Origin of the sequence: Flavobacterium beibuense, from assembly GCF_004151245.1 — a bacterium.
Classification (GTDB): domain Bacteria; phylum Bacteroidota; class Bacteroidia; order Flavobacteriales; family Flavobacteriaceae; genus Flavobacterium; species Flavobacterium beibuense_A.
Genome location: NZ_JUIW01000007.1, coordinates 115,343 through 173,013, shown reverse-complemented (window position 1 = coordinate 173,013; position 57,671 = coordinate 115,343). Strand labels below are relative to the sequence as shown.

The 57,671-nt window shown below is 38.1% G+C and carries 49 protein-coding genes (2 of these 49 running past the window's edge); 31 read left to right on the top strand and 18 right to left on the bottom strand.

From position 1 onward, the window contains the following. Nucleotides 1-1,060: the 3' portion of a glycoside hydrolase family 5 protein gene (locus tag NU09_RS11150; protein ID WP_129751373.1), read on the top strand. 179 nt of this gene lie to the left of the window's left edge; only the last 1,060 of its 1,239 coding nucleotides appear in the window; the start codon falls outside the window, past its left edge; its stop codon occupies nucleotides 1,058-1,060. Nucleotides 1,061-1,254: 194 nt separating this feature from the next. On the opposite strand, the gene dnaK is transcribed toward NU09_RS11150, so the two are convergent. Continuing rightward, a complete protein-coding gene (dnaK, locus tag NU09_RS11145; protein WP_129751372.1) occupies nucleotides 1,255-3,159 on the bottom strand; it encodes a molecular chaperone DnaK in 1,905 nt (634 codons plus the stop codon). Nucleotides 3,160-3,430: 271 nt separating this feature from the next. On the opposite strand from dnaK, the gene NU09_RS11140 reads away from it, so the two are divergent. From NU09_RS11140 to NU09_RS11130, 3 genes are all read left to right on the top strand, one after another. Next, nucleotides 3,431-4,039, top strand: a complete 609-nt coding sequence (locus NU09_RS11140; RefSeq protein ID WP_242501863.1) for an NADAR family protein — start codon at nucleotides 3,431-3,433, stop codon at nucleotides 4,037-4,039. A gap of 161 nt (nucleotides 4,040-4,200) precedes the next feature. Then, a complete protein-coding gene (locus tag NU09_RS11135) occupies nucleotides 4,201-6,171 on the top strand; it encodes a sensor histidine kinase (RefSeq protein WP_129751371.1) in 1,971 nt (656 codons plus the stop codon). Beyond that, entirely contained in the window at nucleotides 6,164-6,586 is a 423-nt protein-coding gene (locus NU09_RS11130) for a response regulator (protein WP_242501862.1), read from the top strand. Before NU09_RS11135 ends, NU09_RS11130 begins: the two co-directional genes overlap by 8 nt. 73 nt (nucleotides 6,587-6,659) lie before the next feature. Here the strand turns inward: NU09_RS11130 and NU09_RS11125 are convergent, their stop codons facing one another. The 3 genes from NU09_RS11125 to NU09_RS11115 are packed head-to-tail and all read right to left on the bottom strand — an operon-like array spanning nucleotide 6,660 to nucleotide 10,664. Next, nucleotides 6,660-7,661 carry an endo alpha-1,4 polygalactosaminidase gene (locus NU09_RS11125; protein WP_129751370.1) on the bottom strand — a complete coding sequence of 334 codons (1,002 nt, stop codon included), beginning with the start codon at nucleotides 7,659-7,661 and terminating at the stop codon, nucleotides 6,660-6,662. 29 nt (nucleotides 7,662-7,690) lie between these two features. Then, nucleotides 7,691-8,149: a hypothetical protein gene (locus tag NU09_RS11120; RefSeq protein WP_129751369.1), complete on the bottom strand. Its 459-nt coding sequence runs from the start codon at nucleotides 8,147-8,149 to the stop codon at nucleotides 7,691-7,693. Between the two features lie 10 nt (nucleotides 8,150-8,159). After that, nucleotides 8,160-10,664, bottom strand: coding sequence for a M14 family zinc carboxypeptidase (locus NU09_RS11115; RefSeq protein ID WP_129751368.1), 2,505 nt, complete (start codon nucleotides 10,662-10,664; stop codon nucleotides 8,160-8,162). Nucleotides 10,665-10,817: 153 nt separating this feature from the next. Here NU09_RS11115 and NU09_RS11110 point away from each other — a divergent pair, with 153 nt between their 5' ends. From NU09_RS11110 to pheT, 6 genes are all read left to right on the top strand, one after another. After that, the gene (locus tag NU09_RS11110) at nucleotides 10,818-11,234 is read left to right on the top strand and encodes a hypothetical protein (protein WP_129751367.1); all 417 of its coding nucleotides are present in this window, start codon (nucleotides 10,818-10,820) and stop codon (nucleotides 11,232-11,234) included. Between the two features lie 59 nt (nucleotides 11,235-11,293). Next, a complete protein-coding gene (locus NU09_RS11105) occupies nucleotides 11,294-11,689 on the top strand; it encodes a hypothetical protein (protein WP_129751366.1) in 396 nt (131 codons plus the stop codon). 23 nt (nucleotides 11,690-11,712) lie between these two features. Continuing rightward, the gene (locus NU09_RS11100; protein WP_129751365.1) at nucleotides 11,713-12,093 is read left to right on the top strand and encodes a hypothetical protein; all 381 of its coding nucleotides are present in this window, start codon (nucleotides 11,713-11,715) and stop codon (nucleotides 12,091-12,093) included. 46 nt (nucleotides 12,094-12,139) lie between these two features. Then, nucleotides 12,140-13,753, top strand: a complete 1,614-nt coding sequence (locus tag NU09_RS11095; RefSeq protein ID WP_129751364.1) for a S8 family serine peptidase — start codon at nucleotides 12,140-12,142, stop codon at nucleotides 13,751-13,753. A 162-nt stretch (nucleotides 13,754-13,915) separates the two neighbouring features. Beyond that, entirely contained in the window at nucleotides 13,916-14,107 is a 192-nt protein-coding gene (locus tag NU09_RS11090; protein WP_129751363.1) for a hypothetical protein, read from the top strand. Nucleotides 14,108-14,312: 205 nt separating this feature from the next. Continuing rightward, the gene (gene pheT / locus NU09_RS11085; protein ID WP_129751362.1) at nucleotides 14,313-16,739 is read left to right on the top strand and encodes a phenylalanine--tRNA ligase subunit beta; all 2,427 of its coding nucleotides are present in this window, start codon (nucleotides 14,313-14,315) and stop codon (nucleotides 16,737-16,739) included. Between the two features lie 45 nt (nucleotides 16,740-16,784). On the opposite strand, the gene NU09_RS11080 is transcribed toward pheT, so the two are convergent. The 3 genes from NU09_RS11080 to gyrA all read right to left on the bottom strand — a co-directional run bounded on the left by NU09_RS11080 (nucleotide 16,785) and on the right by gyrA (nucleotide 21,049). Next, nucleotides 16,785-17,156 carry a hypothetical protein gene (locus NU09_RS11080; RefSeq protein WP_129751361.1) on the bottom strand — a complete coding sequence of 124 codons (372 nt, stop codon included), beginning with the start codon at nucleotides 17,154-17,156 and terminating at the stop codon, nucleotides 16,785-16,787. A gap of 67 nt (nucleotides 17,157-17,223) precedes the next feature. Further along, on the bottom strand, nucleotides 17,224-18,504 hold the full coding sequence (locus NU09_RS11075; RefSeq protein ID WP_129751360.1) for a tetratricopeptide repeat protein: 1,281 nt from the start codon (nucleotides 18,502-18,504) through the stop codon (nucleotides 17,224-17,226). Between the two features lie 19 nt (nucleotides 18,505-18,523). Continuing rightward, a complete protein-coding gene (gyrA, locus tag NU09_RS11070) occupies nucleotides 18,524-21,049 on the bottom strand; it encodes a DNA gyrase subunit A (RefSeq protein ID WP_129751359.1) in 2,526 nt (841 codons plus the stop codon). A 256-nt stretch (nucleotides 21,050-21,305) separates the two neighbouring features. On the opposite strand from gyrA, the gene NU09_RS11065 reads away from it, so the two are divergent. Then, a complete protein-coding gene (locus tag NU09_RS11065) occupies nucleotides 21,306-23,858 on the top strand; it encodes an ATP-dependent Clp protease ATP-binding subunit (protein WP_129751358.1) in 2,553 nt (850 codons plus the stop codon). 141 nt (nucleotides 23,859-23,999) lie between these two features. Here the strand turns inward: NU09_RS11065 and NU09_RS11060 are convergent, their stop codons facing one another. Next, nucleotides 24,000-25,100, bottom strand: a complete 1,101-nt coding sequence (locus tag NU09_RS11060) for a hypothetical protein (protein ID WP_129751357.1) — start codon at nucleotides 25,098-25,100, stop codon at nucleotides 24,000-24,002. 211 nt (nucleotides 25,101-25,311) lie between these two features. Here NU09_RS11060 and rimK point away from each other — a divergent pair, with 211 nt between their 5' ends. From rimK to NU09_RS11025, 7 genes are read left to right on the top strand one after another with little or no spacing between them, the layout of a single operon-like run. Then, complete coding sequence (rimK, locus tag NU09_RS11055; RefSeq protein WP_129751356.1) at nucleotides 25,312-26,676, top strand: 30S ribosomal protein S6--L-glutamate ligase; 1,365 nt, start codon at nucleotides 25,312-25,314, stop codon at nucleotides 26,674-26,676. A gap of 11 nt (nucleotides 26,677-26,687) precedes the next feature. After that, nucleotides 26,688-27,053 carry a DUF1304 domain-containing protein gene (locus tag NU09_RS11050; RefSeq protein WP_129751355.1) on the top strand — a complete coding sequence of 122 codons (366 nt, stop codon included), beginning with the start codon at nucleotides 26,688-26,690 and terminating at the stop codon, nucleotides 27,051-27,053. Between the two features lie 2 nt (nucleotides 27,054-27,055). Then, complete coding sequence (locus NU09_RS11045; protein ID WP_129751354.1) at nucleotides 27,056-27,253, top strand: GldL-related protein; 198 nt, start codon at nucleotides 27,056-27,058, stop codon at nucleotides 27,251-27,253. 2 nt (nucleotides 27,254-27,255) lie between these two features. Then, the gene (locus tag NU09_RS11040; protein ID WP_129751353.1) at nucleotides 27,256-27,675 is read left to right on the top strand and encodes a hypothetical protein; all 420 of its coding nucleotides are present in this window, start codon (nucleotides 27,256-27,258) and stop codon (nucleotides 27,673-27,675) included. 3 nt (nucleotides 27,676-27,678) lie between these two features. Next, complete coding sequence (locus tag NU09_RS11035) at nucleotides 27,679-28,506, top strand: hypothetical protein (RefSeq protein ID WP_129751352.1); 828 nt, start codon at nucleotides 27,679-27,681, stop codon at nucleotides 28,504-28,506. A gap of 55 nt (nucleotides 28,507-28,561) precedes the next feature. Further along, nucleotides 28,562-29,098, top strand: coding sequence for a GNAT family N-acetyltransferase (locus tag NU09_RS11030; RefSeq protein WP_129751351.1), 537 nt, complete (start codon nucleotides 28,562-28,564; stop codon nucleotides 29,096-29,098). A gap of 3 nt (nucleotides 29,099-29,101) precedes the next feature. Then, the gene (locus NU09_RS11025; protein ID WP_129751350.1) at nucleotides 29,102-29,509 is read left to right on the top strand and encodes a DUF1801 domain-containing protein; all 408 of its coding nucleotides are present in this window, start codon (nucleotides 29,102-29,104) and stop codon (nucleotides 29,507-29,509) included. A 115-nt stretch (nucleotides 29,510-29,624) separates the two neighbouring features. Here the strand turns inward: NU09_RS11025 and NU09_RS11020 are convergent, their stop codons facing one another. Then, entirely contained in the window at nucleotides 29,625-34,898 is a 5,274-nt protein-coding gene (locus tag NU09_RS11020; RefSeq protein ID WP_129751349.1) for a T9SS type A sorting domain-containing protein, read from the bottom strand. Nucleotides 34,899-35,309: 411 nt separating this feature from the next. Here NU09_RS11020 and NU09_RS11015 point away from each other — a divergent pair, with 411 nt between their 5' ends. Then, nucleotides 35,310-36,173 (top strand): carboxypeptidase-like regulatory domain-containing protein, encoded by an 864-nt coding sequence (locus tag NU09_RS11015; protein WP_129751348.1) that lies wholly within the window; start codon nucleotides 35,310-35,312, stop codon nucleotides 36,171-36,173. A gap of 38 nt (nucleotides 36,174-36,211) precedes the next feature. Here the strand turns inward: NU09_RS11015 and hutH are convergent, their stop codons facing one another. Further along, nucleotides 36,212-37,720 carry a histidine ammonia-lyase gene (hutH, locus tag NU09_RS11010; protein ID WP_129751347.1) on the bottom strand — a complete coding sequence of 503 codons (1,509 nt, stop codon included), beginning with the start codon at nucleotides 37,718-37,720 and terminating at the stop codon, nucleotides 36,212-36,214. A 74-nt stretch (nucleotides 37,721-37,794) separates the two neighbouring features. Next, complete coding sequence (locus NU09_RS11005; RefSeq protein ID WP_129751346.1) at nucleotides 37,795-39,288, bottom strand: NAD(P)H-hydrate dehydratase; 1,494 nt, start codon at nucleotides 39,286-39,288, stop codon at nucleotides 37,795-37,797. A gap of 225 nt (nucleotides 39,289-39,513) precedes the next feature. On the opposite strand from NU09_RS11005, the gene gcvT reads away from it, so the two are divergent. The 3 genes from gcvT to NU09_RS10990 all read left to right on the top strand — a co-directional run bounded on the left by gcvT (nucleotide 39,514) and on the right by NU09_RS10990 (nucleotide 43,447). Beyond that, nucleotides 39,514-40,596, top strand: a complete 1,083-nt coding sequence (gene gcvT / locus NU09_RS11000) for a glycine cleavage system aminomethyltransferase GcvT (protein ID WP_129751345.1) — start codon at nucleotides 39,514-39,516, stop codon at nucleotides 40,594-40,596. Nucleotides 40,597-40,602: 6 nt separating this feature from the next. Next, nucleotides 40,603-42,645 carry a carboxy terminal-processing peptidase gene (locus tag NU09_RS10995; protein ID WP_129751344.1) on the top strand — a complete coding sequence of 681 codons (2,043 nt, stop codon included), beginning with the start codon at nucleotides 40,603-40,605 and terminating at the stop codon, nucleotides 42,643-42,645. A gap of 91 nt (nucleotides 42,646-42,736) precedes the next feature. Further along, nucleotides 42,737-43,447, top strand: a complete 711-nt coding sequence (locus tag NU09_RS10990) for a YebC/PmpR family DNA-binding transcriptional regulator (RefSeq protein ID WP_129751343.1) — start codon at nucleotides 42,737-42,739, stop codon at nucleotides 43,445-43,447. A gap of 410 nt (nucleotides 43,448-43,857) precedes the next feature. Here NU09_RS10990 and NU09_RS10985 read toward each other — a convergent pair whose 3' ends face one another. The 4 genes from NU09_RS10985 to NU09_RS10970 form a co-directional block, all read right to left on the bottom strand. Further along, complete coding sequence (locus NU09_RS10985) at nucleotides 43,858-44,322, bottom strand: hypothetical protein (protein WP_129751342.1); 465 nt, start codon at nucleotides 44,320-44,322, stop codon at nucleotides 43,858-43,860. A gap of 65 nt (nucleotides 44,323-44,387) precedes the next feature. Then, nucleotides 44,388-44,882, bottom strand: coding sequence for a hypothetical protein (locus NU09_RS10980; RefSeq protein ID WP_129751341.1), 495 nt, complete (start codon nucleotides 44,880-44,882; stop codon nucleotides 44,388-44,390). Between the two features lie 24 nt (nucleotides 44,883-44,906). After that, complete coding sequence (locus tag NU09_RS10975; protein WP_129751340.1) at nucleotides 44,907-45,539, bottom strand: hypothetical protein; 633 nt, start codon at nucleotides 45,537-45,539, stop codon at nucleotides 44,907-44,909. Between the two features lie 527 nt (nucleotides 45,540-46,066). Further along, nucleotides 46,067-46,558, bottom strand: a complete 492-nt coding sequence (locus NU09_RS10970) for a DUF6646 family protein (RefSeq protein WP_129751339.1) — start codon at nucleotides 46,556-46,558, stop codon at nucleotides 46,067-46,069. Nucleotides 46,559-46,738: 180 nt separating this feature from the next. Here NU09_RS10970 and NU09_RS10965 point away from each other — a divergent pair, with 180 nt between their 5' ends. The 4 genes from NU09_RS10965 to NU09_RS10950 all read left to right on the top strand — a co-directional run bounded on the left by NU09_RS10965 (nucleotide 46,739) and on the right by NU09_RS10950 (nucleotide 49,697). Further along, entirely contained in the window at nucleotides 46,739-47,302 is a 564-nt protein-coding gene (locus tag NU09_RS10965) for an RNA polymerase sigma factor (RefSeq protein WP_129751338.1), read from the top strand. Then, a complete protein-coding gene (locus NU09_RS10960) occupies nucleotides 47,289-47,837 on the top strand; it encodes a hypothetical protein (protein ID WP_129751337.1) in 549 nt (182 codons plus the stop codon). The genes NU09_RS10965 and NU09_RS10960 overlap by 14 nt, the downstream gene beginning before the upstream one ends. Then, entirely contained in the window at nucleotides 47,818-48,870 is a 1,053-nt protein-coding gene (locus NU09_RS10955; RefSeq protein ID WP_129751336.1) for a hypothetical protein, read from the top strand. The genes NU09_RS10960 and NU09_RS10955 overlap by 20 nt, the downstream gene beginning before the upstream one ends. A gap of 98 nt (nucleotides 48,871-48,968) precedes the next feature. Next, on the top strand, nucleotides 48,969-49,697 hold the full coding sequence (locus NU09_RS10950) for a head GIN domain-containing protein (RefSeq protein ID WP_129751335.1): 729 nt from the start codon (nucleotides 48,969-48,971) through the stop codon (nucleotides 49,695-49,697). A gap of 180 nt (nucleotides 49,698-49,877) precedes the next feature. On the opposite strand, the gene NU09_RS10945 is transcribed toward NU09_RS10950, so the two are convergent. Continuing rightward, nucleotides 49,878-50,918, bottom strand: a complete 1,041-nt coding sequence (locus tag NU09_RS10945) for a PLP-dependent cysteine synthase family protein (RefSeq protein WP_129751334.1) — start codon at nucleotides 50,916-50,918, stop codon at nucleotides 49,878-49,880. An 80-nt stretch (nucleotides 50,919-50,998) separates the two neighbouring features. After that, nucleotides 50,999-53,128: a S9 family peptidase gene (locus NU09_RS10940; RefSeq protein ID WP_129751333.1), complete on the bottom strand. Its 2,130-nt coding sequence runs from the start codon at nucleotides 53,126-53,128 to the stop codon at nucleotides 50,999-51,001. A gap of 260 nt (nucleotides 53,129-53,388) precedes the next feature. On the opposite strand from NU09_RS10940, the gene NU09_RS10935 reads away from it, so the two are divergent. The 3 genes from NU09_RS10935 (at nucleotide 53,389) to NU09_RS10925 (ending at nucleotide 54,671) form a co-directional block, all read left to right on the top strand. Beyond that, nucleotides 53,389-53,712, top strand: coding sequence for a YbaB/EbfC family nucleoid-associated protein (locus NU09_RS10935; RefSeq protein ID WP_129751332.1), 324 nt, complete (start codon nucleotides 53,389-53,391; stop codon nucleotides 53,710-53,712). 86 nt (nucleotides 53,713-53,798) lie between these two features. Continuing rightward, the gene (locus NU09_RS10930; RefSeq protein ID WP_129751331.1) at nucleotides 53,799-54,350 is read left to right on the top strand and encodes a hypothetical protein; all 552 of its coding nucleotides are present in this window, start codon (nucleotides 53,799-53,801) and stop codon (nucleotides 54,348-54,350) included. Continuing rightward, on the top strand, nucleotides 54,351-54,671 hold the full coding sequence (locus tag NU09_RS10925) for a hypothetical protein (protein ID WP_129751330.1): 321 nt from the start codon (nucleotides 54,351-54,353) through the stop codon (nucleotides 54,669-54,671). It begins immediately after the preceding gene. A 66-nt stretch (nucleotides 54,672-54,737) separates the two neighbouring features. On the opposite strand, the gene NU09_RS10920 is transcribed toward NU09_RS10925, so the two are convergent. Continuing rightward, a complete protein-coding gene (locus NU09_RS10920; RefSeq protein WP_129751329.1) occupies nucleotides 54,738-55,763 on the bottom strand; it encodes a threonine aldolase family protein in 1,026 nt (341 codons plus the stop codon). Nucleotides 55,764-55,811: 48 nt separating this feature from the next. Here NU09_RS10920 and prfB point away from each other — a divergent pair. After that, a protein-coding gene (gene prfB / locus NU09_RS10915; RefSeq protein WP_129751328.1) for a peptide chain release factor 2 occupies nucleotides 55,812-56,910 on the top strand; the annotation gives its coding sequence in 2 pieces (ribosomal slippage) (nucleotides 55,812-55,874 and nucleotides 55,876-56,910; 1,098 coding nt in all). Between the two features lie 125 nt (nucleotides 56,911-57,035). Next, nucleotides 57,036-57,671, top strand: the 5' portion of a protein-coding gene (locus tag NU09_RS10910) for a GAF domain-containing sensor histidine kinase (RefSeq protein ID WP_129751327.1). The gene runs 588 nt beyond the window's last position; 636 of the gene's 1,224 nt are visible here — the first part of the coding sequence; the start codon lies at nucleotides 57,036-57,038; its stop codon lies off the right edge, out of view.

The window sequence follows — 57,671 nt, the reverse complement described above, 5'->3', positions numbered from 1 at the left end:
AGGCTATATGTTTAAAACGGGAAAAGTAGCAGCCCCAAGGCAAATAGACCAGCTACTGCATGAAATGATAGGCCCGGACAGCCTTACCGTATTTTGGCACAAATATCTTGACAACTACATTACTCAGGAGGATATTAAATACCTTAAGCGAATAGGTTGTAATCATATCCGTTTACCGTTTCACTACAAAATGTTTACCGACGAAACCTATATGGGTACACAAAATGCCGGGTTTAAATATTTTGACCGTGTAATAGAATGGTGCAGGAAGGAAAACCTGTATGTCCTCTTAGACATGCACTGCGCGCCGGGCGGGCAAACCGGAGATAATATAGACGACAGTTACGGCTATCCGTGGTTGTTTTTCAGTAAATCGTCTCAGGACTTAATGAGCGAAGTGTGGATGAAGATTGCCAAAAAGTATAAAGGAGATCCTATAATTATTGGGTACGACGTGGTAAATGAGCCTTTTGCACACTACTTTGTCAAGGAGATACCCGATTACAACCACAGGCTGTTTACATTATACCAGCGAATGGTAAAAGACATCCGTTCGGTAGATAAAGACCACACCATATTCTTAAACGGATCGGTTTGGGCAGGTGACTTTGACGTATTTGAATCTATTATTGACGATAACATTGTTTATGAGTTCCACAAATACTGGTTTGATGTAGAGCAGGCAGCCATTCAAAAATATGTTGATTTCCGCGATAAGCACAATGTACCGATTTACATTGGTGAAACCGGAGAAAATACCGATGAATGGGTTATGGATTTCAGATTGCTGTTAGACCAAAACAATATCAACTGGTGTTTTTGGCCATATAAAAAAATGGACAATACTAAGGGCATAATGAATTTTACCATGCCCGAAGATTATGCGGTTATTGTACGCTACTCGCAAAGCGACCGTAGCTCTTACGAAAAAATACGTGAAAACATGCCGGACAGGGCTATTGCACAAAAAGCACTAAACAAGTTCCTTGAAAACTGCCTGTACAAAAACTGTTTTCAAAACAAAGGTTACATTGAAGGACTTGGACTTATCGTTGAGTAAGTTATTATAAATGATGAGTTTTAAATTTTGAATTGAGATTTCTCCACTCCATTTCATTGCGGTCGAAATGACAATGACCATATAAGAAATCTCATATTGAATCAAGAACCGGAATAGTTACAAAACAAAAACGCCCCGCAATTGCGGGGCGTTTTTTTATCTTAATACTTTGTACTAAAATCTTAGTACTGTAATTATTTCACTTCTTCAAAGTCTACGTCCTGTACGTTATCGCCTTCTGCCTGAGCATCACCCTGTGGCTGACCTTGGTCTGCACCACCCTGAGCTCCGCCTTCTGCCTGAGCTTTGTACATTTCCTCAGATGCATTTTTCCAAGCCTCGTTGATTTTATCAAGAGCCGGTTGAATAGTAGCTACATCTTTAGTTTCGTAAGCTTTTTTAAGTTCTTCAAGAGCCGACTGAATTGGCTGCTTGTTGCTGTCAGATAGTTTGTCACCAAACTCTGTAAGCTGTTTTTCAGTTTGGAAAATCATAGCATCAGCTTCGTTAAGCTTATCTACTTTTTCTTTCGCTGCTTTATCGGCATCAGCATTAGCTTCTGCTTCCTGACGCATTCTTTCGATTTCTTCCTGAGTTAATCCTGAAGAAGCCTCGATACGGATATCGTGTGATTTACCTGTTCCTTTATCTGTAGCAGATACTTTAATGATACCGTTAGCATCAATATCAAATGTTACTTCAATTTGAGGTACACCTCTTTGTGCCGGCGGAATACCGTCTAAGTGGAAACGACCGATAGTCTTGTTATCCTGAGCCATTGGTCTTTCACCCTGTAATACGTGGATTTCTACCGATGGCTGGTTATCTGCCGCTGTAGAGAATACCTGAGATTTTTTAGTTGGGATAGTTGTGTTAGCCTCTATTAATTTAGTCATAACACCACCCATAGTCTCGATACCTAATGAAAGCGGAGTAACGTCTAACAGAAGTACATCTTTAACGTCACCTGTTAATACACCACCCTGAATAGCAGCACCAATTGCCACAACCTCATCCGGGTTAACACCTTTAGAAGGTTTTTTACCAAAGAATTTCTCTACTTCTTCCTGTATTCTAGGAATACGTGTAGAACCACCCACAAGGATTACCTCATCAATATCCGATTTAGATAAACCAGCATCCTGTAAAGCTTTAGCAACAGGTTTCATAGAACGCTGTACTAAATCGTCTGCAAGTTGCTCAAACTTGGCTCTTGTAAGTGTTTTTACAAGGTGCTTAGGTCCGCTAGCGGTAGCAGTAACATATGGTAAGTTTATTTCAGTTTGTGTAGAAGAAGAAAGCTCGATTTTTGCTTTCTCTGCAGCCTCTTTTAAACGTTGTAATGCCATAGCATCTTTACGCAGGTCTACACCTTCTTCACTATTAAATTCGTTTGCTAACCAGTCTATAATTACCTGGTCGAAGTCATCACCACCAAGGTGAGTATCACCATTAGTAGAAAGTACTTCAAATACACCGTCACCTAACTCAAGGATAGAGATATCAAATGTACCACCACCAAGGTCATATACGGCAATCTTTTGGTCTTTACCACTTTTGTCAAGACCATAAGCAAGAGCAGCCGCTGTAGGCTCGTTTATAATCCTTCTTACTTTAAGACCTGCAATTTCACCTGCTTCTTTAGTAGCCTGACGCTGCGCATCGTTAAAGTAAGCCGGTACTGTAATAACCGCTTCAGTTACTGTTTGTCCAAGGTAATCCTCAGCAGTTTTCTTCATTTTCTGAAGTGTCATTGCAGAAAGTTCCTGCGGCGTGTAAAGGCGTCCGTCGATATCTACACGAGGAGTATCGTTATCACCTTTCATCACTTTATAAGGAACGTTACCTGCTTCTTTTGAACTTTCAGAGAATTTGTTACCCATAAAACGTTTTATGGATGATATTGTCTTAGTAGGGTTAGTAACAGCCTGACGTTTTGCAGGGTCACCCACCTTAATTTCGCCACCTTCTACAAATGCTATAACCGACGGCGTTGTTCTTTTTCCTTCAGCATTAGGAATAACTACAGGCTCGTTACCTTCCATTACGGCTACACACGAGTTGGTTGTTCCTAAGTCAATTCCGATTATTTTACTCATTTTAAAATAGTTTATTTTTTGAATTCGATTTCTAAATATTATTGATGCTTACAAATAGTCAATCTTTGTGCCAATAGCCAAAAGCACTATAAAATGACAGAACTATATGACAAGATGACATTTTCTTTTTTATAACTTTTAGAAACTTTTAACGGATTGACGAAAATTATGAACTTCTGTCTGCCTGATATAATTATATAACCGAAAGTAAATACAATAATTCTTAAAGTAATTTGGCTAATCCCCTAGTGCCTTTAAAATATTATTATTTTTGCCGTCAAAGAAAATTACCATGCCTAAATATACCATGCAGTGGCTAACCGATGAACATGAAAACGGTAAACCTTTAAAATACCTTTACTTTTGGGGAAATACCGCAAATCATAACAACGAAATTGGAAAGTTCATTTTCAGCCAGTGGTATGAAAGCCCTTTTACCGTTAACGGTATAATCTATAAAACATCTGAACACTGGATGATGGCACATAAAGCCTTACTATTTAATGACCAACAGAAGTTTGAGGAAATTGTAGCCTGTAACAAACCCGGAGAAGCAAAAGATTTGGGCCGACAGGTTTCTAATTATAATGATGACCTGTGGAACGAACGTAAGTTTGATATTGTAAAAGAAGGCAACATACATAAATTCAGTCAGCATAAAGAATTAGGCGAATACCTGATACAAACCGGAAATCGTGTACTGGTAGAAGCCAGTCCTGTAGATATTATCTGGGGCGTAGGTCTTACACACGATAATCCGGCAATAAAAAATATTTATTCATGGAGAGGAGAAAACCTATTAGGTTTTGTATTAATGGAAGTAAGGGAGTATTTAAATGAATATGGACTTGCTGACTATCAAGGTATTATAAAAAAATAATTATTCAAGTTACAGAAAACCATTAATCTACACAAAACTGCATTTTACAGTCTCAACTATTCACTTCATAGCTAAAAATCTATATTATAAATATTTCTATATATTTTAGCATCCAAATCCTATCCAATACACGTATGTATTAATGTTACTCTGGTTTGACTATGCTAAGCAAAAAGATTAATCAAATTCGTTTTGTTACTATTGGAGGTCTTCTTGTTTTAACCCTCTCAATAGCAGTTTTAATAGGTTGGTTTTTTAATATAGAAGTATTAAAAAGCATACTTGACGGATATATATCCATGAAGTTTAACACAGCTCTTTCATTTTTAGTGCTGTCGTTTTGCCTGGTAGCTTCTACTTCTATTAAAAGAATTTCGGCTACGATCCTGTTAATGGAAATGTTTGTGGCAATACATGCCCTTGCATCCTTGTGTCAGGGAATTTTATCTATAGATTTAGGTGTAGATCAACTGTTATATCCTGATTTAGTGGGAATAGAAAAACATGAAGCCTATCCGGGACGTATGTCTCCCATAACATCTGTATTATTTATAGTAATGGGGGCCTCTATGTTTTGCGCTGCCTTATTTCAAAAACTAAGGATTTACTGCCAGTATGCCTTTCATTTTGTAACGGTAATTTCCTTTATATGCATAATAGGATATTTTTTTAGTGTACCCAGTCTATATAAATTCAGCTTTTTAACACCAATAGCCATACATACAGCCATAAGCTTTAGTATTTTGTCTATGAGTGCCAGTATGCTTTATCCTGAGATTGGGTTTACAAGAATATTTACAGTAAAAGAAACAGGAAATATAATTGCAAAGCGCCTTTTTTTACAGCTATTCGCGCTAATAATAATAGTAACATACCTGAGACTGCAATTTTTTGACCATAGCAATTTTAGTGTGGATTCAGGATCAATTATGGGATTAAAACCAAGTCTTGCCCTTACCTCAATTGGGTTTATACTTATATGCTTTTGTTTTATTTACAAAGCTGCAAATGCCATAAATACATCTGAGAGAAAACAAAAAATGGCAGAACAACACTTTAGAAGCGTGATTGAGTCGGCACCAAATGCATTTATAATATCAAACCCCGAAGGTGACATTACCCTGATTAACGAGCAGGCAGAAAAACTTTTTGGCTATACTAAACAAGAGCTTGTAGGACAGTCTATAGATATACTCGTCCCTAAAAAATCAAGAAAACGACACCCTAAAAACAGAGGAAGTTATCACGAACTACCAACTGCAAGATACTTTGGAGCGGGGAGAGATTTATATGCAGTAAAAAAGGACGGTACCGAGTTTCCTGTAGAAATAGGCCTTAATCCGTTAGCCACAAATACCGACAATGTAATACTGGCTTCGGTAATAGATATTACCGAACGTAAGCGGAACGAAACTATTATTAAAGACCAGCTTCAGGAACTTCAGATAAGGAATAAAGAATTGGAACAGTTTAATTACATAGCCTCACACGATTTACAGGAGCCTATAAGAACTGTAAGCAATTTTATTCAGGTTATTGAAGAAGATTACGGTCATGAGTTAAAAGATGAGTTAAAAAGCTATCTCAATACAATAAACGATGCCACAGGAAGAATGTCACTTTTGGTTAAATCACTGCTGGATTTTGCAAGACTGGGTAAAGACAGGGAGCTTAGCTATGTGGACTGTAACGATATGGTCAAAGAGGTTATTACCGATTTAAACAGACTAATAAAGGAATCAAACGCAGAGATAACATATGGTGTAATGCCTCAAGTATATGCTTATAAAGTAGAGTTGAGACTGGTTTTTCAAAACCTTATTAATAACGCTATTAAATTCAGGAAAAAGGATGTACCATGTGAGGTAAAGATACATTGCCACGAAGAAAAAGATTATTATGAGTTTTGGGTAACCGATAACGGGATAGGTATTAACCCCAGATACTTTGACCGTATTTTCCAGATTTTTAAAAGCCTGCATAAAGAAGATGAGTATGAGGGACATGGTATAGGGCTGGCACATTGTTATAAAGTTGTGGGGCTTCACAAGGGTAAAATATGGGTAGAATCAGAATTAGGAACAGGAAGTACATTTAAGTTTACAATTTCAAAATTTATACAAAATGGATAATGATGTTATGATAAGGCAGGTAAATTGCATAATGCTGGTTGACGACAATAAGATCGACAACTTTTTTCACGAAAGAGTAATTAAAAAAAATAATGCTGCAAAGCATGTTGTTGTAAAGGAGTCTGCCGAAGAAGCACTGGAGTACCTAAAGAGAAAAGAAGATAACGGGGAAAAACATCCTGATCTTATTTTTCTTGACATTAACATGCCGGGCATGAACGGATGGGAATTTTTAGAAGAATACGAAAAACTGGATAAAAATCTGCATTGCAAAATGATTGTGGTAATGCTTACCACATCAGAAAATCCGGATGATATGGATAAAGCAAGATCACTTGGCATACTGTCTGCCTTTAAGACGAAGCCGCTAACCGTTATGATGCTTGACGAAATTTTGGAAAGATACTTTGATTAATTGTTCGCCATAACATATACATCCTGCATTCATTAACCAATAAATAAAAACGCCCCAAAAGGGGCGTTTTATATTATTCTTCAAAATACTCAAAGGCATCAATAATATCAAGGTATACCCCATTAAAGCCTGCCTGTAGTATCGTATCAAGATACGATCCCTGCCCTGAATAGATAATGGATTTCCATTCCTCATTCCAGTACTTTACCTTATAATTACCTCCCCAGTCAGGGTTCTCTGCTGCTATCCATTCCGGCGGAGTTGTACTCCACTCCTGCTGCCAGTAATAACGATAATCTTCTGCCTCACCTATAGACATATAGCATATTACCATGCGACTACCAACGTTTGCTTTAGTCTTTAACTGAGACACTTCGGTTGCAGTAAAAGCCTGTCCGTTTAAAAACAAATCCATTATAATTACATCATAATCAGTTTGTGCCACGGCAGCAATAAACTCCTGTTTACTGCTATAATTTTCAGGATTTATAAGGTATAAAAAGTTTTTGGCCTGTGATAGCTGGGATATATTTGCAACATTAGAGTTATAAGGATATGGCTCCGGTATAACATTTAATTCCCTGTTAGGGGCTGCAAAAGAAATATACTCACTATCCTCATTTTGAAGATAGGAATTCTCCATATGAGACGCTAAAGTACAATAATCTGTAACCAATATCTTTTTACCAAACTCCTTAGACCTGTCCAAGAAATTCTTTAGATAGTCGGTTACATCGGCAGGTGTAGCTTCATCGTCGTTATTATAACCATATATCAGGTCTTCCTGTCCGTGCCCGTCTATGGAATTAAGATAAGGTAAGTTTAGCGAACCAAACGGATCTCCGTTATTGGTAAGCAGTTCAATACCGTTTTGGGGAATGACCGCAAAGCCGGGACTTATCCCTTTGGCCTTTTGGCTGATGTTAATTACAAGCTGGCGCATTTCCTGCCTGTAATCTATAACTGTTTCCCCGGGATTCTCCCCGTTGTTATTGTTTGCGGTTCCGTTGTCGTCAATATCTGTATGACATGACACAACAAGTAATGCTGCCAATGGCAGTAGTAATCTTTTCATTGTTGGTTAATGGCGGGGGTGGGTTATATTTATGCTACGTTTTTTTCTGTTTTCTTTCCTAACAGTATTCCCATTGTAATAACAGCAGCTTCAAGCGCCATAAAAATATAATATCCTGCCTTAACGGTAATATCATATCCTCCGGATTTAATATAGATAATTCCGCCTGCAAGCAATACAAAAAGGGTTATCGCCGAAAACAATACCTGTTTGCGCTGTTTAAAAAGAGAACCTACAAACTGGAAAACGCCAAGTGCAAGTATAATAGTACTTATTACGATAACTAATTTCATGGTATCGCTCATTGCTACCTTAGAAAATCGCGGAAGCCCTTCCACAACAATATCCAGCAGGTTAAAGTTTCCCCATATAAACCAGTCGTTTGTTGTTACTGCGGTAGGCCTGTAACTAAAAAAAGGAGACGTTAACGTAATCATAGAAAGTAATCCAAGTACATAAAACGATCTCTCAAAAAGTCTTTTTTTCATAAATTTTTATTTAATCCACTAAAAATATGGCATTGCTGAAAAGCAGGTTACCGTTTTCCCAAAATCCTCTGAACAATGGGTTATCTATCATATAAATTACCTGTCCGCTGCCTTTTTGTTCTACAGCAAAGGTAACAGTGTTTTCCAGTTTTTTTCTAAGGTTTTGTCCAATAAAACCAAAGCTTATGTAATCCTTTGGTACATAGGCCACATTCCAGGCATCCTTAAGTAACTGGTAATGGGTATCGCTGGTTTTAAGGCTGTAATACTTGTCGCCAAGTCCGTAAGAAAGCGGATGTGACTTATCTATTACATTTTCTACCACCGCCCCCGGCACCGACTCTGATATTGAACGTCTTTCGGCATTTTTATAATCCATAAAACGGGCTTTTAAAGCCTCTTCCTCCTTACGGTCAAGTTCTTCCTGTTTATCCTGTTCCGAAGCAAAACGCGTAAGGTTATACCCTGCCCTGTCTTCAAAAATACCCAGCGCATTGCCAATTGCAATTACTTTGCCACCGTCTTTAATAAAATTATCCAAATCATTTTTTTGGTCTTCGGTAAAATCATACCAGCCATCTGCCAATACTATGGTTGTAAAATCACTAAAGTTAATCCTGCCAATATTTCTAACATCCACTATACTTACGGGATATTCTATCATCTGATCGAAGTAAAACCATGCCTGTCCAAAATCGGTAGCACTTACAGTCTCTCCCGAAAGCAATAATACTTTTGGCGCACTAAGTAAAGGATAATACTCTCCTCCTAAGTCACCACCTTCTAAAGAAAAGCCACTTTCCAAAACTTCATAATCGGGTTTGTTTTCCAGTAGCATATCCATACTGTTTTTAAAATCGTACAGATTTTGGTTATCTCCTTTAAGTACAATTAAATCTCCCGGTTTGATCCTTACACCTCTGAAGAAAGATGCTTTTCTGGCTGAGCGTACCTTTATCCCGCTTTTAAGCAGACAGGAAAGCGTTCTTGCCGAAGCCCTTCCATTCCAGGGAATGTAGTAAGCATAAGCCCTTTCAAAGTCAAGTTTACCCTGATAGCTAATCTCTTTTTTGGTATCAATTTTAGGGTTGTTTTTAAGTGCATAACTCTCCACTCCATAGGCATAAGGCAGTGCCCAGGCGGTTATATCATACGATAGGCTGTCGGTAAGTTTAGGTGCAGGTTCAAACAACACCTGTGTAAGTATGCTTTTAGGCTGCTTGACACTTATTATTAAATCGTTAGGCTCTACGGTAAAATCTTTATCGCCATTTGCCATATAGCTGTAACCGTTTAACTTTTTAGACTCTTTGGCATAAGCAAACTGAATCTTATTTCGTTCCAGCAGCTCGGCAAGCTGCTGTGTCTTACCGTTATTTTTTATAATGTAGGTTTTATATTTTCCTTTATTACCTTCCCTGCCGTCTTTGTAATACTGACGGAAGTTTTTAACCAACTTATCCTTTTGCCAGGAAGCCGTTTCAACCGCGGTAAGTACTGCTTCGGTATGGTGATCTATCCTGTCCTGTAGCGTTAGTATATTTCCGTTGCTCATTACCACTGCCCTTCCGGCTCCTATACCACCCTGTTCATACGTCATCCCCACGGCACCATTAAAACTCGGATAAGTATCACCATAGCTCGGATAAAACAAATCGAAACGCTCTCTTGTATAGTAGTTCCATCCCTTTAGGTCAAATCGTTTTGAAGTCATTTCCCCTATTGCAACATGAAAATCTTTTTGCGCCTGAGTGATATATTCATGCATTGGCTCTGCTGCAGGAGGAAAAAAATAAGGCTCGTTATATCCCATTTCATGGACATCCACATGTACCATTGGCATCCACTCATTAAAAAGCCTTATGCGCTGTTGCGACTCCGCCTGCGTTTGCCATGCCCAGTCACGGTTAAGGTCATACGCATAATGGTTTTGCCTGCCACCCGGCCAAGGTTCCATATGCTCCCTGTCAGTCAGCCCCGGATGAAGCTGTTGCCCCGTTACATCCCTAAGCCAGTTTCCATAACGGGAATATCCGTCCGGGTTCAGGCATGGGTCTAATATAATTATGGTATTCTCCAGCCATTCTTTGGTCTTCTTATTATTTGGGTTTATAAGCTCAAAGGCCACATTCATAGAGCTTTCGGCAGCACCGGGCTCATTACCGTGTACATTAAAACTAAGCCATACTATAGCTTTATCGTTAACGGTTGTGGTTGGTTTTTTGTCTGATAGCCCAATTTGATACAGATGGTTTTGCCTTATGTTTTCAAGATCTTTCAGGTTTTGCGGAGTGGAAATGTAATATACATTAAGGCTTCGCTCCTGATAAGTATAACCGTAAGGCTTTTTAAGTATGTAATCTGAATTTTGGGTTAAATGCGTAAAGTAATTTTCTAACTGATGGTAATAGCTTACCTGGCTCCCGTAACTTGGTATAAATTCTGAAGGGCTTTTCAGCTGTGCCTGTAAGGTTAGTGTAAAAAGGAACAACAGGCTAAAAAATAGTTTTTTCATATAAAAGGGGTTGAAACTTCAAATTTATGTAATTTAATTTCAAAAGAGATTCTAAATTAAACAACCTTAGCTAATATTATGCAGGCTACTTAAGTTATTTATCAAAAAGTATTAAATTGCATATACAGAAACAACAACCAAACTATTACCAACATGAAAAACACCTTCCGTAAAACTGTATTAATACTTGCAGTTTGTGCTCTTACACAGTTTGCACACTCTCAAACAACATTAACTCAAAAATTAGAAAACAAAGAGTTTAGTAACCTGTTAGGTTCAATAGATAGTTACACCAGTTATCCCGTTAAATTGGGATCACTATCTACCATTATTAATTATAACGAATCAGGAAGTGCAAATATGCCTGAAACCGATGAGGCTTCTCAAAACCTTATCATTACAGTTTGTGCTGACGGAGCACCTACAGATTGTAATTCCTTTATTTTTAAAGACAAATACAACCTTAAAGTTACCAGAGTTACAGAAGATGATAAACTATATCATGTATATGTAGAGTATGGCCCGGCAAAGAAACGTGCTAAAGAAGAATTGCTTATAGCTAAACCATAATATGAATATAAGCCTTCCTGAATCGGATGGCTTTTTTTTTGTATAAATTACCATTCACTATGAAAACAATCGCCGTTTATGTCTTATATCCTGTGCTTCTGTTATTAAATTCATCAACTCAAGAAGCATCGAGATCTTGTGCCCTTAAAGAGATAATACAAAATGTAAAAGTTCAAAAACTATTACACACAGAACTGGAAGACAGAAAAAAATTATATGTCTTAAAAAATAACTTTTGTAATGATACAGACACCAAAATTGGAGAGCTAACAGTTATTATGATTGAAGAAGACGAAATAAAAAATTTAAAAAATTATTTCAAGGTTACCTCTATTATATCTGAAAACAATTTGACTAAAATTAATATCAGATATCCTATACAGGGTGTTTGTATAATAGCTGATATTAATAACCAAAATGAATTAATAGATGTAAATATATATTATATAAAATAGAGAAATCAAAAAATACCTTTACTATGAAAACAATCGCCGTTTATATTTTTATCAGCCTGTTTTGTTGTCTGCAAAAAAGTAATCAGTGTAACCTGATAACTGATATTATTAGGCATAAGGAAGTGCAGCATTTTTTACATCCGGAAGCAAAAGGGCGTGATACTCTTTATATTCAGAAAACAGAAATTTGCAAAGAGTACAATCAAAAGGTAAACGGTATACATGTTATTGCAGTTAACAGAAAAGAATGGCAAACCAAACCTAACAGACTTGAGTTAAGCCTGGTTAAAGAAAACGGACAACTTAAAAGAATCAATATGCACTATCCTCCGGAAGGTGCAGTATTTATCGCTTATCTTGACGAACTTGGAAATTTGGAAAACATAAATGCTTTTGAGAAATAACACTAAAATTAATTTAATATTTTTACGAAAATAATTAAACACACCTATGAAAAAACTATTACTTTCATGCGCTTTCTTATTATCTTTTACAATTAATGCGCAAACCCCAAAAACTAATCGTATTACCATTAAGCTTAAAAGCAGTGTAGAAAATATTACCTTAAACAATAATTCTACAGGTATTGTACAAATAGACAGCATAGCAAAAAATTATAATGCGGCCGGGATTACAAAATTAAAATCAGGTAAAAAATCTAAATCCCAACTCTTTACAATTTCATTCCCCAACGACACTAATATTGAAAATTTGGTAAAGGCTTACAGTCAGCTTCAAACAGTTGAATATGCAGAGCCTGACTATATAGGCCAAGGTGGCGGTAAAAAGTTTAACATGACACCTAACGACCAATTCTATTTTAGGCAATGGGGTTTACATAACGATGGTAGCTTTAACCTGTCGCCTTCGATATCAGGCGCTGATATAGATATGGAAGCTGCCTGGGATATTGAACAGGGAAGCAGCGAAATAATTGTTGCGGTAATGGACAGTGGGCTAAATTTAGAACATCCTGAATTTGAGGGACGACTTTGGTCTAACGAAGCTGAGACAGTCAATTTTGATGATGATATTGATAATGACAATAATGGCTATATAAACGATTTTTTTGGTTGGGATTTTGTTTCGAATGTACCTTTTCCTTTTGACGATCATGGCCACGGTACCAATGTAACGGGCATTATCGCTGCAAACGGTAATAATTTATCAGGATATTCCGGGGTAGATCTTAACTGTAAGATCATGACACTAAAAGGACTTAATGCTAATAACAACGGAAATTATTCATGGTGGTATGATGCTATTATTTATGCCGCAGATAACGGAGCAAGGGTTATTAATCTTTCTGTTGGCGGTAATCAGTATTCACAGGTACTTGAAGAAGCTGTTCAATATGCACTTAACAATAATGTGGTTGTAGTAGCCTGCATGATGAATTTTAACACCTCAATACCTTTTTATCCTGCCAATTTTGAAGGGGTTATTGCTGTTGGGTCAACAAATCCTAATGACAGCAGAACACAACCTTTCTTTTGGGATTCAAATAGCGGCAGTAATTATGGGGATCATATATCTGTAGTTGCTCCGGGTAATTTTATTTATGGCCTTTCGCATACTTCAAATACAGAATATGGAATATACTGGGGTGGCACATCTCAGGCAACACCATATGTATCCGGGTTAGCCGCATTACTTTTAGCTCAGGATCCAAGCAGAACACCAGCCCAAATTAAGTCTATAATCGAAAATACAGCCGAAGATCAGGTAGGAAGCACATTGGAAGATACACCCGGGTTTGACATTTATTACGGACATGGCAGAATTAATGCTTTCCAGTCTTTATCATACAGCTTAGATAATCCTGAGTTTAACAAAAATGAAAACACTCTGATTGTATACCCCAACCCTTCTAAAGGCAGCTTTAACATTCAGACAGAAAGTTATCCGTGCACAGCAAAAGTTTATAACACATTAGGACAAAAGATACTTGAGCAGGAAATTACAACTATAAATACAACTATAAACATTACCAGTCCTGGAACTTATATAGTCTCTGTAAAAAGTAAAGATGGTAGTACTGCCAAAAAAATAATCATAGAGTAATTACTTTATAATTATTTTTTAATTATAAAGATAATTATTGTTAAAAATTTGATACTAAGCATATAACATTAAAAAAAATAAACATACATTTGCTTAACCCCAAATGCCGACACTGTTAATTCTACTAGCTAAAAAGAATAAAAAAACAGTAAACGCAACATTATGAAACGCACCTTACAGCAATTTGCTGCCCCAATTACAGCAATGCTATTGTTGATGGTAGTTACTGCATGCAGTAACATTACCCACAACAAAACTGAAGACAGTAATCAGGATAACTTTAAGCAGGAAAAAAACCTGTCTGAAGCACCTGATATGAACAATGACCTAATGCCGGCTAAACCAAAAGTATAGCGGTGTATTTTCATGCAATCGACCCAATAAATCTAAATATAACCAAAGCCTGCTCATTTTAGCAGGCTTTGGTTTTTTAGGGATTATAAATTTTAAGAAATTTTTAGTGTGATTATTTTCACTTTTTTAATGCTAAACAAGGGTTTATATTCCACTGTTTTCAATCACAATTATTATCTTTGCATGCTTTAAAACAAAAAATGCAATGCGTATATCCTACAATTGGTTAAAACAATTCATTAAATTAGACTGGAACTCAGAAGAAACAGCCGACCTGCTTACAGACCTTGGCCTTGAAGTGGAAGGAGTTGATAAGTTTGAGTCGCTTAAAGGCGGACTTGAAGGTGTAGTAGTGGGCCATGTGCTTTCTTGCATACAACACCCTAATGCCGATAAGCTTAAGGTTACAACTGTAGACCTTGGGGATGGTAATCCTCCCGTACAGATTGTTTGCGGAGCACCTAATGTAGCTGCCGGACAAAAAGTTCCTGTAGCAACCATAGGTACTACCCTATATGATGCTGAAGGAAACGGTTTCCAGATCAAGAAAGGAAAAATACGCGGAGAAGAAAGCCACGGTATGATTTGTGCCGAAGATGAGCTTGGCCTTGGTCAAAGCCATGAGGGTATAATGATATTAGGTGAAGACCTAAAACCAGGAACTCCTGCATCTAAGATTTTTAATATTGAAACCGATGAGGTTTTTGAAATAGGACTTACGCCTAACCGTGCCGACGCTATGAGTCACTGGGGAGTTGCCCGAGACCTTCGTGCCGGTATGACTCAGCGCAATGTAAATACAGAGCTTATTACTCCTTCTGTAAGCAATTTTAGGATTGATAAGCGTACACTTAAAATCGACGTAAAAGTTGATGACAATAAACTGGCTCCGCGTTACTGTGGTGTAACCATATCAGGAATTACGGTACAGCCTTCTCCTGCATGGTTACAAAACAGGCTTATGGCTATAGGCATTACACCAAAAAATAATGTGGTAGACGTTACAAATTACGTTCTGCATGAGCTTGGCCAGCCGTTACACGCTTTTGATGCCACTAAAATAAGGGGCAATAAAATTGTTGTAAAAACTGCCGAAGCAGGAACTAAATTCATTACACTGGATGATGTTGAGCGCACATTACATGAGGACGACCTTATGATTTGTGACGAAAACGGACCTATGTGTATTGCCGGTGTACTGGGAGGTAAAAAATCAGGAGTTAGCGAAAACACCTCTTCCATATTCTTAGAGAGTGCTTACTTTAACCCTGTATCAATAAGAAAAACAGCTAAACGCCATGGCATAAGCACCGATGCTTCTTTCCGTTTTGAAAGAGGTATAGACCCTACAATAACAGAATATGCTCTTAAAAGAGCTGCCCTGCTTATACAGGAAACAGGTGGTGGCGAAATAACATCTGATGTTATAGACATTTACCCTAAAAAGATTGAAGACCATCAGGTTTTTGTAAACTTTAAAAATGTTGAAAGAGTAATCGGTCAGGAAATAAGCAAAGAAACCATCAAGAAAATACTGGTTTCACTTGATATAAAAATCAACAGCATGTCTGATGTTGGTGTTGGCCTTGTAATACCTTCATACAGAGTAGATGTTGAAAGGGAGATAGACGTTATAGAAGAGATTTTAAGAGTTTACGGATACAACAACGTAAGCTTCTCTCAAAAGCTTAACGCCTCTATGTCTAACTCGGCACGTACAGAAGATTACAAGCTGCAAAACATTACAGCAAACCAACTGGTAGCTGTAGGATTTAACGAAATGATGGCTAACTCGCTTACATCACCGGAATATGTTAAGTTAAGCGAAAACCTTAAGGAAGAGTTCAATGTAATTATGCTTAATCCGCTAAGCAGTGACCTTTCTGCAATGAGGCAATCATTACTTTTCAGCGCACTTGAAGCGGTATCATTCAACATAAACAGAAAGAGAAGTGATCTTAAATTATTTGAGTTTGGTAAATCGTACCATAAGCTTCCTTCAGGATATGACGAGAATAAACACCTAACGTTAACCGTTACCGGAGACCGTAATGCAGAGAGCTGGACACAACAACAAAAGCCTTCAGACTTTTTTATGTTTAAAGGTTATGTAGACATGGTTTTATCCAGACTGGGGATTAACAAAGCTCAGACACAACCTGTTACAAACGATGTGTTCTCAGAAGGTTTAGCTTACACTTTAGGAAATGAAGTTTTAGTAGAGATGGGAAGCGTTAAAAAACTGGTTTTAAAGCATTTTGATATAAAGCAGGAAGTTTTCTTTGCCGACTTTAACTGGGCCGCATTAATTAAAGTTGTATCTGCTAAAATCAAGTTTACAGAACTATCCAAGTTCCCGGAAGTTAGAAGAGACCTTGCCCTGCTTGTTGACAGCAATGTAACATTTAAGGATATTTATGCTATAGCAAGACAAACAGAAAAATCTTTATTAAAAGACATTAACCTGTTTGACGTGTATGAAGGTAAAAACCTTCCGGAAGGTAAAAAGTCGTATGCTGTAAGCTTTACTATTCAGGACAGCACTAAGACCCTTAAAGACGATCAGATCGATAAGTTAATGACAAAAATAAGACAGAACCTGGAAACACAAACAGGTGCCCAGTTAAGATAACAGTCTTAAGCAATAAATATAAAGCCTCCTTTTTGGGAGGCTTTTTTAATTCATTTTTTGTCCGCTATAAGGAGGTGTGTTAAGAAAATCTCTCCACACAATAAGCAAATCTTTAAACTCATCTAAAGGACATACCGGAGGTAAAATATTTTTTCCATCCTCATCATAAAATTCAATACCATTAGGCGTAATAAAAGCTATACCTCCTGCATCAGTACCAATAAAATCATTTCCAATCTGATCAAAATTTCCTGCTAAAGCCTTATCTATATCCTCAACAATCTCATTAATTGTATCAATATGTCTATATTCGACTATAAAGCCCATATCCACATCTACTCCATTACTACATTTGTAATTATAGCCTTTAACCTCCTTATTAAGCAGCTTAATACCTCGCTTTTTCAGAATATCCATACTTTAACAAATTAAAAAAGGGTTGCTAAAAAACAACCCTTTTATATTTTAAAGCTTTTTAAGCTATTTATTTCTTTTTAAGGGCATTTGCCTCATCCATCATATCAAGACCTGTATAAAGACTAGCTAAAAGCGCTTTAAACTGCTCTTTGTTCTCAGGATTGGTTTCCATATCATAAGCTTTCTTTACATAAGATAAAGACTCCTTATAAATGGCATCCCTCTTTTCTTTAAGCTGGTCGTAACGAGCCATATCTTTTTTAGAAGTACCAAGACCATTCATTTCACTAACAATAGCATCCTCACCATCAAGAAGTAATACACCAATGTTATAATAAGCAGCAGCATATTTAGGATCTATCTCAATAGCTTTTTGGTAATATTGTTTAGCCTCTTCTTTCTGGCCTGCCTGAGCAGAAGTAACACCAAGGTTAAAGTAAAGGTTAGGATCTTTAGAACCTAAGTTTAAGATATCCTTAATTACCCTTTGGTAGTTCTCCATATCACCAGACTCAAAATAGATTTGAGACTCTGCAGATAAAAGACCTATATCATCAGGATTTTGTTTTTTAGCTTTTGCAATAGCCTGCATAGCTTTATCCTTATCACCTTTCTGGATGTAAAGAAGCGCTATGTTTTTAATGATATCACCTCTTACAGAAGGATCTTTATGGACACCCGGGTTTGTATAACTAGCCGTTTGAATGTAAAGATCTCTTGTTTTTTTATCATTAAAGTACTGTACTTCACCTTCAGGGCTTGTAGCAGTATAGCTTAATCTTTTGTTGGTGAACCCTAAACGGTCAAGCTCTTCAAAGTATTTAAGAGATGCATCATAATCTTTAGCGTTAATTGCATAAGCAGCAGCGTTGTAAAGATTAATAGTATCTTTTTTATTAAGCTCATAAGCCATTTCATACAAAGGCACGGCTGCTTTGTAGTTTTGGTTAGCACCAAGCTCTTTAGCAATGCTTAACATACCTTTACTTATGTCCGGATAGATTTCCTCAGTAATCTCTTTGGTATATTCACGCTTAGTATTTTTCTCCAGCTCAAGCACTTTATCAAAATCAGCAATCGCGGCTTTAATTGCGTTCTGATCCATTTTTGTTAAAGCTGTTATAAGGTCATAGTTCCCTTTGTAATAGTAAAAGTCTGCTTTTTGCTTATCATCAGCATTAGCCATTAAAGGCTCTGCCTGATCGATAAGCTGCTTTAATTTCTGCAGGTCTTCTGCAGTAGGCTGTTCTTTATTTAGAATTTTTTTCATTTGCTTAAGCTCGTCCTTTTGAGCATAAGCACCTATAGAAATTAATAAAGATGCAGCAATTGCATATTTAGCTTTCATTGTATTCGGGTTTTAAAGTTTATTCCTGGTTTTGATTTTCGTTTGCAGTTGTATCATCGGTTGTTTCTGCCGATACATCTTCTGCATCAATAACATCTTCGCCTTCCTCCTCACGCATAACTTTTGCAACGGCAGCGATAGAGTCATTTCCTTTAATATTAATAAGTCGTACACCTTGTGTAGCACGCCCCATAACCCTTAGGTCTGATACCTGCATTCTTATCGTTAAGCCCGATTTATTGATAATCATTAGATCATCAGCATCGGTTACATTGTTAATTGCAACAAGCTTACCTGTCTTATCTGTAATATTAAGGGTCTTAACACCTTTACCTCCACGGTTTGTTATCCTGTAATCTTCAAGACTTGAACGCTTACCGTATCCTTTTTCAGACACAACAAGGATCTCGCTGTTCATATCATTTACAGAAATCATGCCGATTACCTCATCGTTGTCATCCTGAAGCGTTATACCACGCACCCCTGATGCGCTACGACCCATAGGGCGGGTTTTTCCTTCTTCAAAACGAACAAGTTTACCTGACTTAACCGCAAGAAGCACCTGGCTTTCACCCGTGGTTAGTTTTGCTTCTAACAGTTCGTCGTCTTCGCGAATTGTAATTGCATTAATACCGTTTAACCTTGGGCGTGAGTACTGCTCAAGTAATGTCTTTTTAACAATACCTTTTTTAGTAGCCATAATTACATAATGACTGTTGGTGTACTCCTCGTTCTTAAGGTCAAGTGTACAGATAAATGCCTTAACCTTGTCATCGTTCTCGATGTTGATAAGGTTTTGTATAGCACGTCCTTTACTTGTTTTATTACCTTCAGGAATTTCATAAACCCTCATCCAGAAACATTTTCCTTTTTGAGTAAAGAATAACATGTACTGGTGGTTAGTAGCAACAAACAGGTGCTCCAGGAAGTCCTGATCACGTGTTGCCGAACCTTTTTGTCCTACTCCTCCCCTGTTTTGGGTTTTGTATTCTGATAGTGGTGTACGTTTAATGTAACCTGCGTGAGAAATGGTAATAACCACATTCTCATCAGCAATAAGGTCTTCAATACTTACATCTCCACCAGAGTATTCTATTTGAGAACGGCGCTCATCGCCATATTTATCTCTTATTTCAATCAGCTCTTCTTTAATAAGCTGCATTCTTAGCTCTTTGCTTTCTAATAAGGCTTTCAATTCAGCAATTAACTTCATGATATCCTCATATTCTGCTCTCAGTTTATCCTGCTCCAGTCCTGTAAGCTGCCTTAAACGCATCTCTACAATCGCTTTAGCCTGAATTTCGCTAAGATTAAACCTTTCCATTAATTTAGCACGAGCCTCTTCTCCGTCTTTAGACCCACGGATAAGCGCGATTACCTCATCAATATTATCAGAAGCAATGATAAGACCTTCTAATATGTGTGCACGCTCTTCTGCTTTGCGAAGTTCATATTGAGTTCTTCTTACAACCACATCGTGGCGGTGCTCCACAAAGTAATGGATAAGCTCTTTAAGGTTTAATGTATGAGGCCTTCCGTTAACAAGCGCAATGTTGTTTACACTAAAAGACGACTGTAATTGTGTATACTTATATAGAGTATTCAGCACCACATTTGGCACAGCCTCTCTTTTAAGGATATATACAATACGCATACCTTTCCTGTCCGATTCGTCACGGATGTTGGAAATACCCTCAATTCTCTTTTCGTTAACAAGTTCAGCAGTCTTTTTAATCATCTCTGCCTTGTTCACCTGATAAGGAATTTCTGTAACAACAATACATTCCTTACCATCAATTTCTTCAAAGTTTGCCTTAGCTCTCATTACAACCCTACCACGGCCTGTTTTAAAAGCTTCGCGCACGCCCTCATAACCGTAAATAACACCTCCCGTAGGGAAATCAGGTGCTTTTACATAGTTCATAAGTTCGTCTATTTCAATATCGTTGTTGTCTATATATGCCAGGGTACCGTCTACCACCTCTGTAAGGTTGTGCGGCGGCATATTTGTAGCCATACCTACTGCAATACCCGATGCACCGTTAACAAGAAGGTTTGGCACACGTGTAGGCATTACGGTTGGCTCCTGTAATGTATCGTCAAAGTTTAACTGAAAGTCTACTGTCTCTTTGTCAAGGTCGGCCATAATATCTTCCGATATTTTTCTCATCCTTGCCTCGGTATAACGCATTGCAGCCGGACTGTCACCGTCTACCGATCCAAAGTTACCCTGCCCGTCTACTAAAAGATATCTTAAACTCCAGTCCTGGGCCATACGCACCATGGCGTCGTAAACAGATGTATCGCCGTGAGGGTGGTATTTACCAAGAACCTCACCTACAATCCTTGCCGATTTTTTATAAGCTCTATTTGAAAGTACCCCAAGTTCATACATTCCGTAAAGTACTCTTCGATGTACGGGTTTCAAGCCATCTCTAACATCAGGAAGCGCCCTCGATACAATTACCGACATTGAATAGTCAATGTATGCCGATTTCATTTGGTCTTCGATGTTAATAGGAATTAACTTTTCTCCTTCAGACATAAATAGTTAAATTAAAAATTATTTTTATTTCAAAACGTGCCAATATACGCATTTTTGACGGGACTCTCCAGTTAAAAATCAATTAATTTCCACCATTTATTAACATTATTAACCCGCTAAACGGTTAATAAACTAATGTTATATAATTTCCTTTTCTGCCATTTTTTTTGTCAATTAGCATGACAGACCGTTACTAGGTACGGTTTTTGTAAAATCTTATTTAAATAGTTAAATTTACAGTATCAATTACATTATTATGGATGATAATTTTTCACCAAGGGTCAAAGACGTAATTACCTACAGTAAAGAGGAGGCTTTACGCCTGGGCCACGACTTTATTGGTACAGAACATTTGATGTTGGGGATTTTGAGGGACGGAAACGGCAAAGCAATTTCTATACTTAATAATATATCTGTTGATTTAGATCATTTAAGAAGAAAAGTAGAAATATTAAGCCCTGCCAACCCAAACGCAGAGCGCGGGAACGATAAGAAAAACCTGCACTTAACGCGTCAGGCAGAGCGTGCCCTTAGAACAACATTTCTGGAAGCCAAGGTTTTTCAGAGTACCTCTATAAGTACGGCACATTTACTGTTGTGTATTTTGCGCAACGAAAACGACCCTACGACAAAGTTGCTTAATAAGCTAAAAATCGATTACGAAACAGTTAAAGAACAATTTATCAACATGACATCAAGCGAAGAAGATTATATGGAAAACCAGCCAAGGGCTGAGTCTTACAACGATGATGCAGGACAGGATGACAGTATGCGCGAAAGCACCTTTAATAACCCTAACCCACAGGGTGGCAAAGCCAGCAAAAAATCTAAAACCCCGGTATTAGACAATTTTGGCCGTGACCTTACAGAGCTTGCCGAAGAAGGCAAACTTGACCCTGTTGTTGGTCGTGAAAAAGAGATTGAACGTGTTTCGCAAATACTTAGCCGCAGAAAGAAAAACAATCCACTGCTAATTGGTGAACCCGGTGTGGGTAAATCGGCCATTGCAGAAGGTTTGGCCCTGCGTATCATACAGAAAAAAGTATCACGCATACTTTTCAACAAACGTGTGGTAACATTAGACCTTGCCAGCTTAGTGGCAGGTACTAAATACCGTGGCCAGTTTGAAGAGCGTATGAAAGCCGTAATGAACGAGCTGGAAAAGAATGACGACATCATTCTGTTTATCGATGAGATACACACCATTGTAGGTGCAGGTGGCGCTACAGGTTCGCTGGATGCCAGCAACATGTTTAAGCCTGCCCTTGCAAGAGGCGAAATACAATGTATTGGTGCTACTACCCTTGATGAGTACAGACAATACATTGAAAAAGACGGAGCGCTTGAAAGACGTTTCCAGAAAGTAATGGTAGAGCCTACATCGGTAGAAGAAACAATTACCATACTTAACAACATTAAAGGTAAGTATGAAGAGCACCACAATGTTAACTATACACCTGAGGCTATTGAGGCTTGTGTTAAGTTAACTAACCGCTATATGAGCGAGCGTTTCCTTCCGGACAAAGCTATTGATGCGCTTGACGAGGCTGGTTCAAGAGTACACATTACTAATATAGATGTACCTAAACAGATACTGGATCTTGAAAGACAGCTGGAAGAAGTACGTGAGCTTAAAAACTCGGTAGTTAAAAAACAGAAATATGAAGAGGCCGCTAAGCTTCGTGACGACGAAAAACGGATTGAAAAAGACCTTGCCATCGCTCAGGAGCAATGGGAAGAAGACGCTAAAAACAATCGCGTTACCGTAACAGAAGACAATGTGGCAGATGTAGTATCTATGATGACAGGTATTCCTGTAAACCGTATTGCTCAAACCGAGAGCAACAAACTGGCTCACCTGCCTGAACTGATCAGAAGCAAAGTTATAGGTCAGGATGATGCTGTTGCAAAGATTGCAAAATCAATACAGCGTAACCGTGCCGGACTTAAAGACCCTAACAAACCGATAGGTTCTTTTATCTTCCTTGGGCAAACAGGTGTTGGTAAAACACAGCTGGCTAAGGTACTGGCAAAAGAACTGTTTGACTCTGAAGATGCACTTGTACGTATTGACATGAGTGAGTACATGGAGAAATTTGCCATATCAAGGCTTGTAGGTGCGCCTCCGGGATATGTAGGTTATGAAGAAGGCGGACAGCTTACTGAAAAAGTACGCAGGAAACCTTACTGTGTAGTACTTCTTGATGAGATTGAAAAAGCTCACCCTGATGTATTTAACATGCTATTACAGGTACTGGATGATGGTTACCTTACAGACAGCCTTGGCAGGAAAATAGACTTTAGGAACACTATCATAATTATGACATCTAACGTTGGTGCAAGACAAATTAAGGACTTTGGCCAGGGTGTTGGTTTTGGTACTGCTGCTAAAAAAGCACAGGCAGACGAGCATACAAAAGGTGTTATTGAAAGTGCCCTTAAAAAGACATTTGCTCCTGAATTTATCAACAGGATAGATGATATTATCGTGTTTAATCCGCTTGAAAAAGAGGATATCGACAAGATTATCGAAATCGAGCTTGCTAAACTTTACGCAAGGATTAAAGATCTTGGATATAACATCACGCTGAGTGAAAAAGCCAAAAACTTTATTGCCGATAAAGGGTTTGACAAGCAGTATGGTGCAAGGCCTCTTAAAAGAGCTATCCAGAAATATGTTGAAGATACCCTTGCAGAAGAGATTATTACTTCTAAAATAGGTGCCGGAGACGAAATCTTTATGGATCTTGACAGTAACGAACAGGAACTTGAAGTAACTATTAAAAAAGCGGAGAACCCGGCCAGTTAATAGTTTAGAATATATATTTAGAAAATCCCCGACAAATGTGTCGGGGATTTTTTGTTTTTAAACCGTGTCATTTCGATATGCAGTGAAACGGAATGAGAAATCTTTAGCACAGCTGCACGCCAAATGAGAAGTTTTTTATCCCTAATTATAATACTCAATTATTCTTTCAGCAACAAGGGTAGGTTCGTTTTTGTTGCCCTCTAAGTACAGTTTACATTTAATCCAGTTTTCATGGTCATCGTACTCATATTCGTAGTAACGGTTATTGACTTGCTGTTCCTCATTACCATCAGGATAAAAGATTAACTCTGTAATATCACCCTTACTATTGTAGCTGGCAGTCATTTTCTCAGCTGGCCACTGGGTGTAATATTTTATAATATGCTTGAGATAACGATCGACCTTTGTAATAAAATTTCCACTTTCGTCATAACTGTATTTTTCGTTAAACACCAGAGTATCATTTACAAAAAAGCTTACCTCCTTTAGCCTACCCTTGTCATCGTATTGAAAGGTTCGGTACATCTCTGCACGGAATGACAAGGATAAATTGTGCACATTGTAGGAAAGATAATTAGAATCTTTCATAGTTTCACCTGCATCAATTGTCTGTTTTATTAACTGTCCCTGCGTATTGTAATAAAATAATATACGAGACCATATTTGATAATCAGTACTATTCTCGAGCCATGAATCATCATCGTAATCCTCAAAAAGCTGGTATTCTACCTCCTCGGAAATTTGATTGTTATCGTTGTAGTTATATACATAACGGATTGATTGTCGGTTTGGTTCAATTTCGACTCCAGTGCCTCTGCTATAAACATCTACATCCAATCTCAGACTCAGCGCATTAAAAGCAGGCCATAATACCTTACTTTTTTTTTCTTTTAAAGCCTGCTCCTTTATATTATTACTATAGTATTTATAGTAGTTTATAATTTTAGGGTTTATAGGTTCATTAATGGAATCTTTTAAAAACATAAGACTCACTACCTCCATCCCTATAGTATCAAATTCAACATATCCTTTATCAACGATATCGTTCTTAACCTTATATCTTCTTAAAGTTTTGAATTCCAAGTCTTCTTTATGGTGAGTAAAGAAAAAACGAATAGTTTTAACCTGATCTTTTAGATTATCTTCCTGTAATGTTGTCCAATACGGCGTAGTGTATTGAGCCCTTAATGATGGTGCCATCAATAAAACAAGTAGTAGGTAATAATATGATTTGTATTTCATTATCTGTGTTTAGTTGATTTACATCGTTAAAAGAGGATGTAAATCTTATTTTCAATATTTAAGTCTGAAAAATCAAAAATAGGGATTAAATCACTAAAAACCTCATAGTCAAATTGTGAGGATAGTAATATTAAATTTTAAATAAAAATACGGTAACCACTTTACTTATCTAAAAAAAGTAGTACTTTAGAAGTATATAATACAAGTAAAAATGCTCGACAAAGTTATCGTAGGAAGTGAAGAATGGTGCGCATTCCCTAACTTGGGAATACCTGCTATTAAGGCCCGTGTAGACTCCGGTGCCAAGACTTCTGCCCTTCATGCCATTAACATCCACCCGTTTATAAAAGATGGCGACAACTGGGTTAGGTTTGATATTAACCCAATACAAAACAACACCAAAACCGTTATACATTGTGAGGCTCCGCTGGTAGACAAACGTATTGTAAAAAGCTCTAGCGGATACCGCGAAAAACGCTATGTGATAAAGGCTAATATACAGGTGGGCGACTCTAACTGGGAGGTTGAAGTAACACTTACCAACCGTGACTCTATGGGTTTCCGTATGTTGTTAGGACGCGAAGCCATGAGCGGACGCATATTAGTAGATCCTGAGCAAAAATATCTTTTAGGGCAACCTACAACCGAAAAACTAAAGGAATACTACAATAAAAATGAAGAGCCTAAAAAAGGGCTTCGCATAGGTGTACTAGCCAGTAACCCTGATCTTTACAGCAACAGGCGTATTATGGAGGCCGGTGAAATGCGCGGACACGAAATGCATTTCCTTAACCTTAAGTACTGCTACATGAAGCTGGATGCCGAAACTCCCGAAATTCATTACAGGGGTGGCAGGGTTTTAAACGATTTTGATGCGGTTATTCCGCGTATACGCCCTAGTATGACATTTTACGGCTGTGCACTTACACGCCATTTTGAAGCACTTAAGGTATTTTGCCTTAACTCGGCTGCAGCCATAAGTCAGTCAAGGGATAAACTGTATTCGTTACAATTACTGTTAAACAGTGGTGTTGATATCCCTACAACAGGGTTTGCCAACTCCCCTCTTGATACTAACGACCTTATTAAAATGGTAGGCGGTTCTCCCCTTATCGTAAAGTTGCTTGAAGGCACACAAGGTAAAGGCGTTGTACTGGCAGAAACGAAAAAGGCGGCAGAGAGTGTTATAAACGCCTTTAAAAGCCTTAACGCTAACATTTTGGTACAGGAATTCATTAAAGAAGCAAACGGTAAGGATATACGCTGTTTTGTGATAGACGGTAAAGTGGTTGCTGCTATTCAGCGAGAGGCACTTCCGGGTGAGTTCAGGGCTAATATCCACTTAGGTGGCACGGCTTCGGTAATCAAAGCTACGGCTGAAGAAAAAAAGATAGCCATTAAAGCCGCTAAGGCTATGGGGCTTAAGGTAGCGGGTGTAGATATCATACGTTCGTCTAAAGGGCCATTGCTGCTTGAGGTTAACTCCTCTCCCGGTCTTGAAGGTATAGAAGGCGCTACTAATAAAGATATCGCCGGAGAAATGATACGGGCAATAGAAAAGAATTTTAAAATTTAAAACATACAGCTATGGCAATAATTTCTTCTTCAATAATAGTTATAGTGGCAATGCTCCACCTTTACATTTTTTGGTTAGAAAGCTTTGCCTGGACAACACGCGGCAGGAAAGTTTTTAAAAAGTTTCCTGCCGAACTTTTTGAAAAAACCAAACCTATGGCAGCAAACCAGGGTTTGTACAATGGCTTTTTGGCAGCCGGGCTGCTTTGGTCGCTTTTTATAGAAAATGAGGAGTGGCGAATTAATGTGGCTATGTTCTTTCTTGGCTGTGTGGCAATTGCAGGTATGTATGGAGCCTCAACGGTACAAAAAAGTATTTTCTACATACAGGCATTACCCGCAATTGTAGGATTAATATGTCTTTATTTTAATATTTAATTATGAAGAACTGGTTAATAATTGTTGTATTTTTATTAGGATTATCAATCACAATAGTTGGAGCAATGTTTAAGGTCATGCACTGGCCTTGGGCTTCTGAAATGATTATTTACGGATCGCTTACAGAAGTACTAGCAGTAATCCTTCTTATTATTAAACTGATTATCAACAGAAAATCAAATTCATTCTTAAATAAATAGCCATGAAAATTAAGACAGCAATATTATGTATGGGTTTGTTTATACTGCTAAGCGGATTTAACAAGCAGAATGACTGCCTGAAATTCAGGAACGGGACATTTAAGATAATTGACCCTGCTACTAAAAAGGTATGCATTATAACCCGTAAAGACGACATACAAACAGAAAGGATGGAAGATTCTGCCGAAACGTATGACTTTAAAATAAAGTGGGTAGACGACTGTACATATACTGTTGAACCAACAGCCACTACTATAGAAAGAAACAGGGAGGTACTTAAAGTGGGACTTATGACAGTTACCATTGTTAAAACAACCGATAGCTCCTATACCCAAAAAATACAGGTTGAAAAAAATCCGGACTTTCAAAGGTTTGACAATGTTTTTATAGTTAAGAAAAAGGAAAAGAAAACAATGGATTAATATTTGGAAATCATTTCTTTTAATATCACCTTACCATTCACTATCTCTACAGGACAGGTAATTTTCTTAATTGTTTTTTTTCTTATACTTTTTATCCCTTTTTTTAAGATTGCAAAAGAGGAAAAAAAAGAGAAAGAGGAAGAAGAGAAAAAATCTAAAGACAATCTTTTGTTTGAGCCTGAAACCGAAGCCTACATAACCCTTGAAGAAGCCGAATCAGGTGAATGGCATGAACCTGACGAAGAGCAGAAAAAACATACTGCTAAGCTTCGTAGGCAATATATGGACAAAAATGAAATCTTACTAAACAAGTTTTATAGCTTTTTGATAACACAGGGTTATGAAAGGGAAAGGATTAAAAATACAATAAATACTCTTTCTACTGTTACCCATTCCCCTTTTAAACTTTCTGATTTTAATCCGGATATAGATAAATTAGACTTCTTAAAGAGTACAGTCATTATATCACAATATCCTTCTCAAAGTATTAAAGATATATGGACTCTTAATAATAAAACCATTTTTAGTGTGGGAAATAATCTTGTATTTTGGATTAAGGTAAACCATGCCTCCGGGCATTACTTTATGAAAAAGCTTACCGATGTAGACCGATTTTTGGGGAAGCTTCTGTATAAGGATGATATACATCTAAAAAAACACAGGGTGTTTACCGTTAAAAGAGGTTTTGACATTGCAAAAGCGAAAAAAATATTCGAGAAGTTTGATAACGAACTAAATCTTCAACTGGAACTTATAAACGGGAATCTTTTAATAAGGGTGTTTGCTTTTCCAAACCACGAAGATTTTGAAAGAATCAATAAGTTAATCTGAAAGAAAAAAATCCATAACTTGGGGTAGTTTAAGAATAATGTAATCACCACCCAATATGGAAATCCTTGAAACGCAGAGACTACGTCTCAGAAAGCTTACTCCGCTGGTCATGGAGCAGGTTTTTACTACTATGGACGATAATTCTATTATCGATTTTTTAGGCCTCGCCGATTTTGAATCGCTTGAAAAAGAAAAGGAAAAATACCAAAAGGGACTGCAAACCTATAACCGAACCTTTATAAATTTTCAGCTAATAGATAAGGAGAACGGCAAGGTTATAGGCGGATGCGGCTTTCATACCTGGTACCCTTTTCACGACAGGGCCGAACTGGGCTACGGACTGTTTTATGACAATTACAAGCAACAGGGGCTTATGAGTGAAGCCGTAAAAGCAGTACTCGACTATGGTTTTGAGAAAATGAACCTGCATCGTGTTGAGGCATTAACAGCAAACGATAATGCAGCATCACTAAAGATCTTAAAGAACTTCAATTTTACCTTTGAAGGTACACTGCGCGAGCATTATAATGTTAACGGTAAAATGGAAGACTCAGTTATGTTTTCCCTATTAAAGCACGAACATAAAAAATAAACTATGTCTAAACCAACATCAACCGAACAGGTAACCAGCCATATTGCTAAAATGGAAACCGAAACAGCACAAACCATGCAGGCCATTCGTGAGGCTATACTGGAAACCGATAACGAGATAGGCGAGCATATAAAATGGAACTCCCCTGCCTTTTACTACACAGGTGAAATGAAGGAATTTGACGCAAAAGAATACAAAAGGGATCTTGTGGTATATAATTTGAGGAAAAATGGTGATATAATGCTTGTTTTTCCTACCGGTGCCACGATTAACGACACTACCGGAATACTGGAAGGCAATTATACCGATGGCCGCCGTATGGTTACCATTAAGAATAAAGCTGACCTTGAGGCTAAAAAACAAGCGCTGCAAACCGTAATAAAACAATGGTTAAGCCTTATTGAAAAATAATTTGACTATACATTATTGACAAATATTGAAGAGCTAAAAAAGTAACAAAACACAAAGATCTATAAACAAAAATCCCCACGCTTTCGCATGGGGATTTTTTTATCTGTAAGAGTTATTATCTTCTCTTCACTATCCTCTTAGAAACAGTACCCTGTTCTGTAGCAATGGTAAGTATATACTCGGCTGCTTCAAGCGCCTCAATATCTACCCTTGTAAGTTCAGATGTAATTGCCTGCTGTTTAACCAGCCTTCCGTTAAGGTCGTAAATGGCTAAATGCATCCCTTCCGTATAAGTATTTTCAGGTAGTTTGATAAACACTTCTGTCGAGGCAGGGTTAGGATATACTTCCGGTTTTATAACCGTAAAGTCTTCTACCCCTAATACTGAAGAAACCACAACCGTAACTTCTGCCGTATCGCAGCTTGTCGTTACATCAGTATTACAAATCTCGTAAACTACCACATAAGTACCCGGAGTTGCTCCTACTGGCACTATTAAATTACCATCGGTATCAATAGACACACCTGTAAGTCCGCCATCGTTAACAATACTCACAGTAACGTCTGCTCCGTTTACAGAACCGCCGTTAAATGTATCGTTATCAAATATGTTTCCGGCTATACCTCCGTTTCCTGTGTAAACAGGATTGTTTGTAAAGTCATCATCGGTTGCCCAAATATTATTGGTTACAGTCAGTAAAGCAGGTTGGGTTGTTTGAGTACAGCCTATTACTCCGTTAATTATAACCCTATATCTGCGTCCGTTATGGCTTAAAGGAATATGCACCAAAACAAGTGTATTGGTTTGCGCTCCCATGTAAGTTGGGTTTACACCTCCGTTAACCACATTATTCCATGTAACACCACCGTCTACGCTTTCCTGCCATTGGTAAGTAAGTGCATTGGCAACTGTAGCCACAAAGTGAGCATTACCATCGTTAACTGCAAGTTCATCTGCCGGCTGAGCCGTTATAGATGCTGCCGGAAGTCCCTGAATGTTCACTACACTGTTTTCAGTACATCCGTGAGCATCGGTTACAAAAACAGTATAGCTACCTGCTGCCAGGTTAGAAACTGTTGTTGTGGTAGCACCTGTAGACCATAAGTAAGTGTATGGTGCAGTACCTCCGTAAGCTGTAACACTTGCAGTACCGTTATTAGAACTCACACAGGTTGGGTTTACCTGACCCGCCGCTATAAATAATGGTGATGGCTGAGATATAGTTGCATTTCTTACCAGTTGGCATCCGTTAGCATCAGTAATGGTCACACTGTAACTGCCTGCCGAAAGCCCTGCTATTGTTTGGGCTGTAGAACCTGTATTCCAAACATAAGTATACGGGGCCGTACCACCATTTACGTAAATTGTAGCAGTACCATTACCACCTCCGTTACAAGCCACGTTAGTTTGTGCTATATAACCCGTTAAGACCTGTGGCTGGGTGATAATAATTGTAGATGCAGAAGTACATCCGTTAGCATCGGTTACCGTAGCTGTATATGCTCCCGGGGTAAGGTTTGCTATAGTAGCAGTAGTTTCACCATTACTCCATAAATAAGTATAAGGAGCTACACCACCCGCAGCAACTACCGTAGCCGATCCGTTTGCCGCATTAAAGCATGTTATATTAACGCCTCCTGAAGTAGTTGTTAGTAATGTAGGCTCAGTAATTGTATAATCCTGAGTTATTGTACATCCGTTTGCATCGGTTACAACCACATTGTAATCGCCTGCTGCAAGTGCATTAGCCGTAGCAGTTGTTTGGCCATTACTCCATGCATAAGCATACGGAGCTACACCTCCAGAAACCGTAATTGTAGCAGTACCTGTAGCGTTACCGTTACATAGCACATCTGCCTGTGTAGCTACTCCCGTTAACAGGGTTGGTTCGTTAATTGTAAAGTCGTAGTTAAATACACAGCCGTTATCATCTGTCACCTCAACAGAGTAAGAACCAACTGCCAATCCTGTTGCCGTTGCTGTAGTTTGTCCGTCACTCCATAAATATGTGTACGGGCCAACACCTCCTGTTACTGCTATTGTCGCCTCACCATTAGACTCTCCGTTACAAAGAACGTCAGACTGTGTTGTATTAGGTGTAGCTGTAATAGCATCCGGCTCACCAAAGCCAAACTCCTGATTAAAAGTACAACCGTTATCATCAGTTATTGTTACGTTATATATACCTGCCACAAGTCCTGTTGCAGTCGCTGTAGTTTGTCCGTCGCTCCATAAATAAGTATACGGACCAACACCACCCGATACTGTAACAGTAGCCTCTCCTGTTGCAGCACCATTACATAATATATCTACCTGATCCACCAATACATTCAGCTCAGTAGGTTCATTTATGGTAAAGTTTTGTACTAAGGTACATCCGTTGTCATCCGTAACGGTTACATAGTAATCTCCCGAAGGAATATCTGAAATAGCATCTGTAGTTTCACCGTTACTCCATTCGTATGTATAAGGGCTAACACCTCCTGATACCACTACTGAAGCAGCACCTGTAGAAGCACCATAACATAAAACATCGGTTTGTGAAGCCGCAATTGCTAATGCAGCAGGTTCGTTAATTGTAAAGTCGTAGTTAAACACACAGCCATTATCATCGGTTACTTCTACCGAATAAAGTCCTGCCGTAAGTCCTGTCGCAGTAGCTGTTGTTTGACCATCATTCCATAAGTAAGAATATGGAGTCATACCACCTGTAACTACTATTGTTGCTTCACCTGTAGCATCACCGTTACAAAGTACATCTACCTGGTTGGTATTTGGTGTTGCCGTAATAGCATCCGGCTCATCAATAGTAAAGTCTTCGTTATAAGTACATCCGTTATCATCGGTTACTACAACACTGTAATTTCCTGCTACAAGTCCTGTTGCAGTAGCTGTAGTTTGTCCGTCACTCCATAAATAAGTATAAGGAGCTAAACCTCCGGTTACTGTTACAGTAGCCTCACCCGTTGCAGCACCATTACATAGTACATTAACCTGAGTTGACGAAACATTAAGTACAGTAGGTTCATCTATCGTAAAGTCCTGAGTTGCCGAACATCCGTTAGCATCCGTTACAGTAACAGTATAGTTACCCGCTGCCAATCCGGTTGCGGTAGCTGTAGTTTGTCCGTTATTCCATAAATAAGTATACGGAGTTAAACCACCGGCAACACCTACAGTAGCTTCACCTGTTGATTGTCCGTTACAAAGTACATCAACCTGAGATCCTATTGAAAGAGTTGGCGGAGCAGGAAGATTTACCGTTACATCAGCTGCTGTAAAGCAGCTTCCGTTAGTTATGGTCCATCTTAAAACATAGGTTGCGCCAGGTGTACCCGTAAAAGTAGTTACCGCATCGGTATCAACAGTAAAGGCACCGCCTGTACCTGTAATCACGCTCCACATACCTGTACCAAGTACAGGAACATTACCTGTTACAGTAACTATATTACATGTGTTATTACTATAATCTACAGCTGCTGTAGATTGTGATACCACACAAAGATTGGCAGCGTCTGATATAACATTCGCACAAATAAAATCAGATTGTGTAATTACAACCCTGTAATCATATCCGTCCATTAATGCTGTAACACCTGTTATGATAAGTGCATTAGTAGTAGCATTACTGTAAACACCTCCATCTGTAATATCTGCCCAAGTAGTACCATTATCAGTACTTTCCTGCCATTGGTAGTTTGTAGTTCCCGATCCTCCTGAAACAGCAACACTAAATATAACATTAGCACCTATTACACCTGTTTGCTCTGTAGGTTGGTTATCTATTGTACTTTGAGAACCTACCGAAACAACATTATTATTTGTACTTGTATAAGAAGCACCTATAACAGTTCCGTCAGGATTTACGGCAACAGGACCAACTCCAAAATACATATCCCCATCGTTACCGTCGGCATCTGCAAGTCCGTATGCTTCATTAGCATCGCTACAACCATCGCCATCGCTATCTAAGTCCATATAATCAAGAAAACCATCGTTATCTGTATCTCCACAATCGGCAAAGCTTTGAGATCCGTCTTCTACACTAAAGTTTCCTATAGAAGGTGCTGTTGAGTTAGTTATCGCTCCTCCTACCCCTGTATAAGATGAAAGTATTGGCACCTGACCAGTTGTTGATGTTACGCTAACTGATGCTCCCGCACCTATACCTGAAACTTCTGCATAAGAAACATTTGGCTGGCTTGGATAAGGAGACCATCCTGTTACAGGAGTACCATTAAACAATATAAGCGAAGTACTCGCTGTTGGCACTATTAGAGAAATCACGTTTGAAGCAGTCATTGAGGAAGGTGTTGTGAAATTAAAGCTTTTTACCGCTTTACCTTCATCCAATACCAATAGCCATGCGGGGTCAGTATCATTAGGGCTTAACTGCCATACTGTTGCTTTTTTATTTGTTTGAACAACATTTAATGCTGTTGCTGAAACTGTAAAAGAATAAACATCGCCGGCATTTGTTAATGTAGTTACAAGATTACCGTTAAGAGTTACTGTAGTAGCAGCTTCATCTGCCATTACATAAGTAGTATTATTGGCTCCGTTAGGTATATAAAATTTTGTTCCTAATAAATTAGAAGGCAAAATCATCTCATCAATATTATCACAATATCCTATACCAGAATTAGCACATTTAACACCAACTATTATACCTACATTTTCTGTTGATTCAACAGTCCACCCGGTCATATCAAGTGCTGCGCCTGCCTGCAGGTAAGTCTGTCCGTTATTTAATATAAAGTTCTTTTGTATTACTCCTGCTTTATTTTTAATAATAACATTATTATTATCAGTAGCACTATAAATCATGGCATACTGATCATTAATAGCATTACCTGCATAGGTATAAGAAAACAGCCTGTATGTATTTCCCCAAATCTTTTCAGGAATTACAACCCATGAATCACTCAGGGCACCTCCTGTAGATTCGTGAGTAACAGTAACCGGCTGACTGGCAACTAATGGCAGGCTCTTGCCAGACTCAACAACATTCTCTGTAAGATCGGGAACAACCGTACCCGGAACACTTATTAAAAGTGCTCCTGTTACAGGAATAGTATAATTCGCTCCGTTAAAAGCAACCAGTGTACCACTAGGACCTGAAATATTAATATTCCATACTTCACTAGGGCTGGCATAGTTAGGCGGAGCAAATAAATTAAATGTGGTTGCCTCAACAGTTACATTACATTCATCGGTATCCAGAATACCGTCGTTATCATCATCAAGGTCTATACTGTTAATTACACCGTCACAGTCAAAATCCTGCGAGGGGTCTGTACCCTGATTGGCACATTGAGAAAAGGCGGCCTGATATGCAAATACTGCAAAAAAGGTCAACGCCAGGTTTAGTAATTTTTTTGAAATCATAAATAGGGGTTTGAAGTAAAAGATTGGTTCCTACTGAATATCCACTTAATAAATATTCAAATCCGTTTTTGGTTTGTAAGTAATTATATTTTCACAAGCAATTTATATTTAGTTTTAAATAGCTAATATATAGTATTTTATGTTTTTATTTTAAGATTTAATTAACTTTGCTTTATAAAGGCTTTTTTTACATTTTCTTTATTTTTCCTACAAAAAAAAGTCACTTTTTAAGTTGTTTTTTGAATTTTTAACAATGATTTATCCAAAAACTGACTATTGAAAATTCGTAAGGATAAATCACTCATTACCCGTTTTTTGTAAAAAAACCTGCAACTACAAAGTTCCCTTGGTTAACCTCAAAAAAAAATACCCATAAATGGGTATTTTTATTCTACATTGCAATAAAAAAATATGAACGGTAAACTTTTACTTTTTCTCACAGCACTATTCTCGATAAGTGCTTTTGGACAAACGAAAATTATATTAGATAAGGAATCCGAAGAACCCGTGCCTTATGTAAACATATCGGTATCTGATGAAAAAATAGAGTTTAACGCAGATGAAAGCGGCCATTTTACATTACCTAAAACAGACCAGTCTAAAACAGTTCTCTTTAGTGCCGTAGGTTATGATACAGCCTCATTAAAAGTATCTGATATGCAGGATACTATTTATCTTGAATCAAAGCCTATAGCACTTAATGAAGTAGTAATTGGATCAAGAAAAAAAGAAAACTCATTAACTATAAAAACTAAAAAAGCTAAAAAGACATGGAGTGGCTCCGGCGGCGGAATGAATGGTTCACTACTGCACGCACGATATATACCGTTCAACCCTGAATATAATACTACTCCTTATATTGATAAAGTAAGATTAAAAGTTGATGCCCAAAAGAAATATACTTTCAATATCAGGTTATGTTCTGTAAAGCCTGACGGAAGTCCCGGCGATTATCTTTATGGAGAAAATATTTTAATAACCGTTGACAAAAAGCAGAAATATGCTGAAGTTGATTTCTCCAAAATTCCAATTAAAATTCCGGAAGAGGGCTTATTTATTGTAGTTGAATATCTTACAATAAAAGAGAACAGGCTTTCTCTAACAGGTGACAACGATTCATATCCTGCACATATGTATGGCTATGGTCCCCCTATTCTTTGTGAAGCAACAGAAGCCATGGAAGGATGGTCTTATAAAAACGGGATCTGGATACCAAATCCTAAAACAGCAAACGGTTATGCTAAAATGGTTATGGAAATAACACTTACCGATTAATTAAACAAAAAAGCCTCCTTATCCGGAGGCTTTTTTTATTATTCAAATACTGTTTCGTCTATTTGCAGATTGTTTAGGAAAGCTATCGTATTCTCGATATCGTAGTGCAGTATCCTGTCGTTCTCCACAAGAGGAACTTCTTGTCTGTATGATTTAAGGAACATCTCGATAAACTCACTCGATTTAAGCGGCCTTCTAAACTCTATAGCCTGAGAAGCGTTCATAAGCTCTATGGCTAATATGCGCTCAAGGTTTTCAATAATCCTTAATGCTTTTGTAGCCGCATTAGCCCCCATACTTACGTGGTCTTCCTGTCCGTTGCTCGATACTATACTATCGGCACTTGCAGGTGTACAAAGCTGTTTGTTCTGGCTTACGATACTTGCTGCAGTATACTGCGGAATCATAAATCCTGAGTTAAGCCCCGGGTTAGATACAAGGAACGGAGGTAATCCGCGAAGGCCGGAAATAAGCTGATACGTCCTTCTTTCAGAAATACTACCCAGTTCAGCAAGCGCTATACCTAAAAAGTCAAGCGTTAACGCCAATGGCTGCCCGTGGAAGTTACCTCCCGAAATAATCTGGTCGCTTTCAATAAATATATTAGGATTATCGGTAACCGAGTTGATTTCGGTACGGAAAACTTTCTTTACATAATCTATGGTATCCTTAGTAGCACCATGCACCTGAGGGATACAACGGAAAGAATACGGATCCTGTACATGCTTTTTAGCCTGAGCTATAATTTCGCTATCTTCAAGAAGTTCGTTGTAACGCCTAGCGGTAACGATTTGCCCCTTATGAGGGCGTATCATATGAATAAGCTCATTAAAAGGTTCTATCCTTCCGTCAAAACCTTCTAAAGAAATAGCCCCAATTACGTCGGCTAAATAAGAATATTTAACTGACTTAAGTAATACATATATACCATACGAACTCATAAACTGAGTACCGTTTAGTAATGCCAGTCCTTCTTTAGATTTTAAAACGATAGGCTTCCACCCCATCTTGTCAAGCACTTTTTGTGCCGGCTGACGGAAACCATCCATATAAACCTCTCCTTCTCCAAGAAGCGGCAGGGATAAATGTGCTAACGGAGCCAAGTCGCCCGAAGCACCTAACGAACCCTGATTGTAAACTACAGGTAAAATATCGTTGTTGTAAAAATCTACCAGCCTTTCTACCGTTTCAAGCTGTACACCAGAGTGTCCGTAGCTTAAAGACTGTATCTTTAAAAGGAGCATGATTTTTACAATCTCATCAGGTACTTCATCCCCTGTTCCGCAGGCATGCGATTTTACAAGGTTTTCCTGTAACTGCGATAAGTTTTCGTTAGAGATCTTTACATTATAAAGCGAACCGAAGCCGGTATTGATACCATAAATTGGGTCGCTGTGCGATTTCATTTTCTCATCAAGGTAAGTGCGGCATTTTTCTATATTAGCCCTGGCCTCTTCGCTAAGTTCCAGTTTTTTACCCTGAGTTATAATTTCATTTACGACTTCAATAGAAAGCAGGTCACTGCTTATATAATGTATTGTTTCCATTTATCAGTTTGATTGAAGCCCCAAAATTCACTAAACCTTAGATAAAAAACAAGATTTTTGTCAACTTTTCAATATTAAGGATGATCTGCTTCGATTTTATGATAGGCTTTTCCTATATAATCCAGTATCATCGAGGCTGTAAATGCCTGCATTCCTGTCTCGGGAACGGCAATATCGGAAGTAAGCCCGTGAAGATATACTCCAAATACGGCTGCATCTACCGCATCATAACCTTGGGCCAATAATCCGGTAATGATACCGGTAAGCACATCCCCGCTTCCGCCTGTTGCCAGTGCCGCATTACCAGACGCATTTATATAAACATGATCTTTATACACAACCTGAGTACGGGCATCTTTTGCGACAAGAACCACATTATGCTTTTTACTAAAGGCTATCATCTTTTCAATCTTATCAAAACCGTCGCTCCAGCTTCCCATAATCCTTTCCAGTTCTTTAGGGTGAGGGGTAAGTATTGTATCTTCCGGCAATAGCCCTAACCACTCCTTATTATAGGAAAGTATATTTAACCCGTCGGCATCTATAACCAACTGATGTTTGTATCGGTTTAAAAAATCATGAAAAGCCTTTTGAGTTTCGGGATGCTGCCCTAACCCCGGGCCTATACCTATGGCTTTGGGTTGAAAGTCAAAATTAATATGAGTTATATGTTCCTCTCCGTCGGTAATTGCCATAGCTTCGGGAAAAGCCGACTGTATTATGGTATACCCACACTTGGGCAGATAAGCTGTTACTAGTCCGCAACCCGACATTAATGCCGCTTTTGCTGAAAGGCATACCGCCCCTATTTTGCCATAACTCCCTCCTATTAGTAATGCATGTCCCTGCTTGCCCTTATGTGTAAACACATCTACAGGACGGTAGCGTTTATGTGCTGCCAGATGGTCGGTTAGGTAAAAGTTGGTTTCCACACTATGTATAAACTCTTTGTCAAGACCTATATCCAGTATTTCAACATGCTTAATGTATTTATAGTTATCTGCCAGATAAAACGACAGCTTGGGCTGCTGAAAAGTAAGTACAGCGTCGCTTTTTACGGCAAATTCGGTTTTTCTGTCCATAAATACACCCGATGGCACATCTATAGAAACCACGTAGGCATTACTGTGGTTTATCTTTTCTATCATCTCCTTCACCATACCTTGGGGCTCACGGCTAAGTCCGATACCAAAAATAGCATCTACAATTACCAGTTTACCATCGCCATAAGTATCTATTTGCTTATTGTTGTATTTAATACCTTCCTTATTAATACGCTTTAGGTTAGCGGTAAAATCGGGAGTGGGTTTTCCGGCATCTTCCAGTATATCAAGTACCACCCTATATTTAGATTCATACAGCAGTCGCGCTACCACAAGTCCGTCACCACCGTTATTGCCCTGCCCGCATATAACATGAAACAGCGTTTCCTTATCAGGAAAGTTGCGCTTTAGCCAAAGGAACAACTCGTTACCTGCCCTTTCCATAAGTTCATAGTAAGTAATTCCCTGCTTTTCTACAGTAACCCTGTCGGCTTCCCTGTTTGCTGCAACGTCAAAAATTTTCATGGTTATGGTATTGTTTGCAATGTATTTACTAAGTAAATTTATAATAATGTTCTTACATAGCAGATTGCTGCAACAAATATTTAACGTGTATTATAACTCCCGCTACATAATCTTTTAAGAACGAAGCTAAAATTTGTGAAATAATTTGTATTTCCTGAAAATCAATCGCTATTAGTGCGTTTTTTTCAATAAATTAGCGGCGTTGAAACTATATTAATATTCTAGATGAAAAATACTGCGCTAACGCACATACACGAAGGCCTTGGGGCTAAAATGGTACCATTTGCAGGTTACAATATGCCTGTACAATATGAAGGGGTAAATGCAGAACACGAAACCGTAAGAAACGGTGTTGGGGTTTTTGATGTATCTCATATGGGTGAATTCTTTATTACCGGGCCAAAAGCACTTGACCTTATTCAAAAAGTTACAACAAACGATGCCTCTACCCTAACTGTAGGGCGTGCCCAGTACTCTTGCCTTCCTAACGAGAACGGTGGTATTGTAGACGACCTTATTGTTTACAAAATGGGTGAGGAAAAATATCTTTTGGTAGTAAATGCATCAAACATAGAGAAAGACTGGAACTGGATTTCTTCTAAAAATGATATGGGTGCTATTATGGTAAATGCTTCTGATGAGTATTCATTACTTGCTATCCAGGGGCCTAAAGCTGCCGAAGCAATGCAGTCTTTAACTTCTGTAGACCTTTCTGAAATAAAATATTATCACTTCGAAGTAGCCGATTTTGCTGGTGTTAGCGATGTAATTGTCTCTGCAACAGGTTATACAGGCAGCGGAGGATTTGAAATTTACGTAAAAAATTCCGATATTGAACAAGTTTGGAACAGGGTGTTTGAGGCAGGAGCTGCTTATGGCATTAAGCCAATTGGTCTTGCTGCACGCGACACTTTAAGGCTAGAAATGGGCTTTTGCCTATATGGTAACGATATTAACGATACCACTTCGCCTATTGAGGCAGGCCTTGGATGGATCACTAAGTTCACTAAAGATTTCACTAACAGCGAAGCTATCAAAAAGCAAAAAGAAGAAGGTGTTAGCAGAAAACTTGTTGGTTTTGAGTTAATAGAAAGAGGTATACCAAGACACGACTATGAAATTGTAGACAAAGACGGTAATGTAATAGGTATAGTTACATCGGGTACTATGGCGCCTTCATTAGGTAAAGGTATCGGGTTAGGCTATGTGCCAACTGCCTATGCTGCTCCGGACAGCGAGATATACATCAGGATAAGGAAAAACGACATTGCTGCTAAAGTAGTGAAGCTTCCTTTCTACAAAAAGTAGAGGCCTATGAAAAACATATACGCAATAGCCTGTTTTCTTCCATTAATGGTGGGAGCACAAAACCATGAGCAGGCCTGCGGTGTGTTTTACAATATAAACGAGCTTTTAAAAAGCGAACACTTTAAACCTAAGCCGACAGACGATAGCCTGTCGGCTTATGTGTTTAATAGGGTAATGCGTGACCTGGATGATAACCGTATCCTGTTCCTTAAGGAGGACACGGATTTGCTTGCCAAACACGAGTATAACATTGATGATTATATTACTGAGGGGAACTGTGCCTTTTTTACCGATTTTGTAGTTACCTATAAAAAAGCGCTGGAACGGAACATAGATATTATAAACGAAATAAATCATGAGGATTTAGACCTGAACAGTACTGATTCTATCTATTACTCCAAAAATTATTTTCCGTACCGTACCGAAAAGGAACAGCTTAAAAAGCTTATCCGAAAGAAAATCACTTATGATGTACTGGAAGATATCGCTAAACTCAGTAAGGATAAAGATTCCCTTAAAGCGCAATTACCCAGCCTGCAGGGTGCCGCAAAGGCTAAAATTACCGATGCCTACCTGTGCCGAGCCGAAGGTTTGCTAAATCCGGAAGAAGGACTTGATAAGGTTATATACCATAAGTTTTATGCTGCTTTTTGTAGTTATTTCGATCCGCATACCAATTACTTTAATTATAACGACAAGGCAGCTTTCCTATCTACTGTGTCAGATGAAAATTATTCGCTGGGCATTTATGTCAGCCAAAACGAGAATGAGGAAATAATAGTACAGGAAGTTGTTCCCGGCGGTCCGGCCTATAAAACCCAGAAAATAGATAAAGGCGACCAGATACTTAAACTGGCTTCCGAAAACAGGGAATATGCCGTTACCTGTGCCTCAATAGAAACAATTACCAACATTGTATTTAGCGATGCCTACAAAACCGTGCAGCTTACCCTGCGCAAAAATGACGGAACCGTTTACAGTGTAGACCTTGAAAAAAAGGTAATGCGTACCGAAGATAATGCAGTATACAGCTTTGTTATAGGCGATACCCTGCCTATGGGTTATATAAAGATACCCAGCTTTTACACTGCTATAGACGATAAGAACTATCATGGTTGTGCCGATGATGTGGCAAAAGAGGTTTTAAAACTTAGAGGCGAAAACATTAACGGACTCATAATAGACCTTCAGTTTAACGGTGGCGGCTCTATGGATGAGGTAACCAAACTGGCAGGTATGTTTATAGACTTTGGCCCCGTTTGCATAGTAACCGATAAGAATAAAACCAGCAAAGTAATTAAAGACTACATGCGCGGCACCATATACGATGGACCTCTTGTAATACTCGTAAACGGGTTTTCGGCCTCGGCAAGCGAATTCTTTACAGGTGTAATGCAGGATTATGGGCGCGCCATTATAGCGGGCAATACCACTATGGGCAAAGCCACCATGCAAACCATTTACCAGCTTCAGGAAAAGGACCCAACCGATTTTGTAAAGGTAACCATAGATAAATTTTACCGTATTACGGGCAAAAGCAATCAATATATAGGTATTGAGCCTGATATAGAACTCCCCTCCTATCTGGATGAATTTTTGCCACGTGAAAAAACCGAACCCAACGCATTGCCTAACGACAGTATAAAGTTCAGGGTGAGGTTCCATAAAGAAAACAGGCGCTTTTATAAACAGGCAGTAACACTAAGTGAAGAAAGGGTAAAAAGCGATACCGATTTTAATGATATTCTCTCAGTAAACCAAAAGATAGACAAACTGCATAAAGACGATAAAGATCCCGTTGGCCTTAATTTTGACGGAGTGTTTACCGATGTACACACTATGGACAGCATTTGGAAAAGCATAAGCGTTTTTGAAGATAAAGTTCAAAACCCTCATGTGGCAACATCCCGCGATACCTATCAGCGTATTATGTATGACGATTTTTTAAGCAACACTAATGAACACCGTGTTAAGCTCGTAAAAAACAATTTATACATTAAAGAGGCTGTAAATATACTTACCGACCTTTATAATTTAGAAAACAGGTAACTATATCCCCTGATTTTTGTAAAACTGTTCCATTTAGATTTTGGAAAAACACCGAATAAGTTTATTTTTGTTCCTCCAAATAAAATAATATATGGGAAGAGCGTTTGAATTTAGAAAAGCCAGAAAAATGAAACGTTGGTCGGCAATGGCCAAAACGTTTACAAGAATTGGAAAAGATATAGTAATTGCCGTTAAGGAAGGTGGCCCTAACCCGGAAACCAATGCACGTTTAAGAGCAGTTATACAAAATGCCAAAGCGGCAAACATGCCTAAAGACAATGTTGAAAGGGCAATTAAAAAAGCAAGTGACAAAGATACCGCTAACTTTAAAGAGGTATTGTTTGAAGGCTATGCACCACACGGTATCGCTATCCTTATAGAAACAGCTACCGATAACAATAACCGTACAGTAGCTAACATACGCAGTTATTTTAATAAATGTAACGGTACTATGGGTACTCAGGGTTCGGTAGAGTTTATGTTCGACCATACCTGTAACTTCCGTATTCCGGCAGAAGGTCAGGATGTAGAAGAGCTTGAGCTTGAAATGATCGACTTTGGCGTTGAAGAAATTTTTGCTGACGAAGACGGTATCATGATGTATGCCCCTTTTGAAAGTTTTGGTGCTATACAAAAAGAACTTGAAAGCCGTGGCCTTGAAATCCTTTCATCAGGATTTGACAGGATTCCTCAGGTAACAAAAGAACTTACCGAAGAACAACAGGCTGACGTTGAAAAGCTTCTTGAAAAAATTGAGGAAGACGACGACGTAATGAACGTGTATCATACAATGCAGGAATAATAATTATCCTGTTTTCATAACATAAAAAGCTGCTCTTTGGGCAGCTTTTTATGTATATTTCATCCTTTATTTAAATCACACCCTATAACCTTAAAGAAATAAACATGAAAGAAGAATTTAAAAAAATTATATACATAGCCAGTATTGCCGCCCTGCTTTATTTTGTAGTGATGTTTATTTTAAACTTAACCAATAGCGCAAATACTACGGTTTATTCATTTTTACTGGAGCTGTTCACTATACCTTCACTCCTTATTATTTTGGTAGCCTTGGTATACTGGGTATTTAATACAATTAAGAATAGAAATTTTGCAGGCCTAAAAGCAATAGCTTTGGTAAACCTGGCTAGCTTTTTAGTGATAGTGCTGTTTTACAGATTTTTTAATTGATGAAAAAGAACAAATAGTACTTTAAACGATTCTTTTATTTTCGAATGCTTCAATCATTTTTTGTATTTGAAGTAATTCTTCGTCACTAATTAACCCTTGTTGGTGATAATGAACCATTATATCAGTTACATACTCATATTCAATCCTGTCTTTAATTTTTTGTCTCTTTAAAATTTTTAAAAGCTTATTCTCTCTTTGATAATCTAAATTATTTAGATGTATCTGTTTCCAAAAATACTCTACAGTATCTCCCGTAGCCTCATTAAAATAGATGAATACATCAGTAATCAGGTATTTCAAACTTGCAAGTTTTTTATATTGCGGTAACGGATTTAAAGCAGAATGTCTAAACTCTAAGTACGAATTTATCATCATATTCCTTTGATCAGGAGTAAGACCTTTAACAGGATATTGTTCAAAAGCATCCAGCGCTATATCAATTGCATTAGCAAGCTTTTTTGCTTCTTCGTCATATGTTTTTTTCATATATCTATCATTTATGCAAAAGGAATTCTACGTGAGCTCTAGTGTATAATTCTTACTAATTAAAATTAGTCTAGCTGATCACTCTCACAAAATGTATTAATATCATAAGGCAGAGAATTAAAAAACTTTAGATAAAAATAAGTTAACTCTTCATTTCTAAAGCCGTAGACATCTATTTTCTTCTGATTATTGATATAAATTTCAGTGTGTTTACCATCATGTGCAAATTTCCCGGTCACCAAATCAATACCTTCAATACTATCAAGCTTTTTATTAATAGCATTTAAATCTTCAACAAATTTGATTTTAAATACAGTATCAATATCAATCCTATCAAAACCATTAAAATCAGATTTATAAAAATCCTTAGTCCTCCCTCTGATTAGTTTACCTTCACCAGATTTGTTATATAATAATAAATTGACACAAGTTCCCGGTCCTCTTGATAAAATTTTGAGGTCGTAGTTACTGCTCTCCTCATCCCTACACGAAACTAAACTAATTACACAAACTATATAGAATAGCTTAACAAGGACATTCTTTTTATAATTATACTTCATATGATCCTAATTAATCTAAGGTAACTACTCAATAATTTCATATTCATCTAAAGCACAATACATTTTTATACCTTTTGAAGACGGAGCCACAACACTGTCCTTTATAATATTCCAAATTGCATTTATATTCTTTCGGTCTCCGCAGGAATCTATAACAGGTATCAGATAAATAGTATTAGCATCAATAAAACATATCATTCCTGCTTTAAATTCAAAAAAGCCTTCATTTTCATATTTATGATGAAGAAAATCATCCATGAACTTTGAATAAGACTTTGCTGCAGCGGCATTATTTTCAAAAATCAATTTATTAATTCTTCCGGGAACCCATCCCTTTCCAAACATTAATTTATCATCAGGCGAGAACTTATAATATATACTCTTTAATCCCTGAGTGCCAAACAAATCTACTAATGGTTTATATAGTTTAATAGAGTCTTTATCTATAATGGCTTTTTGAACTAAATTCTTTCCATAAATCACCTCAACAATAGAGTCTAAAGAATATTCGTTAAAAGAACGTATTTGCTTTAATACAATACTATCAGCTGCTTTATTAGTAGTATCCCCTATTTTTGCTTCAGGCAATATCATATCTTCTTTTTTACCACAGGCAAAAAACATTAAAGCTGTAATTAAGATAATTTTGTTCTTCATATTAATCTTGTATACTATTTCCCTTCATTTCTTTGTCATATTTTGAAATACAGGACACAAAAAACAGTGTTAGGATTAACTGTACAACATTTATTTCGAAAGAAAAACTTTCTGTATTTACCGACTCAAATATCGCTTCTAATCGATAGGGAAAAAAATTAAAGGAAAGCTTTAAATCATCGTATCTAAAAATCTTCAACGATAACTGGCTTCCTAATATAAAGTTATAATTAACCCCTCCTAATAAAAAACTAACCGATTGAAATAAGTTAGTAATTATTAAAACCGATAAAGAAAATCTCATTAGTCTTTTATAGTATAAATTATAAATACAAAATAGACCCAATGAACTATACAAAAGGAAAAACATGCCTTCAAAATAGATCTTTTGAAACATCGTAGTGAAAGAAACTACAAAGGCAATTAAATAGACTATTAGAGAGTAAATTAATACAATTTTCTTCATTAATTCAATTATCATAAAAAAGGCAGCCAAATAGACTGCCTTTTATTATAGTTAGTTGTTTTTATAAATTAAACGAAGCCCCTATTTGCCATACAAACTGGTTGTTGTACTTGTCAAATCCTTCCGGACTGCTTTTGTAAGTCGCAATTGGTATAGATGATTCAGTGTAAAGTCCAAATCCGTCAGTAAAGAAATAACGGAAACCTAAATGAGCTCCAAAATTATGGATGCCTAAATTAAGCCCCGGATAAATATCAAGCTGCTCTAAACCTATAACATCGCTTAGGTTAGCATTAAGGCGTACTTTAGCATCTACCCTGTCTACAAAATCGGCTTTTTCCCCCAGTATCTCATCGGCACCCAGCATATAACCTGCCTGAAAACCAAAAGAAAGATTATCGCCAAGACCAAAATCTACAGTGCCGGCTATACCGCTTCCACCATCCTGAAGTGTGGCCCCTATTTGCAGTTTAGTATCTCCTTTTCCGTTAAATGCCTGTGCACTTAAAAAATTAGCCGCAAACAATGCAGCCACTACAATAATTTTCTTCATGGTATAAATTTGAGATGATTACCCTGTAAATATAAGGGAAAATCAAATTAGCCGCAATCTAAAATTAACAGGAAAAATAAGCCCTCAATAAAAAACAGTACTTTTAAGGTGATATTTTTTTTGGCCAACTGTAACAATTTAAAAAGCTATCAGTCATTATAATAAACCGGGCAACAAAAGTTGGAAAGAACAACCACTGATATCAACCATCTGATAACACTATGCAGGGCGGGAAACCGTAATGCGCAGTTTGAGGTCTATAATATGTATTATAGGGCCATGTATAATACTGCACTTCGCATAGTAAAGGATGAACATTGGGCCGAAGATGTAATGCAGGAGTCGTTCTTAAAAGCTTTTACAAAGCTCGATTCGTTTAAAGGTGAAGTAGCCTTTGGCGCCTGGCTTAAAAAGATTGTAGTTAATCACAGCCTCGATAACTACAAGAAACTTAACCGGGGTGCTATGGATCCGATAGATAATGTGTTATATAAGCTTGAAGACAATGATGACAGCGAAGAGGCAAAACTGGATTTTCAGCAGCTGCAGCTGCAACAGGTAATGGGTGCCATACAGTCTTTAAACGAAAATTACCGGTTAGTACTAACCCTGCTTTTTATAGAAGGGTACGATAATGAAGAGATAAGTGAGATAATGCAGATAACGCCCGGCAATTGCCGGACAACCATAAGCAGGGCTAAGGAAAGTCTGCTTAAAAAATTACAACACCATGAACGAGGATAAAAATTTAAACGAACTCTTTAAACGCCTGGAAGGTCAGTGGGACAACCACGAGCCTGTACTGGGACACCAACAGCGTTTTTTAGACAGGCTTGACGGTAAAAAGAAAAAGCATTCGCCTATTCTTATACTGCTGCCTATTGCCGCTGCCGTACTTATATTGTTCGGGATTTTTAATGTGTACAACGAAGATACCAACGGTAACAACAATCAGCAGGTAGCTAAGGTATCGCCTAAGGTACAGGAAACCCAGACCTACTTTGCCGCCATTATTGAAAAAGAACTGGCCAAAGTGGAAAAGGAAAAAAGCCCTGAAACCCAAATGATTGTACAGGATGCCTTAGTGCAGATGAAAAAACTCGAGCAGGACTATGATAAGCTTACGCAGGAGCTAATAGAAAAAGGCGAAAGCAAACAGCTTATACATGCCATGATTACCAATTTACAAACGCGTATTTCGTTTTTAGAAGATGTGCTTACCCGTATAGAAAATATCAAAAAAATTAAAGAAGACTACCATGAAAACGCTACCACTTAAATTGATGGCTGTACTCCTTATTATACCTCTTTGCAGTTTTGTAACACGAGAAATTAAAGGGAAGTACACCAAGGAGAAAAAAATACAGAAGGTATACCTTGTTAATGCCGATGCCGCACTTGAAGTAAACAACCAATACGGAAACATATATGTTACCACCTGGGACGAAAACAAAACCAGTGTAGATGTTGTTATAAAAGTATCGGGCAATAGCGAAGATAAGGTAAACAAAAGGCTTAACGGTATTGATGTAGCACTAAATGCCACTAAAAGCCTGGTTGCATGCAAAACCCAAATAGAGGGTTCAGGATCAGGAACCAGTATAGAAATTAACTACACCATCAAAATACCGCGTAAAGGCGCTATAACGCTTAAAAACCAGTATGGTGGCATAACACTGGGTACTATTAACGGAGCCTCTCAGCTTAAATGCCAGTACGGTAATATTAATGCGGGCGAACTTAATAACGGTTCAAACTACATTAATATGGAATATTGCGACGGCAGTAGCATAACCTATATCAATAATGTTGATATTAAATGTGAATACTCCGGAGTAAACATTGCTAAGGCCAATACGGTTAATGCAAAAAGCTCTTATACCAATTTCAGTATTGATAACGTAAAAGATATTTCTCTTAAAGCCGAATATGGTGATGTAAAAATCAAATCGGCCGACAGGATTAACGTCAACGGGGATTATGTAGGATTGCGTTTTGGTACCATTAACAAATCTCTCAACCTCAGCTCAAATTATGGCAATGTAGACATCAAGAACATTGCATCCAGTGCCGAGTTTATTACTATAAACAGTACATACACCAATGTAAACATAAACATGAGCGAAAACTTTAGTTTTGACTTTGATTTTTCACTCAACTACGGTAACCTTAACGAACAAAGAGGGCTCAATTTTACCCAAAAGAACATAAAGAATACCAGCGCCCAGTATAAGGGGTATTATAAGAAGAGTGGAGTTAATAAAGTATCTATTAATTGTGAATACGGAAATATAAATTTAGGAAGTAATTAAAAAAAGTAAGTAATCTAAAACAACCTTTTATGGAGCAAAATCGTCTTACACTATAAGACAATCAATCATCATCATCATCAATCAAAAAATCAATCATCATGAAAAAACAGTTATTATTGTTAGTAGGGCTATTCACCCTGCTAACCGGTGCCGCACAGGCACAAGAGCCAATATATGGCAACGGAAAAAAAGTTAAAGAACAAAGAACAGTTACAGAATTTACATCGCTTAGGGTAGACGGGCCTTTTGAGGTACAGCTAGTATCGGGCACTACAGGCTCTATTACCCTTGAAGGATGTGAAAATATTGTAAGCCTTGTTAAAGCAGATGTTACCGACAGAACACTTACCATACAGTTACCTAAGGGCATCAATTTTAAAGCACACAAAAACAATAAGGTAAAAATCAAAATACCTTATTATACCTCACTAAACGAAGTTTACCTAAAAGGATCGGGTACTATTACTGCAAACCCTACACTTAAAACCAATATGAAGGTTATGTTAGAGGGGCCGGGCAGTATAAACCTTGACCTTTATGCGGCAAAAAGCGAAGCCTGCGTGCTGGGATCTGGTACTATTACACTTACGGGCGCCGTACAGGACTTTCAGTGTAAGGTTATAGGTTCAGGCAGCATGGAGGCTAAAAAACTTGAATGCGCTAATGTAAATGTTACCGTATCGGGTTCAGGTAATGCCGACATAGTTTGCAACAAAGCCATTACAGGAAAAATAAGCGGTTCCGGCAACGTGATTGTTGACGGTAACCCTAAAACTCAGGATTTAAAGCGTCAGGGAGGCGGTGAATTCCGAGTAGCTGCGTTTTAACCTTTTTATACTTACTTTTCATTCACTTCGAAAACCATCCCCTGAGCCGGGATGGTTTTTTTAAACCAAAGCTTTACTCATAATCTCAACATACCGGATAGCATTATCCGTATAACCTGCATCCAACAAAAAAAGCCATCCCGTTAAGGATGGCTTTTTAATATTTTTGGTACTAAGCTATTACTTAATAAATTCTATTTTTTGAGTTTCTTCAACATTAACACTGTCAAAAAAGCCCTGCTCATTCATCCATTCATCACTAAATACTTTGCTCATATAGCGCGATCCGTGATCAGGGAATATCATGATAACGTTGCTGTTCTCATCAAACTCGCCTGCTTCAGCATATTGCTTAACAGCCTGTAGTGCAGCTCCGCTGGTATACCCAACAAAAAGGCCTTCTGTTTTTGCAATGTGCCTTGCGGTGTGCGCACTGTCTTCGTCAGATACCTTAATGAATTTGTCTATTACGTCAAAATCAGTAGCAGTTGGGATAAGGTTTTTACCTAAACCTTCTATTCTGTAAGGATAGATCTCCTCATTATCAAATTCTTTAGTTTCGTGGTATTTTTTAAGTACCGAACCAAAAGCATCAACACCTAGAATCTTGATGTTTGGATTTTGTTCCTTAAGGAAACGGGCAGCACCCGATATAGTTCCTCCGGTACCGCTACAGGCAACAAGGTGGGTAATTTTACCGTTTGTTTGTTCCCATATCTCCGGTCCTGTAGAGTTATAGTGAGCGTCTACATTTAAGTCGTTAAAGTACTGGTTAATGTAAACAGACCCTTTAATTTCTTCGTGAAGCCTTTTAGCAACATTGTAGTAAGATCTAGGGTCATCTGCAGATACGTTAGCCGGGCAAACATAAACTTTTGCTCCCATAGCGCGCAACATATCAATTTTATCTCTTGATGATTTAGAGCTTACTGCCAGTATGCAGTCATAACCTTTAATAATGCTAACCATAGCAACACTAAAGCCGGTATTACCCGAAGTAGTCTCGATAATAGTGTCTCCCGGTTTAAGGATACCTTTTCTCTCGGCTTCTTCAATGATGTATAATGCAATCCTGTCTTTAGTTGAATGGCCCGGATTAAATGCCTCTACTTTTGCGTAAAAATTTCCTTTTAACCCTTGTGTAACTTTATTGAGTTTAATTAGTGGTGTATTCCCAATTAATTCCAATACATTATTATAGGCTTTTATTTCTTCTTTCATAAAAAATAAGTTAGTAAGGTAAACTATATACAAAGTTTAATTGACCTCAAAACCTTGCAAATCTAACAAAAAAAATTTAATTACTCCTGAATTCCTTCCAAATCTAGTAAAAAACTATACTCTTTGGCGACCTCTTTTAAGGCTTCAAATCTTCCTGAAGCCCCGCCGTGCCCTGCATCCATATTGGTGTCAAGATACAGCTTATTGCTGTCGGTTTTTGTTGCCCTTAATTTGGCTACCCATTTGGCGGGCTCCCAATACTGAACCTGAGAGTCGTGTAGTCCCGTTGTAACAAGCATGTTAGGATAATCCTGTGCCGTTACGTTGTCATAAGGTGAATACGACTTCATGTAATCATAATATTCTTTCTCATTCGGATTACCCCACTCGTCATATTCTCCCGTTGTTAATGGGATAGAATCGTCTAGCATAGTGGTAACAACATCCACAAAAGCTACCTGTGCGATAACTCCGTGGTACAGCTGCGGTGCCATATTTACAACAGCCCCCATAAGCAGCCCTCCTGCCGATCCGCCCTCGGCATATAAATGCTCCGGCGATGTATATCTTTGCTCTATAACATATGTAGAGCAGTCAATAAAGTCTGTAAATGTATTTTTCTTTTTAAGAAGCTTACCGTTTTCATACCATTCCCTACCCAGGTCTTCCCCGCCCCTTATGTGGGCAATGGCATATATAAAGCCCCTGTCTAAAAGACTAAGTCTTATGGATGAGAAATACGGGTCCATACTGGCGCCATAAGAGCCATAAGCGTATAACAATAACGGATTACTGCCATCCTGCTTAATTCCTTTGCGGTACACCACAGAGATAGGTACTTTGGTACCATCCTGTGCGGTAGCCCATACCCTTTTCTCCTCATAATTGTTTTTATCAAACTTACCACCTAATACTTCCTGCTCTTTCCTAACGGTTTTTTCGCGGGTTTTCATATTAAAGTCGATAACAGAACTTGGCGTAGCCATAGACTGGTATCCGTAGCGCAGCACATCGGTATCAAAATCAACATTGGTAGTAGTATAAGCTGTATAGGTTTCTATATCAAACGGAAGATAGTACTCATCTGCACCACTCCACGGGCGGATGCGTATTTTATTTAGTCCGTTAGAACGTTCGCTAACCACAAGATAGTTTTTAAATATATCTATCCCTTCTACAAGTACATCCTCACGATGCTCAAGCACGTCGGCCCAGTTCTCCATACCGGTCTTGTCTTCAGGCGTTACCATAAGCTTAAAGTTAGTAGCCTTATCCTTATTGGTAACTATATAGAACTTGTCGCCATAGTGGCTAATATCATATTCCAGACCGCGTGTCCTTTTCTGGAAAATCTTAAATTCCCCATCAGGTTTTTTGGCATCCAGTATCCTGTACTCACTGGTAAGGGTACTGCTTGAACCTATTACAATATATTTTTTAGATTTCTCTTTATAAACAAAAGTGCTAAAGGTATCGTCTTTCTCATGAAAAACAAGGTCGTCTTTAGCCGTATCGTTGCCCATTATATGTTTGTAGATCTTTTCCGAACGAAGGGTAACAGCATCTTTTCTTGTATAGAAAAGCGTTTTATTATCGCCGGCCCATGTAGAACCGCCTGTCGTGTTTTCTATTTTAAACGGAAGTACCTCTCCTGTAGCAAGGTTTTTTACCTGAATGGTGTATTGCCTTCTGGAAACGGTATCTACACCAAAAGCAGCCCACTTATTGTCTTCGCTTATGTTTATTCCGTTTAGCTGAAAGTAACTGTGGCCTTCTGCCATCTTGTTACAGTCGAACATAATTTCCTCAGGTGCATCAAGGCTTCCTTTTTTGCGGGCATAAATTGGGTAATCTTTACCTTTTTCATAACGGGTAATATAGTAGTAGCCGTTATACAGGTAAGGGACAGAAGAGTCATCTTCCTTAATCCTGCCTTTCATTTCCTCAAAAAGCTCTTTTTGAAACTCTTTGGTATGGGCAGTGGCATGTTGGTAATATTCATTCTCTTTATTAAGATAATCAATTACCTCCGGGTTTTCCCTCTCGTTTAGCCAGTAGTAATTATCTATCCTAACATCGCCGTGTTTTTCCAGTTTATGAGGTTTAATTGCAGCCACGGGTGCTGCCTCGGTTTCTGTCATTTTAGATTTTTTAGTTTGGTCGCATGCAAAAATAACACAAACACAACTTAAAAGTAAGTGTTTTTTCATTCTTTTAAATGATTAGCATATAACTACGCAATTTAATATTTTTAGGTAATAATTTTTATAAAATCAAAAAAATGTTTGCACAATAAACGGTTAATAACTATATTATAGTGCAGAGTATGCAAAAACACATTTAGCAATATGTGTGAACAAACTGTTAACCTCTACCTTGTTTCTGCCTGTAAGCGTTAAAGAAGGATTAAGGAGGTGTAAAACATTTTCATTTTTTAATATTTTTGCGAACTAATTAAAAACAAAAAACAATGTTTGGAGATATTATGGGTATGATGGGTAAACTTAAGGAGACCCAGCAAAAAATGGAAGAAACAAAAAAAAGGCTTGACACTGTACTGGTAGATGAGCAAAGCAGCGACGGACTATTAAAAGTTACGCTTACTGCTAACCGCGAAATAAAATCGGTTACTGTGGCAGATGAACTGTTAGAAGATAAAGAACAACTTGAAGATTACCTGGTACTGGTTATGAATAAGGCTATTGCAAAAGCAACATCGGTAAACGAAGCCGAGCTTGGTGCAGTTGCTAAAGATGGCATGCCTAACATACCGGGTATGGACATGTTTAAATAATAACTATTATTAAAGATTTTAAAAAAAGCGCGGATTAATTATCCGCGCTTTTTATATTATACTTGCTTAACCAATAAACCATACCTATGTACCGTATAGAAACCAAAAATAATAAAACCTTTCTTGAACTTACCGTTAAACCTGCTAACTTTTTTTATAGGCTTATATTGCTGATTTTTGCTTTAGCACCATTACTTTCAATTATAGGTTTTAGCCAAAGAATAGCAACTCCATTTGCTTTGTTTATAATATTTATATTTTTTGGCGCAATGTCTCTCTTTCTCTTCAGGATGTTGTTATGGAACATTTACGGCAAACAACTTTATATAATGAGCAAAACAGAGTTTACTTCAGTTAACGATTACGGCTGGTTTAAAGACAACTCAAAAACCATTACGCCAATAACGGACTTTGATGTAGTTTTTATCGATTTAAACAAACCCTCTGAACTTTTAGAGTTCAACGAAACTAATTTAAATACTGTTTCCAAAAAGAATGAGTATGTTATTGTTTTTGTTGTTAATCAGGAAAAATATCAGTCGGTATTAAAACAAAGCCCTGAAAGTCTCAAGAAATTTGGCTTTGTTATACCCGAAATCAAACGTGACATAATGAACCTGGAAATTTCTTTGAGTTAGATGAGAAAGAAAGTAAAATTATACATAGCAGGCTTTGTAATCCTCCTCATAATAACCGACAGATACATATGGATGCCTAATAGAACCAAAGAAACATGGTTGTATGAGTCCGGGACTTATTTAGGCGATCCTATAGCAAACAATCAGGATTTTGAAATAACAGGTTCTACCGTGATATTTAAACAAAATCCTCAAAAACCTGCAGATGCAAACCTTAATCGCAAAAACAGCTTTTACTTTTCCGGCTGTTATTTTGGAAGGCTTTTTCTATATGATAAAACTAATGAAGAACTTGTAGTTTATTCACGTAAAAGAATATAACCTAAAGAAGACGAGATTGCCACGTCGTTCCTCCTCGCAATGACAACCTAAAGCCGAAACCCCAAACTACAAAGTAAGCTTCTGCAATGTCTCCATTACATAGTCGTGCATTACACCTTTATAATCTAAATGGGTTACAATACGTAGCTTACCTTTACCCAGCGAGCTTATAAAAATGCTTTTTTGTTTTAGCTTCTCCATAAGGGTAGCTTCGCTGTACTGTGGCTTTATAGAGAAAATAAGGATATTGGTTTCTACCGGCTCCACTTTTTCAACCCACGGTAATTGCTGCAAAAGATTACCTATGTCTTTTGCCTTTTTATGGTCTTCCTCAAGTCGGCCTACGTTGTGCTGTAAAGCATAAAGCCCTGCCGCAGCAAGATATCCTGCCTGGCGCATACCGCCACCTAATATCTTTCTTACACGCAGCGCCCTGTTCATATCTTCCTTACTACCTAACAGTATAGAACCCACCGGAGCACCAAGTCCCTTGCTAAGGCAAACCGAAATGGTATCAAACAAATCACCAAACTGCTTAGGGTGCTGTCTTCTTGCCACAAGGGCATTCCAAAGCCTTGCACCATCAAGATGGTATTTAAGGTTATGAGCAACACAAACTTCTTTTATCTGCGCTAGGGTCTCAATATCATAACAGGCGCCACCGCCTTTATTTGTAGTATTCTCTAAACTAACCAGGCTTGTTAGCGGACTATGGTAAAAATCGGGCGGATTAATGGCTTCTGCCACCTGCCCTGCAGTTATCATACCTCTGTCGCCGTCAATAAGCCTGCACGATACTCCGCTGTTAAACGATGCTCCTCCTCCTTCATAGTTATATATGTGTGCATATTTATCGCATATTACCTGCTCCCCGGGGTTAGTGTGTAGTTTAATGGCTGTTTGGTTTGCCATAGTGCCCGAAGGAAAAAATAAAGCTGCCTCCATGCCAAATAAATCGGCTACGGATTGCTCCAGTTCGTTAACGGTAGGGTCCTGTTTATAAACATCATCGCCTACCCGCGCCCTAAACATGTGCTGCAACATATCGTGAGATGGCTTCGTTACCGTGTCACTTACTAAATTTATTTCCATATTATGAAAAGTATAGCTTATTTTTGCAATACAAAACTACATTTATTTATGACAAATACCGAACAAATTAAAGGTATTATGGAGCGCCTTGGTGCGCTGAGGAGGTATCTTTGACATCGACAGGAAACTGATTGAGATTACCAACGAAGAAGAAAAAACCTTTGCACCCGACTTTTGGAACAACGCCAAAGAAGCCGAAATTGTTGTAAGAAACCTGCGCTCTAAAAAGAAGTGGGTAGAAGATTATGAAAAAGGTATGGCAATGGCCGAAGAGCTACAGGTGATTTACGAGTTTTTTAAAGAAGGTGACGCTACCGAGGAAGAACTGGAGGAGCAGTACCAGCTTACTACAAGCCACATAGAAAACCTTGAGTTTAAAAACATGCTTAGCGACGAGGGAGATTCCCTTAGTGCGGTACTACAGATTACAGCCGGTGCCGGTGGTACCGAAAGCTGCGACTGGGCATCTATGCTTATGCGTATGTATATTATGTGGGGCGAAAAAGAAGGCTACAAAGTGCGCGAACTTAACTTCCAGGAAGGTGAGGTTGCCGGTGTAAAAACCGTTACCCTTGAATTTGAGGGCGAATATTCCTTTGGATACCTGAAAGGTGAAAACGGCGTACACAGGCTTGTGCGTATTTCTCCGTTTGACAGTAATGCCAAAAGGCATACCTCGTTTGCATCGGTATATGTATACCCGCTGGCAGATGACACTATCGAAATTGATATAAGCCCGGCAGATATCTCCTGGGAAACAATGCGTTCCAGTGGTGCGGGAGGACAAAACGTAAACAAGGTGGAAACCGCAGTACGACTTCGCCACCACCCTACCGGAATTATCATTGAAAACTCAGAGACGCGTTCGCAGCTTGATAATAAAACAAAAGCTATGCAATTGTTAAAATCGCAGCTTTATGAAATTGAGCTTAAAAAACGTCAGGCTGTTCGTGATGAAATTGAGGCCAACAAGATGAAAATCGAGTGGGGTTCTCAAATACGTAATTACGTGATGCACCCTTATAAACTGGTTAAAGATGTGCGTAGCGGATATGAAACCAGTGATGTAGATGGCGTGATGAACGGTAACATAGATGAGTTCCTTAAAGCCTATCTTATGATGATGGGACAAAAAGGCGACGAATAGCAGGATTTATCTGTAAACTTCAAAATTAACACCCTTTCTTACAATAGGTTTACAAAATTTATTGTAATTTAGGGTGTTCTTTTTTACAACTGTTTAACGTTGTATAACCAATAAATCCTCCCACAATGAATCATATAGCTGACTTTTTTATACCCGAAAATGACAGCCTCAGGTTGCAAAAGCTGTATGAGTATCAAATACTTGATACCCACCCCGAGGATACTTTTGACAAGATTGCTCACTTAGCTTCAAAAATATTTAAGACCCCTTATGCCTTTGTCACTTTTGTAGATGAAGACAGGGTGTTTATTAAAGCAAATGTGAGCCCGTTTGAAGGCAATGTGGTTCCGCGTGAAAAATCGCTTTGCGGTATGGCTATTATGGGTGAGGATTGCACCATTATTTATGATGCACTGGAAAACGAAAATGTAAAAGACAGTCTGCTGGTAAAAAAGAAAAACGGTGTGCGCTTTTATGTAGGAGCGCCGCTTCGCAGCCCCGAAGGTTATTTGTTAGGAACCGTTTGTGTGGCCGACAAAAAACCCCGTACAGCAAAAGTTAGCGCCAAAAAACAGGAAATGCTTAAAAACCTTGCCGATTTAGTTGTTAATAAGCTTGAACTTCGCCTGCGCTATAAAAATCTGCTAAAGGCACAAAACGAACTGATGAACATTACGCTTCATGAGATAAAAAATCCGCTGGCTTCTATTAAACTGGCTAACGACGTAATAAAAAAAGACCCTACCCGATGTGATACTATG

What these genes read in the sequence shown, in the direction of transcription:
- pheT (WP_129751362.1), top strand. Translation starts at nt 14,313, where the DNA reads ATGCGTATATCCTACAATTGGTTAAAACAATTCATTAAATTAGACTGG.
- rimK (WP_129751356.1), top strand. Translation starts at nt 25,312, where the DNA reads ATGCTCGACAAAGTTATCGTAGGAAGTGAAGAATGGTGCGCATTCCCT.
- NU09_RS11005 (WP_129751346.1), bottom strand. Translation starts at nt 39,288, where the DNA reads ATGAAAATTTTTGACGTTGCAGCAAACAGGGAAGCCGACAGGGTTACT.
- NU09_RS10940 (WP_129751333.1), bottom strand. Translation starts at nt 53,128, where the DNA reads ATGAAAAAACACTTACTTTTAAGTTGTGTTTGTGTTATTTTTGCATGC.
- NU09_RS11025 (WP_129751350.1), top strand. Translation starts at nt 29,102, where the DNA reads ATGTCTAAACCAACATCAACCGAACAGGTAACCAGCCATATTGCTAAA.
- dnaK (WP_129751372.1), bottom strand. Translation starts at nt 3,159, where the DNA reads ATGAGTAAAATAATCGGAATTGACTTAGGAACAACCAACTCGTGTGTA.
- NU09_RS11135 (WP_129751371.1), top strand. Translation starts at nt 4,201, where the DNA reads ATGCTAAGCAAAAAGATTAATCAAATTCGTTTTGTTACTATTGGAGGT.
- NU09_RS10950 (WP_129751335.1), top strand. Translation starts at nt 48,969, where the DNA reads ATGAAAAAACAGTTATTATTGTTAGTAGGGCTATTCACCCTGCTAACC.
- gcvT (WP_129751345.1), top strand. Translation starts at nt 39,514, where the DNA reads ATGAAAAATACTGCGCTAACGCACATACACGAAGGCCTTGGGGCTAAA.
- NU09_RS11100 (WP_129751365.1), top strand. Translation starts at nt 11,713, where the DNA reads ATGAAAACAATCGCCGTTTATATTTTTATCAGCCTGTTTTGTTGTCTG.
- NU09_RS11130 (WP_242501862.1), top strand. Translation starts at nt 6,164, where the DNA reads ATGGATAATGATGTTATGATAAGGCAGGTAAATTGCATAATGCTGGTT.
- NU09_RS10990 (WP_129751343.1), top strand. Translation starts at nt 42,737, where the DNA reads ATGGGAAGAGCGTTTGAATTTAGAAAAGCCAGAAAAATGAAACGTTGG.
- NU09_RS11125 (WP_129751370.1), bottom strand. Translation starts at nt 7,661, where the DNA reads ATGAAAAGATTACTACTGCCATTGGCAGCATTACTTGTTGTGTCATGT.
- NU09_RS11075 (WP_129751360.1), bottom strand. Translation starts at nt 18,504, where the DNA reads ATGAAAGCTAAATATGCAATTGCTGCATCTTTATTAATTTCTATAGGT.
- NU09_RS11030 (WP_129751351.1), top strand. Translation starts at nt 28,562, where the DNA reads ATGGAAATCCTTGAAACGCAGAGACTACGTCTCAGAAAGCTTACTCCG.
- NU09_RS10925 (WP_129751330.1), top strand. Translation starts at nt 54,351, where the DNA reads ATGAGAAAGAAAGTAAAATTATACATAGCAGGCTTTGTAATCCTCCTC.
- NU09_RS11110 (WP_129751367.1), top strand. Translation starts at nt 10,818, where the DNA reads ATGAAAAACACCTTCCGTAAAACTGTATTAATACTTGCAGTTTGTGCT.
- NU09_RS10995 (WP_129751344.1), top strand. Translation starts at nt 40,603, where the DNA reads ATGAAAAACATATACGCAATAGCCTGTTTTCTTCCATTAATGGTGGGA.
- NU09_RS11045 (WP_129751354.1), top strand. Translation starts at nt 27,056, where the DNA reads ATGAAGAACTGGTTAATAATTGTTGTATTTTTATTAGGATTATCAATC.
- NU09_RS10985 (WP_129751342.1), bottom strand. Translation starts at nt 44,322, where the DNA reads ATGAAAAAAACATATGACGAAGAAGCAAAAAAGCTTGCTAATGCAATT.
- NU09_RS10970 (WP_129751339.1), bottom strand. Translation starts at nt 46,558, where the DNA reads ATGAAGAAAATTATTGTAGTGGCTGCATTGTTTGCGGCTAATTTTTTA.
- NU09_RS11040 (WP_129751353.1), top strand. Translation starts at nt 27,256, where the DNA reads ATGAAAATTAAGACAGCAATATTATGTATGGGTTTGTTTATACTGCTA.
- NU09_RS10955 (WP_129751336.1), top strand. Translation starts at nt 47,818, where the DNA reads ATGAAAACGCTACCACTTAAATTGATGGCTGTACTCCTTATTATACCT.
- NU09_RS11015 (WP_129751348.1), top strand. Translation starts at nt 35,310, where the DNA reads ATGAACGGTAAACTTTTACTTTTTCTCACAGCACTATTCTCGATAAGT.
- NU09_RS11120 (WP_129751369.1), bottom strand. Translation starts at nt 8,149, where the DNA reads ATGAAAAAAAGACTTTTTGAGAGATCGTTTTATGTACTTGGATTACTT.
- NU09_RS11020 (WP_129751349.1), bottom strand. Translation starts at nt 34,898, where the DNA reads ATGATTTCAAAAAAATTACTAAACCTGGCGTTGACCTTTTTTGCAGTA.
- NU09_RS11105 (WP_129751366.1), top strand. Translation starts at nt 11,294, where the DNA reads ATGAAAACAATCGCCGTTTATGTCTTATATCCTGTGCTTCTGTTATTA.
- NU09_RS10945 (WP_129751334.1), bottom strand. Translation starts at nt 50,918, where the DNA reads ATGAAAGAAGAAATAAAAGCCTATAATAATGTATTGGAATTAATTGGG.
- NU09_RS11060 (WP_129751357.1), bottom strand. Translation starts at nt 25,100, where the DNA reads ATGAAATACAAATCATATTATTACCTACTACTTGTTTTATTGATGGCA.
- NU09_RS11080 (WP_129751361.1), bottom strand. Translation starts at nt 17,156, where the DNA reads ATGGATATTCTGAAAAAGCGAGGTATTAAGCTGCTTAATAAGGAGGTT.
- NU09_RS10930 (WP_129751331.1), top strand. Translation starts at nt 53,799, where the DNA reads ATGTACCGTATAGAAACCAAAAATAATAAAACCTTTCTTGAACTTACC.
- NU09_RS10980 (WP_129751341.1), bottom strand. Translation starts at nt 44,882, where the DNA reads ATGAAGTATAATTATAAAAAGAATGTCCTTGTTAAGCTATTCTATATA.
- NU09_RS11065 (WP_129751358.1), top strand. Translation starts at nt 21,306, where the DNA reads ATGGATGATAATTTTTCACCAAGGGTCAAAGACGTAATTACCTACAGT.
- NU09_RS10935 (WP_129751332.1), top strand. Translation starts at nt 53,389, where the DNA reads ATGTTTGGAGATATTATGGGTATGATGGGTAAACTTAAGGAGACCCAG.
- NU09_RS11050 (WP_129751355.1), top strand. Translation starts at nt 26,688, where the DNA reads ATGGCAATAATTTCTTCTTCAATAATAGTTATAGTGGCAATGCTCCAC.
- NU09_RS10960 (WP_129751337.1), top strand. Translation starts at nt 47,289, where the DNA reads ATGAACGAGGATAAAAATTTAAACGAACTCTTTAAACGCCTGGAAGGT.
- NU09_RS11115 (WP_129751368.1), bottom strand. Translation starts at nt 10,664, where the DNA reads ATGAAAAAACTATTTTTTAGCCTGTTGTTCCTTTTTACACTAACCTTA.
- NU09_RS11095 (WP_129751364.1), top strand. Translation starts at nt 12,140, where the DNA reads ATGAAAAAACTATTACTTTCATGCGCTTTCTTATTATCTTTTACAATT.
- NU09_RS10920 (WP_129751329.1), bottom strand. Translation starts at nt 55,763, where the DNA reads ATGGAAATAAATTTAGTAAGTGACACGGTAACGAAGCCATCTCACGAT.
- NU09_RS10975 (WP_129751340.1), bottom strand. Translation starts at nt 45,539, where the DNA reads ATGAAGAACAAAATTATCTTAATTACAGCTTTAATGTTTTTTGCCTGT.
- NU09_RS11090 (WP_129751363.1), top strand. Translation starts at nt 13,916, where the DNA reads ATGAAACGCACCTTACAGCAATTTGCTGCCCCAATTACAGCAATGCTA.
- hutH (WP_129751347.1), bottom strand. Translation starts at nt 37,720, where the DNA reads ATGGAAACAATACATTATATAAGCAGTGACCTGCTTTCTATTGAAGTC.
- gyrA (WP_129751359.1), bottom strand. Translation starts at nt 21,049, where the DNA reads ATGTCTGAAGGAGAAAAGTTAATTCCTATTAACATCGAAGACCAAATG.